Annotated in this window: 42 protein-coding genes, 1 tRNA gene, 1 other RNA gene and 1 pseudogene; 27 read left to right on the top strand and 18 right to left on the bottom strand. The window is 65.4% G+C overall.

Translation table 11 applies throughout. The features are described from left to right. The 3 genes from A5634_RS25985 to ffs all read right to left on the bottom strand — a co-directional run. Positions 1-1376, bottom strand: a 1376-nt coding sequence (locus A5634_RS25985) for a DNA polymerase III subunits gamma/tau (protein WP_253861914.1), incomplete at its 3' end; no start/stop codon positions are given. A 177-nt stretch (positions 1377-1553) separates the two neighbouring features. Then, positions 1554-2819 carry an aminotransferase class I/II-fold pyridoxal phosphate-dependent enzyme gene (locus A5634_RS25980; protein ID WP_155769741.1) on the bottom strand — a complete coding sequence of 422 codons (1266 nt, stop codon included), beginning with the start codon at positions 2817-2819 and terminating at the stop codon, positions 1554-1556. 46 nt (positions 2820-2865) lie between these two features. Beyond that, an RNA gene (ffs, locus tag A5634_RS25975) (signal recognition particle sRNA small type) lies at positions 2866-2962 on the bottom strand. A gap of 89 nt (positions 2963-3051) precedes the next feature. Between ffs and A5634_RS25970 the strand changes: the two genes are divergently transcribed. Beyond that, positions 3052-3137 (top strand) — tRNA-Ser (locus A5634_RS25970). A gap of 92 nt (positions 3138-3229) precedes the next feature. Continuing rightward, on the top strand, positions 3230-4114 hold the full coding sequence (locus A5634_RS25965; protein ID WP_065146896.1) for a hypothetical protein: 885 nt from the start codon (positions 3230-3232) through the stop codon (positions 4112-4114). Positions 4115-4117: 3 nt separating this feature from the next. Here A5634_RS25965 and A5634_RS25960 read toward each other — a convergent pair whose 3' ends face one another. Next, complete coding sequence (locus A5634_RS25960; RefSeq protein WP_065146895.1) at positions 4118-4858, bottom strand: enoyl-CoA hydratase/isomerase family protein; 741 nt, start codon at positions 4856-4858, stop codon at positions 4118-4120. Positions 4859-5004: 146 nt separating this feature from the next. Between A5634_RS25960 and A5634_RS25955 the strand changes: the two genes are divergently transcribed. From A5634_RS25955 to A5634_RS25945, 3 genes are all read left to right on the top strand, one after another. Continuing rightward, positions 5005-5457 (top strand): lipoprotein LpqH, encoded by a 453-nt coding sequence (locus tag A5634_RS25955; RefSeq protein ID WP_172831795.1) that lies wholly within the window; start codon positions 5005-5007, stop codon positions 5455-5457. 74 nt (positions 5458-5531) lie between these two features. Continuing rightward, on the top strand, positions 5532-7238 hold the full coding sequence (locus A5634_RS25950; RefSeq protein WP_065146894.1) for a hypothetical protein: 1707 nt from the start codon (positions 5532-5534) through the stop codon (positions 7236-7238). Further along, positions 7235-8620, top strand: coding sequence for a CHAT domain-containing protein (locus A5634_RS25945; RefSeq protein ID WP_065146901.1), 1386 nt, complete (start codon positions 7235-7237; stop codon positions 8618-8620). The genes A5634_RS25950 and A5634_RS25945 overlap by 4 nt, the downstream gene beginning before the upstream one ends. A 1-nt stretch (position 8621) precedes the next feature. Here A5634_RS25945 and A5634_RS25940 read toward each other — a convergent pair whose 3' ends face one another. After that, on the bottom strand, positions 8622-8963 hold the full coding sequence (locus A5634_RS25940; RefSeq protein WP_437340012.1) for a hypothetical protein: 342 nt from the start codon (positions 8961-8963) through the stop codon (positions 8622-8624). 210 nt (positions 8964-9173) lie between these two features. Between A5634_RS25940 and A5634_RS25935 the strand changes: the two genes are divergently transcribed. The 6 genes from A5634_RS25935 (at position 9174) to A5634_RS25910 (ending at position 14232) form a co-directional block, all read left to right on the top strand. Next, the gene (locus tag A5634_RS25935; RefSeq protein WP_065146900.1) at positions 9174-10490 is read left to right on the top strand and encodes a hypothetical protein; all 1317 of its coding nucleotides are present in this window, start codon (positions 9174-9176) and stop codon (positions 10488-10490) included. Further along, positions 10487-11614, top strand: coding sequence for a hypothetical protein (locus A5634_RS25930; RefSeq protein WP_065146892.1), 1128 nt, complete (start codon positions 10487-10489; stop codon positions 11612-11614). Before A5634_RS25935 ends, A5634_RS25930 begins: the two co-directional genes overlap by 4 nt. Positions 11615-11877: 263 nt before the next feature. After that, the gene (locus A5634_RS25925) at positions 11878-12936 is read left to right on the top strand and encodes an NAD(P)H-dependent amine dehydrogenase family protein (protein ID WP_065146891.1); all 1059 of its coding nucleotides are present in this window, start codon (positions 11878-11880) and stop codon (positions 12934-12936) included. A 45-nt stretch (positions 12937-12981) separates the two neighbouring features. After that, complete coding sequence (locus tag A5634_RS25920) at positions 12982-13167, top strand: CsbD family protein (RefSeq protein WP_065146890.1); 186 nt, start codon at positions 12982-12984, stop codon at positions 13165-13167. Between the two features lie 73 nt (positions 13168-13240). Beyond that, positions 13241-13414, top strand: coding sequence for a CsbD family protein (locus A5634_RS25915; protein WP_065146889.1), 174 nt, complete (start codon positions 13241-13243; stop codon positions 13412-13414). Between the two features lie 113 nt (positions 13415-13527). Further along, a complete protein-coding gene (locus A5634_RS25910; protein WP_081290668.1) occupies positions 13528-14232 on the top strand; it encodes a cutinase family protein in 705 nt (234 codons plus the stop codon). On the opposite strand, the gene A5634_RS30070 is transcribed toward A5634_RS25910, so the two are convergent. Then, on the bottom strand, positions 14227-14361 hold the full coding sequence (locus A5634_RS30070; RefSeq protein WP_301337131.1) for a hypothetical protein: 135 nt from the start codon (positions 14359-14361) through the stop codon (positions 14227-14229). The two genes, A5634_RS25910 and A5634_RS30070, sit on opposite strands and share 6 nt — an antisense overlap. A gap of 24 nt (positions 14362-14385) precedes the next feature. Beyond that, positions 14386-14775, bottom strand: a complete 390-nt coding sequence (locus A5634_RS25905) for a PPOX class F420-dependent oxidoreductase (RefSeq protein ID WP_065146888.1) — start codon at positions 14773-14775, stop codon at positions 14386-14388. Between the two features lie 154 nt (positions 14776-14929). Here A5634_RS25905 and A5634_RS25900 point away from each other — a divergent pair, with 154 nt between their 5' ends. Together A5634_RS25900 and A5634_RS25895 are read left to right on the top strand one after the other, a co-directional pair. Beyond that, positions 14930-15916, top strand: a complete 987-nt coding sequence (locus A5634_RS25900; RefSeq protein WP_065146887.1) for an SDR family NAD(P)-dependent oxidoreductase — start codon at positions 14930-14932, stop codon at positions 15914-15916. 164 nt (positions 15917-16080) lie between these two features. After that, positions 16081-16695, top strand: a complete 615-nt coding sequence (locus tag A5634_RS25895; RefSeq protein WP_065146886.1) for an isochorismatase family cysteine hydrolase — start codon at positions 16081-16083, stop codon at positions 16693-16695. A gap of 6 nt (positions 16696-16701) precedes the next feature. Here the strand turns inward: A5634_RS25895 and A5634_RS25890 are convergent, their stop codons facing one another. Further along, positions 16702-17736 (bottom strand): DNA polymerase domain-containing protein, encoded by a 1035-nt coding sequence (locus A5634_RS25890; protein ID WP_065146885.1) that lies wholly within the window; start codon positions 17734-17736, stop codon positions 16702-16704. A gap of 37 nt (positions 17737-17773) precedes the next feature. Here A5634_RS25890 and A5634_RS25885 point away from each other — a divergent pair, with 37 nt between their 5' ends. From A5634_RS25885 to A5634_RS25870, 4 genes are all read left to right on the top strand, one after another. Next, positions 17774-18856, top strand: coding sequence for an ATP-dependent DNA ligase (locus A5634_RS25885; protein ID WP_065146884.1), 1083 nt, complete (start codon positions 17774-17776; stop codon positions 18854-18856). 70 nt (positions 18857-18926) lie between these two features. Continuing rightward, positions 18927-19517, top strand: coding sequence for a TetR-like C-terminal domain-containing protein (locus A5634_RS25880; RefSeq protein ID WP_065146883.1), 591 nt, complete (start codon positions 18927-18929; stop codon positions 19515-19517). A 35-nt stretch (positions 19518-19552) separates the two neighbouring features. Next, positions 19553-20014, top strand: a complete 462-nt coding sequence (locus tag A5634_RS25875; RefSeq protein WP_253861911.1) for a hypothetical protein — start codon at positions 19553-19555, stop codon at positions 20012-20014. A 36-nt stretch (positions 20015-20050) separates the two neighbouring features. Continuing rightward, on the top strand, positions 20051-20476 hold the full coding sequence (locus A5634_RS25870) for a hypothetical protein (RefSeq protein WP_065146882.1): 426 nt from the start codon (positions 20051-20053) through the stop codon (positions 20474-20476). Here the strand turns inward: A5634_RS25870 and A5634_RS25865 are convergent. After that, positions 20473-21696 carry a cytochrome P450 gene (locus tag A5634_RS25865; protein ID WP_065146881.1) on the bottom strand — a complete coding sequence of 408 codons (1224 nt, stop codon included), beginning with the start codon at positions 21694-21696 and terminating at the stop codon, positions 20473-20475. The two genes, A5634_RS25870 and A5634_RS25865, sit on opposite strands and share 4 nt — an antisense overlap. Before the next feature lie 80 nt (positions 21697-21776). Here A5634_RS25865 and A5634_RS25860 point away from each other — a divergent pair, with 80 nt between their 5' ends. Continuing rightward, the gene (locus A5634_RS25860) at positions 21777-22853 is read left to right on the top strand and encodes a DUF2330 domain-containing protein (protein ID WP_065146880.1); all 1077 of its coding nucleotides are present in this window, start codon (positions 21777-21779) and stop codon (positions 22851-22853) included. Here the strand turns inward: A5634_RS25860 and A5634_RS25855 are convergent. Further along, positions 22836-23321, bottom strand: coding sequence for an NUDIX domain-containing protein (locus A5634_RS25855; RefSeq protein WP_065146879.1), 486 nt, complete (start codon positions 23319-23321; stop codon positions 22836-22838). The genes A5634_RS25860 and A5634_RS25855 overlap by 18 nt on opposite strands. Before the next feature lie 6 nt (positions 23322-23327). Then, positions 23328-24701 (bottom strand): WS/DGAT/MGAT family O-acyltransferase, encoded by a 1374-nt coding sequence (locus A5634_RS25850; protein WP_065146878.1) that lies wholly within the window; start codon positions 24699-24701, stop codon positions 23328-23330. Between the two features lie 642 nt (positions 24702-25343). Here A5634_RS25850 and A5634_RS25840 point away from each other — a divergent pair. Both A5634_RS25840 and A5634_RS25835 read left to right on the top strand, forming a co-directional pair. Next, the gene (locus A5634_RS25840) at positions 25344-26417 is read left to right on the top strand and encodes an NAD(P)H-dependent amine dehydrogenase family protein (RefSeq protein ID WP_065146876.1); all 1074 of its coding nucleotides are present in this window, start codon (positions 25344-25346) and stop codon (positions 26415-26417) included. 10 nt (positions 26418-26427) lie between these two features. Beyond that, positions 26428-27039, top strand: a complete 612-nt coding sequence (locus tag A5634_RS25835; protein ID WP_253861909.1) for a TetR/AcrR family transcriptional regulator — start codon at positions 26428-26430, stop codon at positions 27037-27039. Here the strand turns inward: A5634_RS25835 and A5634_RS25830 are convergent. Further along, positions 27014-28015, bottom strand: coding sequence for a D-2-hydroxyacid dehydrogenase family protein (locus A5634_RS25830; RefSeq protein WP_065146874.1), 1002 nt, complete (start codon positions 28013-28015; stop codon positions 27014-27016). The two genes, A5634_RS25835 and A5634_RS25830, sit on opposite strands and share 26 nt — an antisense overlap. A gap of 468 nt (positions 28016-28483) precedes the next feature. Here A5634_RS25830 and A5634_RS30065 point away from each other — a divergent pair, with 468 nt between their 5' ends. From A5634_RS30065 to A5634_RS25815, 3 genes are read left to right on the top strand one after another with little or no spacing between them, the layout of a single operon-like run. Next, entirely contained in the window at positions 28484-31792 is a 3309-nt protein-coding gene (locus tag A5634_RS30065) for a PE family protein (protein WP_065146873.1), read from the top strand. Positions 31793-31832: 40 nt separating this feature from the next. Next, positions 31833-35750: a Pls/PosA family non-ribosomal peptide synthetase gene (locus tag A5634_RS25820; RefSeq protein WP_065146872.1), complete on the top strand. Its 3918-nt coding sequence runs from the start codon at positions 31833-31835 to the stop codon at positions 35748-35750. Continuing rightward, positions 35747-37069 carry a M1 family metallopeptidase gene (locus tag A5634_RS25815; protein WP_065146871.1) on the top strand — a complete coding sequence of 441 codons (1323 nt, stop codon included), beginning with the start codon at positions 35747-35749 and terminating at the stop codon, positions 37067-37069. The genes A5634_RS25820 and A5634_RS25815 overlap by 4 nt, the downstream gene beginning before the upstream one ends. On the opposite strand, the gene A5634_RS25810 is transcribed toward A5634_RS25815, so the two are convergent. Next, positions 37070-37468: a DUF2237 family protein gene (locus A5634_RS25810; RefSeq protein ID WP_155769737.1), complete on the bottom strand. Its 399-nt coding sequence runs from the start codon at positions 37466-37468 to the stop codon at positions 37070-37072. Positions 37469-37646: 178 nt separating this feature from the next. On the opposite strand from A5634_RS25810, the gene A5634_RS25805 reads away from it, so the two are divergent. Beyond that, positions 37647-38045, top strand: a complete 399-nt coding sequence (locus tag A5634_RS25805) for a hypothetical protein (RefSeq protein WP_065146870.1) — start codon at positions 37647-37649, stop codon at positions 38043-38045. 11 nt (positions 38046-38056) lie between these two features. Here A5634_RS25805 and A5634_RS25800 read toward each other — a convergent pair whose 3' ends face one another. The 4 genes and pseudogenes from A5634_RS25800 to A5634_RS25785 form a co-directional block, all read right to left on the bottom strand. Next, positions 38057-39028 (bottom strand): LLM class flavin-dependent oxidoreductase, encoded by a 972-nt coding sequence (locus tag A5634_RS25800; RefSeq protein ID WP_065146869.1) that lies wholly within the window; start codon positions 39026-39028, stop codon positions 38057-38059. Between the two features lie 5 nt (positions 39029-39033). Further along, positions 39034-39501 (bottom strand): VOC family protein, encoded by a 468-nt coding sequence (locus A5634_RS25795; RefSeq protein WP_065146868.1) that lies wholly within the window; start codon positions 39499-39501, stop codon positions 39034-39036. After that, positions 39498-40695: pseudogene (locus tag A5634_RS25790) on the bottom strand (MBL fold metallo-hydrolase). Before A5634_RS25790 ends, A5634_RS25795 begins: the two are co-directional and overlap by 4 nt. A 65-nt stretch (positions 40696-40760) precedes the next feature. After that, a complete protein-coding gene (locus tag A5634_RS25785) occupies positions 40761-42032 on the bottom strand; it encodes a sulfotransferase family protein (RefSeq protein ID WP_253861907.1) in 1272 nt (423 codons plus the stop codon). An 88-nt stretch (positions 42033-42120) separates the two neighbouring features. Between A5634_RS25785 and A5634_RS25780 the strand changes: the two genes are divergently transcribed. The 3 genes from A5634_RS25780 (at position 42121) to A5634_RS25770 (ending at position 44308) form a co-directional block, all read left to right on the top strand. Next, a complete protein-coding gene (locus A5634_RS25780) occupies positions 42121-42480 on the top strand; it encodes a hypothetical protein (RefSeq protein ID WP_065146866.1) in 360 nt (119 codons plus the stop codon). An 8-nt stretch (positions 42481-42488) separates the two neighbouring features. Continuing rightward, the gene (locus A5634_RS25775) at positions 42489-43070 is read left to right on the top strand and encodes a TM2 domain-containing protein (RefSeq protein ID WP_065146865.1); all 582 of its coding nucleotides are present in this window, start codon (positions 42489-42491) and stop codon (positions 43068-43070) included. 101 nt (positions 43071-43171) lie between these two features. After that, positions 43172-44308 carry a cellulase family glycosylhydrolase gene (locus tag A5634_RS25770; RefSeq protein ID WP_065146864.1) on the top strand — a complete coding sequence of 379 codons (1137 nt, stop codon included), beginning with the start codon at positions 43172-43174 and terminating at the stop codon, positions 44306-44308. A gap of 72 nt (positions 44309-44380) precedes the next feature. On the opposite strand, the gene A5634_RS25765 is transcribed toward A5634_RS25770, so the two are convergent. Then, entirely contained in the window at positions 44381-45163 is a 783-nt protein-coding gene (locus A5634_RS25765) for a PE-PPE domain-containing protein (RefSeq protein ID WP_253861905.1), read from the bottom strand. Positions 45164-45744: the final 581 nt, after the last annotated feature.

Below are 45744 nucleotides of genomic sequence, written 5' to 3'. Positions count from 1 at the left end.
GGCTCGGGGGCCCCAGCCCCAGCTGCGGCCCCCGAGCCCGCACCGGCACGCCCGGCGCCCGTGCGGCGCTCGAGCCAGCGGCCCGTGGCGGTGCCGCCGGAGCCGAAGCCCGAGCCCGCTCCGGCCCCCGAACCCAAGCCGGAACCGGTTGCGACGCCAGCGCCCGCCGCCTCCTCAGCCCCGGGCGAACTGAATGCCGCCGCGTCCGAGGCCGGTATCGACATGGCCAGCCTGGTCTCGATGCGTTCGACTCGCTGCAGCAGTGCTGATTCGGCGTCGCTCGCCGAAGGGAGCAGCAGGCGGGCGCACACCACTTCCAGCAGCAGACGCGGGGCGGTCGCGCCACGCATCTCGCCCAACCCGGCCTGGACCACCTCCGCATACCGGGTCAGGGTTGCCGGGCCGATTCGCGCCGCCTGTTCGCGCATGCGTTCCAGTACGTCCTCCGGCGCGTCGACCACGCCACGCGAGACCGCGTCGGGAACGGCTTGCATGACGATGAGGTCCCGAAACCGTTCCAGCAGATCGGTGGCGAATCGGCGCGGGTCGTGGCCGGCGTCGATCACCGATTCGACCGCGCCGAACAATGCCGCGGCGTCCCCGGCGGCGAGCGCGTCGACCGCGTCGTCGATCAACGCGACGTCGGTGGCGCCCAGCAGCCCCAGTGCGCGCTGATAGTTGACCCGGCCCCCATCGGAACCTGCTACCAGCTGGTCCAGCACCGACAGGGTGTCGCGAGGCGAACCCCCGCCTGCGCGGATCACCAGCGGATACACCGCCTCGTCGACAACGACGCCCTCCTGCTCGCAGATCCTGGCGATCAGCGCCCGCATGGTCCGCGGCGGCAGCAACCGGAACGGGTAGTGGTGGGTGCGCGACCGGATCGTCGGCAGCACTTTTTCCGGTTCGGTGGTGGCGAAGATGAAGATCAGGTGTTCGGGCGGCTCCTCGACGATCTTGAGCAGCGCGTTGAATCCGGCCGTGGTCACCATGTGCGCTTCGTCGACGATGAATACGCGGTAGCGCGACTGGGCCGGGGCGTAAAACGCGCGGTCGCGCAACTCTCGGGTGTCGTCGACCCCGCCGTGACTGGCCGCGTCGAGCTCGACCACGTCGATGCTGCCGGGCGCGTTCGGCGCCAGTCCTTGGCAGGAATCGCAGACACCGCACGGAGTGGGCGTCGGGCCTTGCTCGCAGTTCAGCGACCGCGCCAGGATGCGAGCCGATGACGTCTTGCCACAGCCGCGCGGCCCGGAGAACAGGTAGGCGTGGTTGATCCGGCCCGCTTGTAGCGCGATGGACAACGGTTCGGTGACGTGCTCCTGCCCCACCACTTCGGCGAAGGTTGCCGGTCGATACTTGCGGTAGAGGGCCACGGTGAGCAGGCTACTCAGGCCCGGTGACGATGCGCGCCCGGAGGGCGCGCTGAGGAGGCGGGCAATCCAGCCCACGCCCGGTGACGATGCGCGCCCCGGCGTTCATCGTCTCGGCGTTCATTCTGCGTCCAGGGCGCGCGGCACTCGCACTTTTGCGCCGTAGGCGCAGAGTCGACGCTAGAGAGTCTCCGTCGCGGCCAGCAGCGCGCATGTCGACAGCCCGTCGACCGCGTCGCGCAGATCCGGCAGCGACGGGAACGACGGCGCGATCCGGATGTTCTTGTCGTCGGGATCCTTGCGGTAAGGGAAGGAAGCGCCCGCCTCTGTGACCGCTATACCGGCATCCTTGGCCAGCGCGACGGTCCGTCGTGCCGTACCAGGCCAGACGTCGAGACTGATGAAGTAGCCGCCCTTCGGGTCGGTCCAGGAAGCAATCTTCGATTCACCCAGCCGCTGCTCCAGGATTTCGGCGGCCAGCGCGAACTTCGGCGCCAGGATCTGCTGGTGCCGAAGCATGTGCAGACGCACTCCGTCGGCATCTCCGAAGAATCGCAGGTGGCGCAGCTGGTTCACCTTGTCCGGGCCGATCGACTTCTTTGCGGCGTATTGCAGATACCACGCGATGTTGCCCAATGAGCCGCCGAAGAAGCTCACCCCCGCACCGGCGAAGGTGATCTTGGAAGTGGACGCGAAGATATACGGCCGGTTGGGGTTGCCGGCTTTGGTGGCCAGCCCGAGCACGTCGACCTGGCGGATGAAGTCATGCGTCAGCGTGTGGACCGCATAGGCGTTGTCCCAGAACAACCGGAAGTCTGGCGCAGCGGTCTGCATCTGCACCAGACGACGGACGTTTTCCCAGGAGTAGGTGATGCCGGTGGGGTTGCCGAACACCGGCACAGTCCACATTCCCTTGATCGCGGGATCGGCCGCGACCAGTTCCTCGATCAGACCGACGTCTGGACCGTCCTCGAGCATCGGAATCGGGATCATCTCGATGCCCAGGGTTTCCGTGATCGCGAAGTGCCGGTCGTAGCCGGGCACCGGACAAAGGAACTTGACGACCGGCTCTTGGGACCACGGCCGCGGCGAGTCCACGCCACCGTGCAGCATCGAGAAGACGACGACGTCGTGCATGAACTCCAGGCTCGCGTTGTTGCCCGCGATCAGGTTCTGCACCGGCAAACCCAGTAACTCGGCAAATATCGCCCGCAGTCCGGGCAGGCCGTGCAGGCCGCCGTAGTTGCGGGTATCGGTGCCTTCCGGGTCCTTGAAGACGTCACCGGGCAGCGCCAACAGCTTGTTGGAAAGGTCAAGCTGTTCGGGAGAAGGCTTTCCGCGGGTGAGATCCAGGTTCAGCTTCTTGGCCTGCAGGTCGGCGTAGTCCTGTCGATGCCGCTCGTGCAGCGCCGATAGCTCTTCAGGGCTAAGGGAATCGAACGGCACCATGCGGCCCTTTCGCCGTCGGGAATTGGAGGGAAACCCTGCATTCATAGAGGGGACCCCGCGCACCCGACAGAGCCCATTGACCCTTGCTGCCTTCCGGCCCTGGGGGAGTTCACAGGATAGACGCCGCGCGGGGTCCATCGGAGAGTGTAGTACCTGGCTCGCGACACTCAGCCAAGGCAGTGGCAGGTACTGGGGCCACCCCAAGGGTCTAGCGGCTACCATGGCCCACGGAGGATTCGCCTAGTGGCCTATGGCGCTCGCCTGGAACGCGGGTTGGGTTAACAGCCCTCGCGGGTTCAAATCCCGCATCCTCCGCTGCACGGTCCGCCTTGCGACCAGGGACGATCTTGGTCTGGCCGCGATTGGACGGACCTGAGTCACGAGCTTGAGGGACTTGAGGGAGTTATATGGGGCGCAAGGTCGCCATCTTGTGGCACGCATCGTTTTCGATCGGCGCCGGCGTCCTCTACTACTTTTGCGTACTGCCACGCTGGCATGAGCTGGTAGGCGATCTTTCCCGTCCGCTGGGGACCACACTTCGGATTGTGACCGGCGCGTTGATCGGTCTGGCAGCTTTGCCGGTGGTGTTCACGCTGCTGCGGACGCGCAGGCCCGAACTCGGCGCGCCACAGCTGGCGCTCTCGCTCAGAACCTGGTCGATCGTTGCTCATGTGCTGGCCGGGGTGCTGATCATCGGCACGGCGATCAGCGAAATCTGGCTGTCGCTGGACTCGGCCGGCCAGTACCTGTTCGCGATCTACGGGGCCGCCGCCGCGATCTTCGTCCTCGGCTTCTTTGGTTTCTACCTGTCGTTCATCGCCGAGCTACCGCCCCCGCCGCCGAAACCGATCAAGCCCAAGAAGGTCAAGGAACCTCGCAGCCGACTGGGCAAGAGGCGCGGCAAGGCTGTTGCGACTGGCGCTGACGACGAAGACGAAGACGACCTGGACGCTGACGACACCGACGACGCTGAGGCCGCTGACGACGCTGAACCGGCCGAAACCGAGGAAGCGCCCGCAAAGATCACCCTGGACAAGGACGCGAGCCCGAAAGAGCAGGAAGCGGCGGACACCGAAACCGCCGAAACCGTCGAGGCTCCCGTCCCCACGGCGGCTGAGCAAGACCAAGACGAAGCAGAAGCTTCTGCGGAGACCGTCGAAGCACCCGTCCCCAGCGGCACCGAGAAAACCGTCGAAGCAGCGGCAGCGCCGCGGCTACGCAACCGTCGGCCCACCGGGAAGACCTCACACCGTCGCCGCCGAACCCGTGGTGGAGTAGCGGTCGAGGAGTAGCGCTCAGCGGCGCCGCAACCTTTCCACGTAGTCGGCGATCGCCTGCTGAGTCTGATCTGCACCCCAGATCTGACGGACCTCACGATCGGTGTCGGCGCCGGCGCGGATTCTTTCCAGTGCCGCAGCTCGCAGCTGGGACTTCGTGTGGCGATATGCCTGCGCGGGGATGCCGCTGAGATCTGACGCTTCGGCCATCGCCGCTTCCATCAGGTCCACCTCGACTACGCGGTGGGCCAATCCCCTGGCGACCGCATCGTCTCCCCGGTAATTGCGGCCACCGAGCAGCACCTCCTCGGCGCGCGCACCACAGGCGTATCGCATGACTTCGAGTGCGGCGACCGGGAATGCGACACCGACCCGCACTTCAGCCGCACCGATTTGCGCGTCCGGGCTGGCCAGCCGCCAATCGCAGGCGCAAGCCAACACACAGCCGCCGGCGATGGCGGCGCCGTTGATGGCGGCCACCGTCGGCCCGGGATAGCTGAACACCGCTTCGAACGCGTCGGATAATGCTTGAACCAGCCGATCGGTGTAGGCCGCGCCGCCGTCGACCACGCGGTTGAGGTCGACGCCGGCAGAAAAGACCCGGCCGGCTCCGGTGACCACCAGCGCGTCGCCGCCGCTACGCGCCTGCTGCCGGAAGGCATCGGTCAACTCACCGAGAAACTCGACGTCAAGTGCGTTCACCCGCCCCGATGACAAGGTCAATACCCGGACCGCACCTACCGCTTCAATCTCGATCACAGTCCACTCCTACACCAGAGATCGCCGGAAATTGGGATCGGTAGCCGTTGCGGCCATTTGTACTTCTCTCATGACGACGCCAACAGGGGCGGCGCATGACGGAAGGAACTCCAGTGAAGCGTGTTATCGCGGTTGCGATCGGGACCATCGGCTGTGCGTCGGCGCTGGTGGGCTGCTCCAGCGGCGGCCACACCGCCAGCCCGACGGCAAACGGGCCGGCGAGCGTCTCCAACGGCGGCGGGACCGGTGCACAGGTCCAGGTCGGCGGTTCTGACCTGCCAGGCCTGAACCCCTCCTCGGTGACCTGCGTCAGGCAGGGCGGCAAGATCAACATCGGCAGCGGGTCCGCCGGCGGGCAGCAGGCGCTTGCGGTGGTGATGACGGACGCGAACCCGCCCACCGTCGACTCGCTGGCTCTGGTCGTGGACGGCAACGCCTTGTCGGTCGCGGACAACATGGGCGCCAAGGTCGGCTCGGCGAAGGTGTCGGTGGACGGCAAGACCTACACGATCACCGGGCAGGCCCAGGGTGCCGACCTGAAGAACCCGATGGCCGGAATGATCACCAAGGACTTCAACATCAAGGTGTCGTGCGGCTGATGTGGAGGGCTTCGGGACGGCGGGCTTGCGTTGCAGGCCCGCCGTTTCGCGTCGGTCGGTCCTATGATGCGGTCGTGACGATCGCCGAGGATCTCCAACGCGCGCAACGCTTGGCGTTCGCCGCCGACGAGGCCGCGGCCCGAGACCTGTTGGTGTCGCTGATGCCCCGGATCGAGGCGGCCGATCGTGACGATCAGTTGCTGGAAGTATTCGCCCAGCTCGGCGCGATCTACCTGGCGCGCGGCGCGAATGACGGAGTGCGAGAATGCATTCGGCGTATCCGGGAGCCGTTGACGATCTATCGGGGCATCCTGGCGGGCACCATGCCCGAAGCCGCCGCGCAGGTGCACATCTCTCACGCCGAGATCGCGCGCATGGTCCAGCGCTATTCGCGTAGGGCGCAATTTCTGGACGTCGGTTTGGCGGCAGCCCAAGGTGACCATGAGGGCGCCGAATCCGCCCTGGCCGCACTCACCGACGGTGATCAGGACGACCTGCTCACGCATGCCAAGGTGCTGTGTGCGATCGCACTGTGCGACGACGACCTACATGTCCGCTCGGTGCCACTGTGGGATCAGGTGTTGGCGGCTTTGGAGAGCGCCGCGAGCGGCACCGAAGCCGCGGATCATCTGTGGGTGTTGTCGGCCACCGGCTACGGAAGGTTCTGCATCGAGACGGGGCGACTCGCCGAAGCCGAGCCTTGGCTGCGTCGTGCGGGAGCGCGGGCGCAGGCCCACGGCTGGGAATTAGGTTACGCCCGAACGCAGTTGGAGCGGGCAGCCGCCGCCTGGACGACCGGCGACCACGACATGACCGAACAACTGGTGTCTGAGGCTTATCCGGTGATCGCACGGTACGCGCGAGCCCACGAGGTATCCCGCTGCTGGCTGTACTCGGGCCTGACCCGGCTGGCAAGCGGTGCCCTGGATGCCGCCGACCAGTGCTGGGAGCAGGCCGAGAGACATTGGCGAGAATTGGGCAAACCACTGCATTTGCACCGCATTCTGTTGCAACGCAGTTGGATAGCGATCTTCTGGGGACGCTTCGCCGAAGCGGTCGAGATGATCGCACAGGCCCGCGAGTTGCTCGACTCCACCCCGCGGAGCAGTTGGCTGCAGTACGCCCTGCTAGACAATCATCTTGGGACGGTCTGGCGTGCGGATGCGCTGTCCGACATGGGCTTTGACGGCTCGGGCGACCCCGACGAGTCATTACAGGAGACCGAGGCGCGACACGCTGAATCGCTAGGCATCCTCCGTGGCGAGGTAGGTACCCCGGAGTACCGGCGCGCGATGACCAAACTGGAACAGGCCGCCGAACTCAAGGTGCCGGCGGCACTTGCGGTCGACTCCGTCCGTTACTCCATCGCCGATGCAGATGCTCGATCACGTTGGGCGGCACGGGTTTCGGCGCCGATCCTGGCTAGTGCCTTCGCGGTCGCCTGGGAGTGGGAGAACACCGAACTGCTCAGCGAGCTGGTTGAGTACCACAGTGCCCGTGGCACTTTCGAAACCGAAAGCCAGCAGCGGCGGGTCGGCGAATGGGAGTCCGCCGCGGCCGCCGCGGCATTCCTCGATGCCGGGGACGAACTGGACCCGGCGATGGTCGCGTCGGGTCTGCCGTCAAGGAGCGGACGTTCGCTGACCCGGCTCGGTCCGCTACCGCCGCTGCGGATGGAACCCGGCGCCGCGCCGATCATGAGTCACTATCGCGCACTGGCCCTGGCACGCTACGGGCGCGACGTCACCGCCGCCGAGCCAGCGTGGTCGACCTGGCCATGAGAGATCCGGGCCGACTGACCCTGGTGCTGCGTTACGCCGATCTCGGGATCGCCACCTATGCCAGCCTGCGCATAGTCGGCCGCCCGTCGCAGACCGTCAACTGGGTCGTGGAAGACCCAATTCTGTTGGCAGCGCTCGAGGAATTGACCGAGGCCCTGCCCGAACCACACGGCGACGAGAGCCGGCGGGACGCCATCGAGCGCGCACTGACCCGCGGCCCGTTCGCCTCCCCCGACACCGAACTCACAGTTGCCTACATTCTCGGGGTCCTGCTGATCGGCGCCGCTGGCTGGCAATTGCTGGCCGAGTGCGTGGCCCAGTCGTCGGAACGACGCCCAGCACTGTTCATCTCCCCCAGCGCCCGGTTGGCGCGGGTCCCCTGGGGCCTGCTGGCACTGCCTAAATCGGGTCCGAGCAAAGAGGAATTGGTTCGGGCCCGCCAGGACGCGATCACTTCCAGCGGGCGGGTCGCAGCCCGGATCCCTTGGCAGCTAACCGATGTCAAAGAACACACCGATGGATACCGGTTAATGGAATTGGTCGACGTCCTGTTGGCGGTGCCGCAGAACATCGTTCACGCGCCGCGCACACCAGCCGGATGGGAGGCGCGGCGGGACGGCGCCCCGGTACTGATCCTGGATCCGCGCGTGCCGGGACAGCGTCCGGACTCGCCACTCGGATCGGTACTGGGCAGACCGTCGGCCCACACACCGTTGGCGGAACATTTCGCCGAGTTGATGCGGCACCGACCGGTGCTGCCCCATGTTGAGAGTTCCGTCGAACTGTTCCGCCGTCAGGACACCGACCGCTTCTGGCTCGCGGATATGTTGGCGCAGAGTCCAAGTCGGCTGCTATACGTCGGACATGCCAGCTCAGCCGACGGCGAGGGCGGCGGAGACGCGGCCCGGGCCGCATTGCACCTGGCCTGCACCGCGGCGGCGGCCGGCGAGGCCGGGGAGGCTGGGGGGGACATCGGTAATCACCGCCCGCTGACAGCGTCGGATCTGATGTCGTTGCGGCTGCCGATGCCACCGCGGGTGGCACTGTTGGCGTGCGCGTCCGGCGGCGACTATCGGTTCGACGAGGCCGCCGGCCTGGTGGCGGCGATGATCTTGGGCGGTGCGCAGTTGGTAACCGCCACGCTGTGGTCGCTGCCCACCACCGCGGCGTACCGGCAGTTCTCCAATAGGGGCGAGGGTTTTCCGGACCCGATGGCCGATGTCGTAATCGCTGTCGACGAAGGGCACCGGGACACCGAGGCCGCGTACGCGGTAAATCGTTGGCAGCGCGCACAATTGCGAAGCTGGCGGGACGGAACCGTCACCGCCAGCCCACTGTATTGGGGTGCGATGGTCACCTTCGCTGTCGACGGTGCCCGCTGAATCAGGCCAGTACGAGGCCGGAAGACCGCACCGCCAGTACCGCCATCTCGTCGTCGGGCAACGAAAGCTCTTCTCGGGCAGCGGGATCGAAGGCGACCAACACAACCAGACCGGGCCGCAGCATGGCGAGGTCAGCCGCCCCATCGTGGTCGATCAAGCGGCCGATGAAGGTATCGCCATGCACGCTGGAAACCTCGATCAGGATCTGGCGCTGTGCAACAGTTAATTCGGTTTGACCGCCGCGGACCACGGTGCGTACCGTACCGACCCCGACGGCCAGGCCCTCGTCATCGCTGCCATCGCTGTGCCGCGCGGCCCAGCGGGTGACGGCGACGACCGCTATAGCGGCTACGGTGCCGGCTATGACGCCGGCCACCGCGATCCACAACTCGCGAAACGCGAGGAACAGGATGATGGTTGCAACCAGTGCAAATTCGGCTCCGATTGCGATCGACTTCGACTTGTTCATATGACCACCTTGGGTGGACCGATCGGCTACCGAACCCAACTTTTCGAATACCGGGTCTTTCGTCGGTGCCCCTATTCTGTGGTCATGAGCGCCGATCCGCAGCTAGCGCCGGCCCGGGCGGGACAACCCCGGCGGGCAGTGATCGATCAGGCGTGGCGCGCAATCGGTCCCGGCGTCGAGGTGCTCAGCAGCGACGACGGTGGCCCGCTGAGCCGAACTGTCAAACGCATCATCGATCCGTTGGTGCTGCGTTTGCGGTCCAACCCGCAATTTTCGACACCGGTCGTGGCCATCGACACCGCGACGGTGATGCAGGACCTGATCGTCGGCAACGCCGCTCAATTGCGTTTTGCCGCAGCTTGGTTCGAAGTGCTCAAGCTCGAGCGTCGCAGACTGCGGATCCGCAGCGGTAACGCCCAGGAGTTGTACTTCCCGGTGTGCTTCGAGCTCGCGGTGACCAAAGGCGCACCCACGCCGTTGGAACGCGACGCGGCGGCGATGGTGTTGCACGAAATACACCAGGGCCGGGACCGCACCGCGATCGAGGTGCTCAACGACTATGTCGCCGATCCGGAGGTCGTCACTGCGCTATCGGCCCAGCTCGAAGACAGTTGGCGCGACGTGCGGGCCGAGAACACAGCGCTTGAGCCGTTGCTGGCGGCATTGGCCACGGTGCTCGGGCCGGCCACCAGTCACACCGCGGCCACGGCGCGGCAGCGCGTTTGGTCGGCGGTGATCGCCGACGCCACGCCGTACAACTTAGGTGCGCTGGTCCGTGTCCAAACCGCCGAACTGCCCTGGTCGATCGTCGAGTTGGGTTTGAGTTCCGTTGCGCCACAACAGCCGCCGGGAGTGGTGGGCGGAACGGACGGCGACCGCCCGCTGGATCGCCCGGTAGTGGACCGGGTCCGGTCCACGCTGCGGCGTGCCTTGGATCGCGACGCGTTGCCGGAGATTCCGTTGTTGTGTGCAGAGGAAGTGGACCGCGCTTGTGCGCCATGGGGGCTCCTGGCCGAGGACAAGCAGGCCACCCTGGTGGCCGGCATCGAGGTGGCGGGCGAGCTGGCGCCTTTGGACCCGTCGGTGGCGAGCCGTTACACGCTGGCCGGGCAGATCCAGGCGCGGTTGCGTAAGGAGGCGTACGTCCTGCATGCCCGGCGCTATCTCGCCGAGGGCGGGCCAATACATCCGCGACAGCAGCAAGTTGTCGATGATCTGGCCTCCTATGCGCAGCCGTATCTGAGTCGGCTGTGGGCGCGGCTGCATGGCCGCGACGTTTGGCAGGAGCCGTGTCAGGATGTCGACGACGTGCGGTCGCTGCTGGAGGGTGTGGCCAGGTCGGTGAGTCTCGATCACCGCCAACGGATTAAGTCGATGCTGCAATTGCAGGTGGCCGGATGAAGCTGTCCGCCGAATCCGGCCTCTGGACGCTCGGGCCGGCAGCCACCCACGAGCAACCCACACCACTGCTTGCCGTGCTGGAGGTCAGCGGCGCGGTCCTGTCCTGGATCGTCGACGACCCGGCTGGCGTAGATGCCCCGCAGATCACCTTCACCGACCCGAATCGCGCCGACTGGCTCTGGCGCGTGGTCGGTCAGTCCGGCCACATTGCGCTGATAGCGGCCACCACGACCAGCGACGAACCGGACCTCACCGAACTCGACATCACACCGGGCTCGATGGCCGCGCTGCGCAGGCTGGCGCTCGGCCATTGGTTGCGACGGTGGTGGCCGGCCAGCCAGCGCGACGGTACCCCGGGCCTCGATCGGGCGCTGCTCGACGTCGAGGTAGCGCTGCTGACCCACGGCGCGCAGAGTTACTTCACCGACGACACGCTCGACTCGGACGTGACCGACCTGCTCGCCCCGCACGCCGCGGCGCTCATCGACCACATCCGGACCGGTGACCCGCGCGTGCGCGACCTGGTGGGCGCCGGTGCCGAACTCGCCGAGGAAGTGGGCTTGGACGGCGTCGATTGGGCGGAACTCTCTGCGGCGGCGGCGGATTGGCCGGCCGCTCAGAGTGTTACTGGCTACCGCGACGACTACGCACTGGCCGCGGGATCGGAGACCGGGCTAGCGTCCACGGCCATTAGCTCGGGCGTCACGTCTATCAATTGGGGAGCGGTGCCGCCGGGGATATTCGACGCGGCCGAGGACACGGTCGGGTGGCGCGTTGAAACCGCCGGTCCCGCGGTCGTGGCCGTGGTGCGTGCGGCCGTCATCGGCCCCGAGCCGGCCACTGACATCGCGGTACGCGTCATGTCCGGAAACGTCAGCGGCGCGGCCGCGCTCGACGCCGCCGGTCGGGCTACCGTCCCCCTCGTCGACGCGCAGCAGCGCGCGCTGCCCGAAACTGTCGCTTGGAACCACGACTGGCCGGCAACCTCGGTGGTGGTCGGGGCCGACGTTACCGAGCAGCGGGAGGTCCGCGAGCGGATCCGCCGTTGGGTGCAGACGCGGCTTGACCAATCCCCGCCCGATGCGTTCCTTGCGGAGATCCTGGCGGCCGAGTCGGCCTACTAGCGCTAGTTGGGCCGGGCGCGGCGGGTCGCCGCTAGGCGTTCCTGCCAACGGCGTCGCGGTCCCCTGAGGGCATTGCGTCTGTCCGCAGCTTCAGTTTTGGTTGTGAAGCGACGGCGTTCTGTGTTACCCCACGGCGGGATAATCGGCGAAATCCCTACCAGGATTCACATTCAAAGCCCAGGATTCACACTCATTCAGGCGGCTTCGGTCCGGACGCCGCGATAGGCCTAGAAGCCGTCGCACCGGCTCCCTATGCTGAGCGAGTGCCCAACACATATCGCGTCGTGCAGTGGACGACCGGAAACGTCGGTAAAAGTTCCCTACAGTCGATCGTGGCTAACCACCAGCTCGAGCTGGTCGGATGTTATGCCTGGTCGGCCGAGAAGGCAGGTCGCGATGCCGGCGAGCTGGCCGGCATCGACCCGATCGGGGTGACGGCGACCAATGACGTCGACGAACTGCTCGCCCTGAAACCGGACTGCGTGGTCTACAACCCCATGTGGATCGACGTCGACGAGCTGGTCCGCATCCTGTCCGCCGGAGTCAACGTGGTGACCACGGCTTCTTTCATCACCGGGCACAACCTTGGTGACGGTCGCGATCGGCTACTGCAGGCGTGCGAGCAGGGCGGGTCGACGATCTTCGGTTCAGGTGTCAGCCCCGGTTTCGCCGAACTGTTGGCCATCGTGTCGGCGATGGTGTGTAACCGGGTCGACAAGATCACCGTCAACGAAGCCGCGGACACCACCTTTTACGACTCGCCGGACACCGAGAAGCCGGTCGGCTTCGGCCAGCCGATCGATACCCCCGAGTTGGGGCAGATGGCCGAAAAGGGCACCAAGATCTTCGGCGAGGCCGTCCGGTTGGTCGCCGACGCACTCGGCGTGGAACTCGACGAAATCCGATGCGTCGCCGAGTTCGCGCAAACCACGGCCGACCTCGAGATGGCATCCTGGACAATCGCCGCGGGTTGCGTCGCGGGTGTCTACATCAGCTGGCAGGGCATTGTCGGCGACCGTACCGTCATCGACCTCAACGTGCGCTGGCGCAAAGGCCAAACGTTGGAACCCGACTGGCAGATCGACCAGGACGGCTGGGTGATCCAGGTGGACGGACAACCCACGGTGACGACCAAGGTCGGTTTCCTGCCGCCGCCGTACTTCCAGGCCACCACGCTCGCGGAGTTCATGGCGCTCGGGCACATCATGACGGCGATGCCGGCGATCAATGCCATCCCAGCGGTCGTCGCGGCGGCTCCCGGCATCGCCACCTACGCGGATCTTCCGCTCACCCTGCCGCGCGGCACGGTACCCACCGGATAGCCCGTCCCCAGAATGAAGCCGACAGTCAGCGGGTATGCAACTGCAATGGCTACCAACAACCGACTCAACAACGCGGTCCAGTACTGGGGCGGAAGGGCCAAGGAGACCCTCGGCAAGCTTTCCGGCAACCGGCGTACCCAATACGAGGGCAAACTCGACCAGGCGCGAGCAAACGCCAAAGACACCGGTTTACGGATCAGAGACACGTTCCGGCGTCGGCAGCGGTATTGATCGGCGTTTCAACATCCCTGGCATTCGGGTACTCGATGCCCGCCAACGGACTACAACGAGGAGCGCTGACGCAATGAGTGCCGAAGACAAGGTAAAGAACAAGATCGAGGACCTGGGCGGCCGCGCCAAAGAGGCCGTAGGAAAGGTCACTGGAAATCGCGAAACCGAGAACGAGGGTCGCGGTGACCAGGCGAAGTCCAGCTTGAAAGATGCTGGCGAAAAGGTGAAGGACGCCTTCAAGAAGTAGCACCTGGGGCGCGAGATGCGTTGCCGGACAATCGGATCGGTCGGGCCGGGTTGAGAAGCTCGATTTGTGGCTATCCCTAGGCGACTAGCAACCAGTTCAGTTAGGGATTAGCTATGACACGGAACGTGTTTCGCCGGATTGCGGTCGGCATCGGCGCCACTGCCATGGTCGGCGCCTTCGCGCTGCTGTTCGAGCCCGCCCCGGAGGCTGCCGCTGCACCCTGCCCGGACGTCGAGGTGGTGTTCGCTCGTGGCAGCGGCGAGCCCCCCGGCGTCGGTGGCGTCGGCCAATCATTCGTTGATGCTTTGCGCGCTCGGACTGGCGCCCGCTCGCTTGAGGTTTATCCGGTGAATTATCAAGCCAGCACGGACTTTTCCAGTAGCGACTTCCCACTGAGCGTGATCGCCGGGATTCGGGACGCCGGCGGACACATCCAGTCGATGGCGTCGAATTGTCCCAACACAAAGCAAGTGCTTGGGGGGTACTCGCAAGGCGCGGCCGTAGCCGGGTACGTGACCTCTGCTGAAATCCCACCCGGTGTGCCAGCTTCGGCGGTACCGCAACCGCTGGCGCCCGAGATCGCCAATCATGTTGCCGCGGTGGTGCTATTCGGAACGCCGTCACCGGAGTTCCTCAGCCAGTACGGCGCGCCGCAGATCGCTATCGGGCCGCTCTATCAGCCCAAGACCATCCAGCTGTGCGCCGACGGCGACGACATCTGCAATGGCACCGGGACCGCCCCCAACATTGCCCACGTGTCCTATGCGGTCAACGGAATGACCAACCAGGCAGCCGATTTCGTCGTCGGCCGGCTATAACGGGTCCTGCTCATCGTCAGGCGGCGGGATCGGTGCATTCTTCAACCAGTCGCGCAGCCGGAACAGACCGTTGATCACGATTCCAAGACCCAAAAGGACCAACGTCGCGACGATTATTGCGGTGGTCACTACTCCATAGTGACAGGCCGAGCCCTACGCGGGCGCCGGCTTGACCTCTAATCCGACGTGCACCTTGTCGATACCACCGCGCACCAGCGAATGGGCATAGAACCACCAAGCGTGGTACCAGTAGCGCTTCAGCACCGCGTTGTAGACCTTGCGCGTCTCGGAGTTCGGCAGAATCCGGGCGACGCCCTCTACGTCTTCGCTTTTGGGCTTGCCCAGTGATCCGCTCTTAGCAATCGTCACTCGCGGGGTGTTGCGGATTCGCTTGACCTTCCACGACTCGTCGTCGGTGATGACCAGCAATCGGTCCCCGTCGGGCACGCCCCAAATCGGAGTGGGTTTAGCGCGACCATCTTTGGTAAACGTCGTCAACCGCAAGTACTTCGACTTGATGACGTCGTCAAAAGTGATAGCCACGTTTTGTTTCCTCCTATAAAGGTCGCCCCCGAACGGCGATTGTTCAGTTTCTTAACTACCCGTACCGACGGCTGGGGAAACAAAGAGCCGTTGTGGGCGGGGGCACACCTACCCCGCGCACTCGGCGGCGGCACACCGGTTGCAGAATGCGTTCATGCGCGTTCTGGTAACCGGAGGTACGGGATTCGTCGGCGGCTGGACCGCCAAAGCCATCGCCGACGCGGGACATTCCGTACGTTTCCTGGTGCGAAAGCCCGAACGTCTGCAGACATCGGTGGCCGCATTAGGCGTCGACACGTCCGATCACATCATCGGTGACATCAAGGACCGTGACTCGGTGCGAAAGGCGCTGCAGGGTTGCGACGCCGTCGTGCACAGCGCTGCCCTGGTCGCTACCGACCCGCGCCAGACCGCGGAGATGCTGGCAACCAACATGGAGGGTGCGGGCAACGTCCTGGGTCAAGCCGTCCAGCTCGGCCTCGACCCGATCGTGCACGTGTCAAGCTTCACTGCGCTATTTCACCCCAACTTGGAGACGTTGACGGCCGATCTGCCGGTGGTTGGCGGAACCGACGGCTACGGCACTTCCAAAGCGCAGGTCGAGATCTACGCTCGCGGCTTGCAGGATGCCGGCGCACCGGTGAACATCACCTACCCCGGAATGGTGCTCGGCCCGCCGGTCGGCGACCAGTTCGGCGAGGCGGGCGAAGGCGTCAAGGCGGCGCTGCAAATGCACACCATCCCCGGACGTAGCGCGGCGTGGATGGTCGTCGACGCGCGCGATGTCGCGGCTTTGCACGCCGCGCTCTTGGAGCCTGGCAAGGGCCCGCGGCGCTACATGGCGGGAGGCCAGCGGGTTCCGGTTGGCGAATTGGCTCAGATGCTTGGCGATGCCGCCGGCACTCCGATGGTCGCTGTTCCGGTTCCCGACACGGTGTTGCGCGCCGCCGGGTCGCTTCTCGATTTCGTGGGACCCTATCTGCCCTTTGATAATCCGTTCACCGCAGCGGGCATGCAGTACTACACCCAGATGCCCGAGTCCGACGATTCGCCGGCCGAGCAGGAACTAGGCATTACCTTCCGTGATGCCCGCACCACCATCGCCGACACGGTCGATGCGCTGCGCGACGAAAGTCGCTAAGCCGGACTTTGGTTGTGCAGCGACGGCTTTCGGTGTGAGCCCAGGGCGGGAAAATCGGCGAAACGCCGCCCAGGCGTGACACTCAAAGCACAGGATTCACACTCAGTGCACTACTCAGCACCACTCAGTGCACTAGAGGCCTTGACCGATGGGAAGTCGACGAGATGACGAACCACAACGATGCGACGGCACTGTTGGTGATCGATCCGTACAACGACTTCATTTCCCCCGGCGGCAAGGTCTGGGACCGGTTGAAGGGCGTAATCGAGACCAATGACTGCGTCACCAATATGAAGCGAGTTCTCGACGCCGCGCGAAACGTCGACATCCGCGTCTGCTACGCACTGCATCGCCGATACCGCCACGGTGACTACGAGAATTGGCGGTCCATCGCGCCGGTCCAGAAAGCCGCGTGGACGCGAAGAACCTTCGAGTACGGCACCTGGGGCGGCCAGTTGCACCCGGATTTCGTACCCCAACCCGGCGATATCGTCGCGGCCGAACATTGGTGTTCCAGCGGTTTCGCCAACACGGATCTGGATGTGTTGCTTAAACGGCACGGCATCGTTCGACTGATCGTCATGGGCCTGATCGCCCACACCTGCGTGGAGGCGACCGTCCGATTCGCCGCCGAACTCGGCTATGAGGTAACGATGGTCAAGGACGCGACCGCGGACTATTCCGAGGTGGAGATGCACGCCGCGCTGGAGGTGAACATCCCCAACTACGCAACTGCCGTCTTGTCCGCGGATCAAGCGGTAGCGCTGATGACCCGTTAGTCCGATTTATTTGCGGTCGGTATCCCGGCTCGGTTGCACCCGTTTCGGCTCCCCCGGCATTTTGGGATAGTTCGGCGGGTACGGCATATCCCCCAGACCGCGTTCCTCGTCGGCCTCGACCATCTCGAGCAGCACATCGATCGACTGCGCGTCGTCGTCCATCTGGGCCCATGGATCCTCGCGCCTCGCGACCAAGTCAGGCACGGTGGCCATGGTGTATGCGTCGGGGTCCGCGTCCCGTAATTCCGTCCAGGACAACGGCATCGAAACCGTCGCGATAGGGGTCCGTCGCACCGAGTACGGCGATGCCATGGTGCGGTCCCGGGCGTTCTGGTTGAAGTCGATGAAGATCCGCTCGCCCCGCTCTTCTTTCCACCAGGACGTGGTCACCGCGTCGGGTGCGCGGCGTTCGATCTCGCGTGCCAGCGCGATGCCGGCGCGGCGCACCTGGATGAAATCCCAGTCGGTTGCGATCCGCAGGAATACGTGGATGCCACGTCCACCGGACGTCTTGGCGTAGCCCACCAGGCCCAGCTCGTCGAGCAGGGGGCCCAGCACGTCGACGGCGACCGCGCGCGCCTGTTCGAAGCCGGTGCCGGGCTGCGGGTCCAGGTCGATGCGCAATTCGTCGGGATGCTCGGTGTCGGGGCAGCGGACCTGCCACGGGTGCAACGTGACGGTGCCCATTTGCGCCGCCCACACGATTGCTGCCGGATGCGTCACTTTCAGCGCGTCGGCGGTCCGCCCGGACGGGAACGTGACCCGGCAGGTCTCCAGATAGTCCGGGTGATGTTGCGGCACCCGTTTTTGGTAGATCTCTTCGCCGTCGATGCCGTCGGGAAAGCGCTGCAGGTGGGTGGGACGATCACGCAAAGCCGTGAGCATCGGAGCGCCCGTCGGCGCTGTCGCCATGGCCCGGTAGTACTCGACCAGCCGGCCTTTGGTGCCGTTGGTCCCGAGCTTCGGGAAGTACACCTTGTCCCGGTTGGTCAACCGCACGGCAATGCCGTCGACATCGAGTTCTTCTGCTGCAGCAGCCATAGCTAGGTACCAGCATGCCGCACGACACAATGAATCAATGGACTTACCCGTCATGCCGCCGATTTCGCCGATGCTCGCCAAATCCGTCAAGGCGATTCCGGCCGACGCATCGTATGAGCCCAAGTGGGACGGATTCCGCTCGATTGCCTTCCGCGATGGTGACCAGGTGGAGTTGGGCAGCCGCAACGAGCGACCGATGACCCGCTACTTTCCCGAACTGGTCGCCGCGGTCAAAGCCGAACTGCCGCAACGCTGCGTGATCGACGGGGAGATCGTCATAGCCACCGATCACGGCCTGGATTTCGAGGCGCTGCAGCAACGGATTCACCCGGCCGACTCGCGGGTGCGGATGCTGGCCGAGCAGACGCCGGCGTCGTTCATCGCCTTCGACCTGCTGGCCCTCGGCGATCAGGACTACACCAGGCGACCATTCCAGGAGCGGCGCGCGGCTCTGGTCGAAGCACTCGAAGGTTCGGGCCCCTCGATCCACGTCACGCCGGCCACCACCGACCAGTCCGTCGCGCAACGCTGGTTCTCCGAGTTCGAGGGTGCCGGCCTAGACGGTGTGATCGCCAAGCCGCTGGACATCACCTATCAACCGGACAAGCGCGTCATGTTCAAGATCAAGCATGAGCGCACGGCCGACTGTGTGGTTGCCGGATACCGGGTACACAAATCCGGCAGCGACGCGATCGGCTCGCTGCTGCTCGGGCTCTACCACGACTCCGGTCCCGACGCAGGCCAGCTTGCGTCGGTCGGGGTTATCGGCGCCTTTCCGATGGCCGAACGCAAGCGGCTATTCACCGAGTTGCAGCCGCTGGTCACCACGTTCGACGAACACCCGTGGAACTGGGCGGCACACGAAGCCGGGCAGCGCACGCCGCGCAAGAACGAAGGCTCCCGCTGGAACGCGGGCAAGGACTTGTCGTTCGTGCCGCTGCGGCCCGAGCGAGTGGTCGAGGTCCGCTACGACCACATGGAGGGCGCCCGGTTCCGGCACACCGCCCAGTTCAACCGCTGGCGGCCCGACCGCGACCCCCGCTCGTGCACCTATGCGCAACTCGAGCAACCGGTCACCTTCAGCCTCGGCGACATCGTGCCGGGACTCGGATTAGGTTAGTCACCGACTCAGGCCGAAGTCTTACAGTAGATACACGATTCGTTCGGATGGGGCCGGGAAGGAGGCCAGCATGCGACCGTCTCGCTCAAAAGAGACTTCTCTGCGCGCCGTCCCGGCCGACGTCCGGGCCAAAGTGATGCCGGCGGTGCTCGACGAGCTGGCCCGCTGGGGCGTCGAGCGATTCAGCATCGAAGCCCTGGCCGAGCGCCATCGCTTGGACGTCGCCATGATCTATCAATACTGGGGCGACCGACAGCACCTGATCGTCGACGCCGCGGTCCGCGATGCCGAAGCATTGCGGACGGCCACCGACACCGGAGCTCTGCAAACGGATCTGCTTGCCCTTGCCCGGTGCATCGCCGCGGACTGCAACACCAGAATCGGCCGCACCTTCCATCGGTCTTTGGTGATGGACAGTCGAGGCCACCACGACACTGAAACCCGAATGTTGTTCTGGCAGCAGCGGTTTAGCATCATACGTGCGATCGTCGATCGAGCCCGTCAGCGTGGCGAAGTTCGCGACGGCGTCAATACCCTGGCGGCGATTCAGATAGTGACTTCGCCGCTCTACATTCGCAGTCTGTATACCGAAGACCCGGTGGATGATTCCTACTGCGTAGCCATTGCCGACTTGGCGTGGCATGCGCTGCGTAAGCAATGACGGCTTAAGCGTCCGGCAGCATTTAAGATATCGGGATGCTGAACGTGTCCGCCCTGTTCGTTCCGCGCTCGGCCGCGTTCGACGAAAACGGCGCGATAAATGCCACGTGCATTCCGATGGCTTGGTTCCAGGTCGATCAAATGCCTTTGTGGGCAACGGTTCCGGTTGTACTCGTGGTACACGCCCCGGCAGGCGGCGACTACGACCCGGAAATTCATGTGGTTTGCAAAGATCCCGCCGGGTCCCCGCGCGGATCGCTGCGCGCGGCCTGGCACTGGCCCGACGACGGAAACCGCGCCTCCAAATACCGCTGCTTCACTCAAGATCTCTCCTTTCCCATAGAGACCGAAGGCGAGTACACGCTCGGCGTCTACTACGACGCCGAAGGCAAAATCGAACTGTCCACACCGGTTCCGATGTCCATCCTGTTGGCCGAGCAGGAGCCGACTGCCGGAGATGGTGATGACCTGACACAGATCGATGAGTCCGCCAAATAACGCAGCGCGCGCGTCCGACACCCTTACTATGTCGGGATGCACGTAGCCGCATTGCTCGTGGCGGGCACCGCCAACATCGACGACTCCGCAATTGACGCCACCCGCTTACCGATCACCAGCTATGACGTCAATCAGACGCCGGTGTGGTTGACGGTGCCCCTTGTCCTGGTCGTCCACGCCCCGGCCGGAGGTGACTTCGATCCCGAGTTGTTCATCGTGTGCAAAGACCCTGGCGGAACCATCCGCGGCACGGTCCGCTCGGCGTGGCAGTGGCCGGACGAGGACAACAAGCCGTCCAAGTACCGGTGCTTCACTCCGCAGCTTTCGTTCGCGATCGAGAACACCGGCGAGTACACCATCGGCGTCTACGACGACTCGGAAGCGCTCCGCGCGATTGCCACGCCCATCCCGCTGATGATCAACATGGCCGGCACGCGCCCTGGGCGCGTTAACGGAAACTAGACCGCGACCGTCAGTTCCGACAAGCCACGCAGGGTGATGTTGGATTTGTACGACGGTTCCCCGGCCAGCCGGGCATTGGGGAACCTAGCCGTCACCGCCGACAACGCCACGCTGGCTTCCAGCCGAGCCAACGGGGCGCCGAGGCAATAGTGCGCGCCGCGGCCAAACCCTAAGTGCCGCAATGCTTCACGTTCTGGATCGAAGACGTCAGGTCGGTTGAACTCGCCGGGATCACGGTGCGCGGCGGCCAGCAGCAGCAGCATCGCGTCTCCTTTTGACACTTGGGTATCCCCAATGCGGATGTCGTCGAGGGCAATTCGGCTCAGCTGCTGCACCGGCGGGTCGTAGCGCAACGTTTCCTCGACGATCGCTGGCGCACGGCCGGGTTCGGCACCCAACGCCGCCCACTGCCGGCCGTCGCGCAACATCGCCAGCACAGCGTTGCCGATCAGGTTCACCGTCGTCTCGTGGCCGGCCACCAATAACAGCACGCACGTCGAGACGATTTCTTCCTCGGTCAGCTGATCGCCGGCTTCGTTCACCGCAACCAACGCCGACAGCAGATCGTCGCCCGGGTCGCGGCGGCGGATGGTTATCAGCCTGTGCAGATAGTCACGCAGTCCCGCGCCCGCGTTCAACGAGTCGTCCAGTTCGTCGGCCTGGTCGTCGGTGAAGAATGGATCCAACGATTTGGCCAGCACCGCCGAAGCCCGACTGAACTGTGGCTCGTCCTCCAGCGGAACCCCGAGCAGTCGGCAGATCACCGCAACCGGGAGCGGGTAAGCGAAGTCCGCGACCACATCAAAGCTGCCCTTGGCCGCAATCCGGTCCAGCAGCCCGTCGACGAGCGCACTGATCTCGGGCTGCAGCGCACCCACCACCTTCGGTGCGAACGCCTTGCTGACCAGCTTGCGCAGCCGGGTGTGATCAGGCGGATCGAGGAACAGAAAGCCCGGCGGGGTTTCCCGGCGCATCGTCGGATCGGCCTTGATCATCCGTTGGGCGGCCGTGGACTTGAGCTGGTCGCTGCTCGAGGAAGGGTGGCGCAGCACCTCGTCGCAATTCCGGTAGGTCGAGAAGAGGATGAAGTCGCCACCCGGCAGCGTCAGCGGGCCGCGGTCGCGCAACTCGGCGCACACCGGGTATGGGTCGGCCCGGTTGGCCGGATCGATCAACTGAAGCAACAGCTGCTGAACTTCGGCCGATTTTGTCGTCTTCATACCAACTCCGTCATGCGAGCCCGTCGGTCACGCCATTCATTCAAGCCATTGTGCCTGCGTCGCCGAGTAGCATCCCGAAGATGGCGGTGCGGCGGCTGTGCCGACTCGGAATGTTCTTGGCAGTTCTCACCGGCGGTCTGATGCTGGCGACGCCGAGTCATGCGTGCGCGTGCGGTGCCGCGATCGCGCCTCGCGGCGCCAATGCCGCCGTGAATCATGAAGTGGCACTGGTGCATTGGGACGGCGCCATCGAGACTATCGTCATGCAGCTGGGAATGAGTGCCAGCACGGACAACGTCGCATTAGTGGTGCCCACGCCCACGCCGGCCACGGTCGCCGCCGCCGACGAGGCCACGTTCACCGAGTTGGAGCAGCTGTCGGCCCCGGAGATTCGCCATCAACGGCACTGGACGTTGAAGTCGCCGCTACCAGGCGCCGCGGACGGAGCCGTCCGCGGGGCGGCACCGGGTGCGCGGGCACCCGAGGTGATCAGCCAGGTGCAACGTCCCCTTGAGGCCACCACGCTGGCTGGCGGTGACCTGACTGGTCTACAGAAGTGGTTGGCGGACAACGGTTATGCCATCAAGCCGACGGTTTTGCAGGCGTTGGACCCATACGTGCGCGACGGCTGGTCCTTTGTGGCGCTGCGGCTCACCAGCACGGCACCGATTGTGGGCGGGCTCCACCCGGTTCGGCTGACCTTTCAGTCGCCGAATCTGGTCTATCCGATGCGTCTTTCGGTCGCCGCCGAGTCCCCGCAACATGTGACCGTGTTCAGCCTGTCCGACCATCGGCAGCAGCGCACCGACGCCGACTCGTCCACGCAGCGAATCGAAGTTCAGTTCGCCGGGAACGTCGCTGGTGCCGCGCACGATCCGCTGCTGCGCGAACTGACCGGCAACCACGGCGGGTATCTGACCAAGACCCAGGTTGACATCAATCAAACATCGCGGATCACATCGGACTTCACGTTCGGCAACGCCCCTAACGATGCCCCCTACCGGCGGGTGATCGTCGTCGACGACGACGTGGCCGTACCTCTTGGATTGGTCTTGGCGGCCGGGTTCGCTGTGATGCTCATCGTGGCGGCGGTGGTGCTGCTGGTAATCCGGCGTCGGCATCGTCGACGTCTGCGCAGCTCAGGTTCCTTCGGATAGCCCCGCCAGGTCCGGGTCGGCCATCAGCCGATCCAGAAAAGCCCGCTGTCCCTTGAGTAACTTGGCGCGGGCTTGGGCAACCGGAAACCAACCCACGCGGTCGACCTCGGGGAACTCCCGCATTTTGCCCGAGCCGCGCGGCCACTCCAGTTCGAAGGTATTGCTGCGAGTCTCGGCGGGGTCGAGATCACCGCGGACGGCGAACGCGGTGACCACCTTGGCGCTGGGTTGTTTCACCGGCCCGAGGTCGACCCGCGGACCCTCGGGCACCGCTAGCCCGAGTTCTTCGCCGAATTCGCGCTGGGCCGCCGTCCAAGGGTCGTCGGCCTCGGCGTATTCGCCTTTCGGTATCGACCAGGCGCCGTCGTCCTTGCGGGCCCAGAACGGCCCGCCCGGATGGGCGATCAGCACCTCCACGACACCATCGCGCGTGCGGTACAGCAGCACACCCGCACTGAGCTTGGGCATGGACGGTCAGACCCCGACAGCCTGCTCCAGATCCTTCAGCGAGGTTTCTAGGTGCGCGAGCAACCGCTGCAGATGCGGCACGCTGCGTCGGCACCCGACCAGACCGAAATCGAGGTTGCCGGCGTTGTTGACCAGGGTGATGTTCAGTGCCTGCCCGTCGGGGATGTTGGACAGCGGGTAGCTGCCGTGCAGGCGCGCACCGCCGTAGTACAGCGGATCTCCCGACCCGGGCACATTGGAGATGACGATGTTGAACGGCGGCGGCACCGCGGAGAGGAAGCCGGGAACACCGGCCAGGGTTAGTGGGGCCATGTTCAGTGCCGACAGTGCGAGCACCTGGTACGACGGCAGTTCCGCGAGCACTTTCTTGTTGCGCCGCATGGATTCCCCGACGATTTGCAGCCGCTTGGCCGGGTCGTCGACGTCGGTGGCCAGGTTGCATAGGATGCTGCCGACCTTGTTGCCGCCACTGTCGGCATCTGACTCCGAGCGCAGGCTCACCGGGACCATTGCAACCAGGGGCGCGTCCGGCAATGCATCCTGCTCCTGCAGGTAGTACCGCAGCGCACCCGCACACATCGCCAGGACGACGTCGTTGACCGTCACGCCCGCGGCATCCTTGACGGTTTTGACGCGCTCCAACGAATAGGACTGACCGGCGCAGCGGCGGGCACCGCCGACCTTGACGTTCAGCATGCTGTGCGGAGCCGCGAACGGGAGGGTCAACTGCTGCTCGAACAGTGCGGCGCGGGCCAACTTCAGCGTCGAAGGGGCAATCCCCGCAACCGAACCTGCCAACTTGAAAAGGGAATTCAGCGGATTCGAGCTAGCGGAATCGGACGCCGACTTCGGCTGTTGGGGCGGGCGGGGCAGGTTCCACATCGCCTTCACCGTGGTGTCGTTGGGATCGGTCGACATCGTGCGCTGCATCAGCTTCACCGCCGAAACCCCATCGATCAAAGCGTGGTGCATCTTGGTGTACATGGCGAAACGTCCATCGTTTAGCCCCTCCACCACGTGCACTTCCCACAGCGGGCGGTGCCGGTCCAGCAGACTGGTGTGCAACCTGGAGGTCAGCTCGAGCAGATCACGAACGCGTCCCGGCGACGGCAGTGCCGAACGCCGGACGTGGTAGTCCATGTCGACCTCGTCGTCATAGGCCCAGGCAACCCGGGCGATGCCGCCGCCGATCGTCGCGGGGTGCTTGCGAAACGTCGGCTGGAATTCGTCGTTGGCTACCAGCGACTCGTAGAACTCCCGGACGAATCCCGGTCCGGCGTCTTCGGGTGGCTGGAACAACGACAAGCCACCCACGTGCAAAGGATGCTCCCGCGATTCGGTGAACAGAAACATCGAGTCGGTGGGCATCATTAATTCCATCCCGCTATTAAAGCGTGTCGGGCTGGCCGATGGTTGATTTAGCTGGCGGCAATCTAGTGCCGCTTGGAAAGCTGTTGTCAGACAGCTATTTTGATACCGCTAACCCACCGAGACGATCCCCGCGTTGGAGATGGTGAAACCGCGCCCGGAGGTTACCGTGCAGGTCACTCCGCTGGTCTCCGACCGGCAAGTGAAAGGGCCGACGCCAGCGGTTTGACCGTAGGCAAGAGTCGGCGTTCCTTGTCCCGCATTGCCCAGGCACGAGGTTCCCGTGCAGGTCTTGAACGAGCCATTGCTCGACATGTGCACCGACTGCGGCGGCTCATCGGTCTGACAATAGGTTTCATCAGAAATACCGTTGCCACGCTGATAGTTCATTTCGCAGCCCAGATTGTGCGACGGAGCGAAAAACGAGCACCACGTCGAAGTGCAGACCGGGTTATCCGCGGCAGCGACAGGCACATTCACACCTGAGAAGACGACGACCAGCCCGATTGCAGCGATAACAGTCCGGTACATAAATGCCAATATGCAACGCCGTAGCGGTCTTTGTCACCGCATCCGACGGTGCTGGAGGATATTGACAGTCCCTGCCACTGCGGCATAACGTGCCGCACGTCGCCGTCCCGTCCGGAGGTCTCCATGAGCAGTCCGTCCAAGTTTCGCGTCATCCAGTGGGCCACCGGCGGTGTCGGGAAGGCCGCCATCGAGTGCGTTCTGAATCATCCGCAGCTGGAGCTGGTCGGGTGCTGGGTACACAGCCCGGACAAGAACGGCGTGGACGTGGGCCGGATCCTCGGCGTCGACGACCTCGGCGTGACCGCAAGCACCAGCATCGACGACGTGCTCGCTCTGGACGCCGACTGTGTCATGTACAGCCCGCTGGTGCCCAGCGACGACGAGGTAATCGCGATCCTGCGCTCGGGCAAGAACGTGGTCACCCCGGTGGGCTGGGTCTATCCGGCTTTGACCAACCCGCGTGTCCGGGCGATCGCGGAAGCCGCCGTCGCGGGCGGCGTGACGCTACACGGATCCGGTATCCATCCCGGCGGTATCACCGAGCGCTTCCCACTGATAGTCTCGTCGCTGTCGTCATCGGTCACCCACGTGCGCTCCGAAGAGTTCTCCGACATCCGCACCTACAACGCTCCCGACGTAGTTCGTCACATCATGGGCTTCGGCGGACCGCCCGAAGAAGCAATGCAAGGACCCATGGCCAGCCTGCTCGAGGCAGGTTTCAAGATGTCGGTGCGAATGATCGCCGACCATATGGGTTTTCGGATCGATCCGAATATCAGGACCAGCCAGGAAATTGCCGTGGCGACCGGGCCGATCGATTACGACCCGGTGCCGATTTCGGCGGGAACGGTTGCGGCCCGCCGATTCCGCTGGCAGGCGCTCTCCGATGGCGAACCGGTCATCACTGCCGCGGTGAACTGGCTGATGGGAGAGGAGAACCTGGAGCCGGCCTGGGACTTCGGCGAGCAGGGCGAGCGTTTCGAAGTCGAGATCACCGGAGATCCCAACGTCAGTCTCACTTTCAAAGGCCTGCAGCCGGAGTCGATCGCCGAGGGGCTGGTGCGCAACCCCGGCATCGTCGTGACAGCCAACCATTGCATCAACGCGGTACCCGACGTCTGCGCCGCCGATCCCGGCATCAAGACCTACCTGGACCTGCCGCTGTTCGCCGGTCGCGCCGCCGCCAGGTTCGGGTAACGACATGGGTGTGCGGGGGTCGCAGCCGCCCATCACAGATTCGCTGCGCGATCGGCAGCGCGCCCAGGTCCGCGCCGACATCAGACGCGCGGCGTTCCGGTTGTTCGTCCAGCGTGGCTACGACGCCGTCACGACGGAGGAAATCGCCGCTGCCGCTGGTGTTTCGCCACGTACCTTCTTCCGCCATGTGCCCAGCAAGGACGACTTGTTGCTGGCTCCGGTCCGCCACGGTGGCGCCGCCATCGTCAGCATGCTCGAGCAGCGCCCTGCCGCCGAATCGGCCGACGTAGCTTTGGTCAATGCCATCATCGGTCGCACGCGGTCCTTCGACCCGGCCGACTGTGAGGAGTGGCGCGAGGCCCTGCTGGTAGCTCCAGACATGCTGCACAGGGTCACTATGTACACGTCTGCGGACCGGGAACGCGCGACCAAGCTGATCGCCGAACGAATGGGCGTCGATCCCAGCGTCGATATTCGACCCGGTTTGCTCGTTCAATTGGGCTTCGCCGCAGGAGATTACGCGTTTGCGCTGTGGGTGCGCCGGTCTGGCAACCGCCAGCCATTGGACCGCTACGTCGCCGATGCGCTGGAAGCGGTCAAGAGCCCGCACTGGGCCGGTTAGCTTCCGGATTGGCGATCCGAACGGGTTGCCCATCCAGCCACGCGGTGACGGCTTCGACCGTGTCGGTATAGAACGCGGAAAGCATTTCCCGAGTGACGTAGCCCAGGTGGGGGGACAGTGTCACATTCGGCAGCGCGCGCAACGGATGCTCGGCCGGAAGTGGTTCTATGTCAAAGACATCCAGGCCGGCCCCGGCTATGCGCCGCTGCTCCAACGCAGCGATCAGCTCGGCCTCGTCGACGATCGGTCCCCGAGAAGTGTTGATCAAGTAGGCGGTTGGTTTCATCAGGGCCAGTTCGCGTTTCCCGACCAGACCACGCGTGCGCTCGGAGAGAACCAGGTGGATAGAGACTACATCGGACTCCTCGAACAGGGTTCTATTGTCAACCCGGCGCGCCCCGACCGCGGCAGCCATTTCAACGGTGAGATTTTGGCTCCACGCAATCACCTCCATACCAAAGACTTTCGCGTACTCGGCCATTCGCCGACCGACCCGGCCCAGGCCTAGCAGCCCGATCGTCCTGCCCGACAACGTCATTCCGATTGTGGTCTGCCATGCGGTGCCGTCTCGCATACGCCGGTGCTCCTCGGCCAGGTGGCGCACCGTCGCGATCATCAATCCCCACGCCAGCTCCGGCGTCGCGTCGCGAACCGACCGGAACCGCAGATGGGTGAAGTCCGAACGAGCCACCAGCACAACGTGCTCCGTGGCCGCGGCCAGATCCAGGTTCGGCAGGTTCCGGCCGACGATGGTGATCAGCTTCAGGTTCGGCAAGCGTTCAATCAGGCTGCGCGGGAACGCCATCCGTTCCCGCAGGGTGCAGATCACGTCGAACGACTGCAGCACCGCCACGGCCTCGTCTTCGGAAAGGTGGCGATCGAAAACCGTTACCTGCGAGCGCCTCTGAACGGGTGACCAGTCGGCGAGCTGGAGCGCCACGCCGGCATAGTCGTCGAGTATCGCCACTTGAAGCATGGGAGGCAATCTACCTGTCGGCCCGGTAGCAAACGAAGCATCGTACGTCACCGAATGCTCGTTATAAAGACCCTAATTTGTGTTTATCCGATCGGGACGATGGCACAGCTGCCTTAATTTAGCGCTCAGCCCAAGCCTGAACTACTGAATGCAAGAAATGCCCGGGCGCTTACCAGCGCGGTTCCGAGACGAACGTCGCAGAAATGCGAGCTAACGATTCTCACCGGATTTCCACAGAAACCCCCTATGCTGCTCCTACCAATCCCCAGCGTGCCAAAGTATCTGTAGCGCACCGACTTGCAGCTAACGGCAGAGCATCCGGACATCGACGTAATCAGTCGTAGAAACGCACTCTCCAACTTTTTCAGTCGAAATGCCATAAACCATTCTGTCGCCGTAAATGCGGCGATACGATCTGCCGGCGAGTATCTGCCTGGTGTGGTTGTCCTCAATTGTGGGAGTAGCGCAATGTCCTATGTCTTCGCATCGCCGGAAATTCTGACCGCTACCGCCGCGGACCTGGCTCAGATTGGCTCGGCACTCAACACAGCAAACCGAGCTGCGGCTACGGCGACGACGCAGGTGGTCGCCGCGGCCGGGGACGAGGTATCGGCGGCAATTGCGGCGGTGTTCGACGCGCACGGACGCCAGTACCAGACGCTGAGTCTGCAGGCAGCGGCGTTTCAGGCGCAATTTCAGCGGGCGTTGACCGGTGCGGGTGGCGCCTACGCGATGGCCGAAGCGGCCAATGCCTCGCCGCTGCAAGCCCTTGAGCAGGCAATCTGGGGGACGATCAACGCCCCGACCCAGATGCTGCTGGGACGTCCGCTGATCGGTCACGGCACCGACGGGGCCGCAGGGACCGGACAGGCCGGCGGGGCGGGCGGACTGTTGTGGGGCAACGGCGGTGCCGGCGGGTCAGGGGCCGCGGGCCAGGTCGGCGGTCGCGGCGGGGACGCCGGCCTGTTCGGCAACGGCGGCCGAGGCGGCGTCGGTGGCACGGGAGTGATGGGCTCGTTGGGCCTGGAGGGAGCGAAGGGCGGCGCTGGCGGCAACGGCGGCAACGGCGGTGCCGGCGGCAACGGCGGGTGGCTCTGGGGAGCCGGCGGTGCGGGCGGAGCTGGGGGCTTGGGCGGTGTCGGTGGGACCGGCGGAGCCGGCGCGGTCGGTACGGCCGGGTCCGCGGTGCTCAACGCCGGCGCCGGTGGCATTGGCGGCACCGGCGGAGCGGGGGGCACTGGTGGTCAGGGCGGCGAGGGCGGCGCCGGCGGATCCTCGGGCTTGCTGGGCGGTGGCGCGGGCGCCCACGGCATCGGCGGCGACGGCGGGGCCGGTGGCATTGGTGGTGCGGGTGGTACCGGCGGCACGGGTGCAGATGATGCTGGTTCGGGCGCTGGTATCGGCGGCAAAGGGGGTACCGGCGGAGACGCCGGATTCGGTGGCACTGCCGGGACCGGCGGCAGCGCAGGCGTCGCGGGAACCGGGGGCACCGGCGGCGCAGGCGGCACGGGCGGGAACGGCACCCAGGGCGTAGCCGGTACCAATGGCGGCGGGGGCACCTCTGGTGGCAACGGTGGCGTCGGCGGGACCGGTGGTGCAGGTAACGGGGGCACCAATGGCAGCGGCGGAGCAGGTGGCACCGGCGGGACCGGTGGCCAGGGCGGCGTCGGAGATGCCGCTAGCGGCATCGGCGGTCAGGGTGGCACCGGCGGCACCGGCGGTAACGCCGGCATTGCGGGCACGGGTGGCAGTGGCGGCAGTTTCGGCAACGCCGGCACCGGCGGAACGGGCGGAACCGGGGGTTACGGCGCGCACGGCGGCTGGGGCGGGAACGGCGGTACGCCGGGTGAATCGCCCACCGGCAGCGCTGTCGGCGGGGCCGGTGGAACGGGCGGCGTGGGCAACAACGGTTACGGCGGATTCGGCGGCGAGGGCGGCAGCGCAACCAGCAACGGAACCGGATCAGCAACCGGCGGAGCGGGCGGAACCGGTGGCGCCGGCACCTTACAAGGCGGTCAGGGCGGGCGTGGGGGTACCGGGACAGTGAACAACGCGACTTCGACAGCCACCGCATCCGGCGGCGCCGGCGGCGTCGGTGCCGTAGGCGTCACGGACGGCGGTTACGGCGCAGATGGTGGCGATGCGTTCAACTACGGCCTCGGAAACGCAATCGGCGGCAAGGGCGGTGATGCCGGCAGTACCAGTGGCACCGGCAACGGCTGGGAGGGCGGACGCGGCGGTACTGCGGAGATCTACAACGTCGACTCCGCGGGTGACGCCACGGGCGGCCGCGGCGGCAACGGCGGCACGGGCACCAGCGGCGGCTGGGGCGGCCGTGGTGGTGGGGCCAGCACTCTTGGAAATGGAACAGCTACCGGAGGTGACGGCGGCACCGGCGGCGACGGCACTACCGGCTTCGGCGGCCGCGGCGGCGAGGGCGGCTACGCGGAAGCCCGCGGCGCCGGAGACGCCATCAGCGGAGACGGCGGGCGAGGAGGTACCGGCGAGGCGGGCGGTGGGGACGGCGGCGAAGGAGGTTGGGCGGAGAACAGCGGAACCGGAAACGCCATCGGTGGCGACGGCGCGGACGGCACCAGCGGCGGCACCACCGGCACCGGCGGCCACGGCGGATGGGCCGGCAGTGCGCTTATCAGCAATCCCGACTCGACCGGGTCCGCCATTGGCGGGCGCGCCGGTGCGGGTGCGGGTGGCACCAGTGGCGGGGACGGCGGGAGCGGCGGAACGGCTCAAACAGAGGGAACCGGCACCGTCACTGCCACGGCTGGCGGCGCGGGCGGCGACGGCACCACTGGCGACGGGGGGGCTGGCGGACGCGGCGGAGGAACGGCTCTGGCAAACAGCTCTGACACGCGGGACGCGGTCGGTGCGGTCGGTGGCACGGCCGGAACGGGCGGCACCAACGGCGTCGGTGGTCGCGGCGGCGAGGGCGGTGCCGCGTACACCAACGGATCTGGCGACGCCATCGGCCGCGACGGCGGACTCGGCGGCGTCGGTGGCGCGGGCGGCGGTGCCGGCGGTGCTGGCGGCGACGCCTTCAACTTTGGAACTGGAAATGCGATCGCCGGGAGCGGTGCGGACGGCACCAGCGGGGGTAGCACGGGTAGTGGCGGCGACGGTGGGCGCGGCGGCAGCGCGGCGATCGGCAGCAACGGCGACGCGCGCGACGCTGTCGGTGGCCGCGCCGGAGCCGGCGGAGCCGGCGGCACCAACGGCGCCGGCGGAAACGGCGGCCAAGGCGGCTATGCCTCAAACGAAGGTGCCGGAAACGCTATCGGCGCGGTCGGCGGCGCCGGCGGTAGCGGCGTCACGGGCGGTTTCGGTGGCGCCGGTGGTGACGCGTTCGCCAACGGCAGCGGAGATGCGACTGGTGGTGCCGGCGGTATCGGCGGAACCGGCGCCGCCGGTGTGGGCGGGGGTGGCGGCCACGGCGGAAACGCCGCCATCTGGGCGCAGGATTCATCGGCTACCGCCACCGGTGGCGACGGCGGCCTCGGTGGGACCGGCGCTATTGGTGGCGGTCGAGGCGGCAACGGGGGTTTCGCGGAAATTTTGAACGACCTTGCTACCGATCCCGCCACCGGCATCGGCGGGAAGGGTGGTGACGGCGGCGCCGCGACAGGGATCTTGAGTGACGGCGGCGACGGCGGCAACGGCGGTTGGGCAACGGTAGATGTCGGAACCGCCACGGGCGGGCTGGGCGGCGCTGGAGGCGCCGGCGGTCCTGGCGGTTCCAACGGTAATCCGGGCACCCCCTGATCAAGCGCTGAAGCTCCGGGCTCCTGGGTAGGGTTCTTGGGTGCCCGAGATCCCCGCGCAGTACCTACTGTCGGCTGACGCACCGAGCCCGCGCACCCTCATCGACATCATCAAAGAAACCGCCGCGCGCTACCCGGACGCCGCAGCGATCGACGACGGCGAAGTACAGCTCACCTACAGCGAGCTGATCGAAGACATGACCGACAGCGTCGACTGGCTGGCCGCCCGAGGCATCGGGCGCGGCGACCGGATCGGCATTCGGATGCCCTCGGGCAGTTACTCGTTGTACATGGCGATCCTGTCGGTACTGACCGCCGGGGCGGCTTATGTGCCGGTTGACGCCGACGACCCCGACGAACGCGCCGAGTTGGTGTTCGGCGAGGCCAATGTCGTTGCGGTCATTACCGATCAGGGCATCATCCGAACCCAAGGCGCCTCGCGTGGCTGGCTGGCGGGCGCGCCAACGCCTCGCGACGATGCGTGGATCATCTTCACGTCCGGATCGACCGGCACCCCGAAGGGCGTGGCGGTCACCCATCGCAGTGCTGCCGCGTTCGTCGACGCCGAAGCCCAGATGTTCTTGCGGGACAACCCAATTGGGCCTGGCGACCGGGTGCTGGGCGGGTTGTCGGTGGCATTCGACGCGTCGTGTGAGGAGATGTGGTTGGCGTGGCGCCACGGTGCATGCCTGGTTCCCGCACCGCGATCGCTGGTGCGCAGCGGGATGGACCTTGGGCCGTGGTTGGTCACCCGCGACGTGACCGTGGTCTCGACGGTGCCCTCGCTGGCCGCCCTGTGGCCCGCTGAGGCGCTGGAAGCGGTGCGGCTGTTGATCTTCGGTGGCGAAGCGTGCCCACCTGAATTGGCCGAGCGACTCGCCGTAGACGGTCGCGAGGTGTGGAACACCTACGGTCCCACCGAGGCCACCGTGGTCGCGTGCGCCGCGCGACTTGACGGCGCCGGGCCGATCAGCATCGGACTTCCGTTGGCGGGATGGGACCTGGCCGTCGTTGACGGCGACGGTGACCAGGTCGATTACGGCGGTACCGGCGAATTGGTGATCGGCGGCGTGGGACTGGCCCGCTACCTCGATACGGGTAAGGATGCCGAGAAGTACGCCCCAATGCCGGCTTTGGGGTGGAACCGGGCGTACCGCAGCGGGGACCTGGTGCGGCTGGAACGCGACGGACTCTACTTTTGCGGCCGCAGCGACGACCAGGTCAAGGTCGGGGGTCGCCGCATCGAACTCGGTGAAGTGGACTCCGCGCTGGTCAACCTCGCCGGGGTCAGCGGTGGCGCTGCCGCGGTCCGGCACACCGCCACCGGAACAGCGGTGTTGGTCGGCTATGTCGTCAGCGCGGACCCGTGTTTCGATATCGCCAAGGCGCGCAACGAACTTGCCCAACACCTGCCTGCCGCCCTGGTACCGCGCCTGGTGCGAATCGAAGAGCTGCCCACCCGGACGTCCGGCAAAGTCGACCGGGACGCGTTGCCGTGGCCGCCCCCGGGCCAAGACACCGAGGAGACACCGGAGCTCGCAGGCACCGCCGGGTGGTTGGCCGGGCTGTGGCGAGATCTGCTCGGCACCCCGGTGACAGGTGCCGGGGCCGACTTCTTCGCGCTCGGCGGCGGTTCGCTGGCCGCCGCACAACTGGTCGCCACGCTGCGGCGGAAGTATCCGCAGATCACCGTCGCCGATCTCTATGACCACCCGCGGCTGGGTTCCCTCGCCGGATTCCTCGACGACCTCGACCCACCACCGCAAGTGACCGAGCGGGTGGTGCGACCAACGCCGATGCGCACCCAACTCGCCCAGACCGTGTTGATGGTGCCGCTGGCGACATTGGCCGCGCTGCAGTGGATTACCTGGCTTGCGTTGGGGAACAACATCGCTCGTGGAATGCACGTGGTCTCTTGGACGGTCGCGGTCAACTGGTGGCTGGTGGCGGTTGCCTTCGTCGTGTTCGTCACGCCGGTGGGCCGGATGGGCATCGCCGTGCTCTTCGCTCGTCTGCTGCTGTTCAACGTCAAGCCAGGCAGTTATCCGCGCGGCGGCTCGGTGCACCTACGGGTGTGGTTCGCCGAGCGCCTCGCAGCGGCCAGCGGTGCGGAGAATCTGGCCGGTGCACCGTGGCTGGTCTATTACGCCCGAGCGCTCGGAGCCGACATCGGCAAGGGCGTCGACCTGCACTCGGTGCCCCCGGTGACCGGGCTGCTGGCGGTCGGTCAACGCAGCGCGATCGAACCGGAAGTCGACCTGCGCGGACATTGGGTCGACGGCGACCTGTTCCATTTAGGCGCCATCACCATCGGGGACGACGCGACAATCGGAGCCCGCACCACCCTGTTGCCCGGTGCCGTCGTCGGAAAGAACGCGGACGTCGCGCCGGGTTCGGGTGTGATCGACAAGATCAAGAACGGCCAATACTGGAAGGGTTCGCCGGCGGCCAAGTCCGGCCGGGTCAATCACCCGTGGCCGGACGAACGGCCGGCGCGCCGGTCGCACTGGGTGGCCGGCTACGGGATCACTTCCTTGTTGCTGGCCGGGTTGCCGCTGCTCGCGGTGGTGGCTGGGCTCGCCATCATCGGCATGGCGGTCCACCACACCCGCAGCCTCTCGCAGGCCGTTCTGCCCGCATTGCTGTGGACGCCCGTCGCGGCACTGGCTGGGATTGCCACCTATGCCTTGGCGACCCTGGTGGGGGTACGACTGCTATCAATCGGCCTGCGGGCGGGTTATCACCCGGTTCGCAGCCGCGTCGGCTGGCAGCTGTGGACCACCGAACGGTTGATGGACGCCGCGCGCAACTATCTGTTCCCGCTGTATGCAAGTCTGCTAACCCCCATCTGGCTGCGCCTGCTGGGTACCCGGGTGGGCCGCGGCACCGAGATTTCCACCGTGCTGCTCACCCCCAAGTTCGCCGTCATCGAAGACGGGGCGTTTTTGGCCGACGACACCATGGTCGCCTCCTACGAGCTGGGCGGGGGTTGGATCTACGCCGCGGAGACCACGGTCGGCCGGCGCGCATTCCTCGGCAATTCCGGTATCACTCAGCCCGGCCGGCGGGTCCCGGACGACGGACTGGTCGCGGTGCTGTCGGCGACACCGCCGAAGGCCAAGCGCGGTTCGTCCTGGCTGGGCAGCCCGCCGATGCGGTTGCGACGACGCCCGGCTGCGGCGGATGAGGAGACGACGTTCGACCCGCCGACGCGGTTGAAGGTGATGCGTGGCGCCGTCGAAATCTGTCGCCTGCTGCCGGTCTTCGTGTCCGTTGCACTCGGCTTGGCGATACTGGGTATATTGCAGGCGCTGGCAACAAGATTCGGCATCGGCTGGACCACCCTGGCCGGCGGCCTGGTGTTGCTGGTCGCGGGTGTGATGGCCGGGGTGGTGACGGTCGCCGCCAAGTGGGTGCTGGTCGGCCGGATCAAGGCCAACGAGTACCCGCTGTGGTCGTCTTTCGTGTGGCGCAACGAACTTGCCGACACGTTCATCGAAACCGTTGCGGCACCGTGGTTTGCGCGTGCCGCTAGCGGAACACCGGTGCTGAACCTGTGGTTGCGCGGGCTGGGTGCCGCGATCGGGCGCGGCGCCTGGTGTGAAACCTATTGGCTCCCAGAGGCGGATCTCGTCACACTCGGTGCAGGTAGCACGGTGAACCGCGGCTGCGTGGTGCAGACGCATCTGTTCCACGACCGGATCATGCGAATGGACAGCGTCGTGCTGGAGCCCGGCGCCACCCTCGGTGCGCACTGTGTTGCACTGCCAGCCGCACGGCTCGGTGCCGGGGCCTCCGTCGGCCCCGCTTCACTGGTGGTACGCGGGGACGAAGTGCCCGGATCGACACGCTGGCAAGGCAATCCGGTCCGACCCTGGAAATCGGCCGACAAATCCGCCAAGAATACGGGCAAGAAGAAGGCTCGCAAGGACGCCGCGGTCGAGGGCACTGCGGCGTGAAGTCCCCGGCGAAGAAGTCCCCGAAAAACGGGGTGATCGATCCCTACCTGCCGCAGAACGGCAACTTCGGTTATGCCGTATCACGTTACGAGCTCGACCTCGAGTACAAGGTGGCTATCAATCGGCTGTCGGGAACGGCCACGATCACCGCCGTCACGACGGCCGAGTTACAAGAGTTCACTCTCGATCTATCGGCCGCCCTCTCGGTGTCGAAGGTGTCGGTGAACGGGAAGCGGGCAGCCCGCTTCGGCTGCCGCGGCGGTAAGTTGCACATCGCACTGACCTCGAAGTTGGCCGCCGGCGCCGCGATGTCGATTGTCATCCGCTACGGCGGGACGCCCAAACCGCTCCGAACACTGTGGGGGGAGGTCGGTTTTGAGGAACTGACCGAGGGCGCGCTGGTTGCGGGCCAACCCAATGGTGCCGCCTCTTGGTTTCCCTGCAACGACCATCCAAGCGCCAAGGCCGCCTTCGCGATTCAGATCAGCACCGAATCCGCGTACCGGGTGATCGCGAACGGCGAACTGGTATCGCGCCGAACGCGTGCCTCGCAGACGGTGTGGACCTACGAGCAACCCGAGCCGACGTCCACCTACCTCATCACGCTGCAGATCGGTGTGTACGAGACGACGCGACTGGCCCGGACGCCGGTGGCGATCCGGGCGGCGTTACCCGAACGCCTCAAGGACGATTTCGACCACGACTTCGCCCGGCAGCCCGAGATGATGGAGTTGTTCGTCGAGCTATTCGGACCTTACCCGCTGGCCGACGGGTACACGGTGGTGGTCACCGACGATGCTTTGGATATTCCACTTGAAGCGCAAGGCATTTCGATCTTCGGTGCCAACCATTGCGATGGCACCGGCGCGAGTGAACGGCTCATCGCCCACGAACTGGCACACCAGTGGTTCGGCAACTCGGTGACCGCACGCCAGTGGCGCGACATCTGGTTGCATGAAGGCTTCGCCTGCTACGCCGAGTGGTTGTGGTGCGAGCGCAGTGGCGGTCGCAGCGCGGACGAGCTGGCTCGCCACTACCACGACGAGCTGCGCCAGAAGCCGCAGGATCTGCTGCTGACCGATCCCGGGCCGCGCCACATGTTCGACGACCGGGTGTACAAGCGCGGCGCGCTGACCCTGCACGCGCTACGCGAGCAGCTCGGTGACGAGAAATTCTTTGCGCTGCTGAAGGATTGGACTACCCGGTTCCGGCACGCCACCGCCGTCACCGATGACTTCACCGCACTGGCCGCCAACTACACCGACGAGTCGTTGCGGCCATTGTGGGCAGCGTGGCTGTATTCGACTGAGGTGCCGTGACTACAAGTTGGCCAGATCATCGGGCACGTCTACTTTGTGCGCCTGCAACACCTCCAGCGGCACCACTTCCAAAGTGCGCTCATGAGTAGCGGCCAGCACTACCGGAGCGGCGCAGCCGTCGTTGTGGGCCCGTAGCCAGTTCAGCGCGGTGACACACCATCGATCACCGGGAAGCAGCCCGGGAAACCGGTACTCCGGGACCGGTGTTGACAGGTCGTTGCCGATTGAGCGCTGGTGCTCGAGGAACTCGGCGGTCACGACGGCACAGATGGTGTGCAGCCCGCGGTCCTCGTCCCCGCTGGAACAGCAGCCGTCGCGGTAGAAGCCGGTAACTGGCTCGTTGCCGCATGGCTCCAATGGGCCACCCAGCACGTTGCGGTCGGGCAGACGATCAGGCATGCGCCTAGTATTGCGCTTTCTACGGCGATTGTTTGGCTTTAGCGACCTGCCAATTGAGTGCCACGGGTGCGTTCCCCTGGGCTTGCCAAACGATGCCTGCAGCAATAGTGCTGATCGGAAACTGTGTGCATCTACAAGTCTGGAACGCGGGCGCGGGGAATGGACTAGGTTCAGCGGCGTGATACTTACGGGCGCATTCCTGGCCGACGCGGCCGCCGTCGTCGATAACAAACTCAACGTGTCCGGCGGGGTGCTGTCCCGATTTGCGCTCGGGCCGGATCGGTCGGCGCGGTTCATCCTGGTGGTGTTGACGCAGGCCGAGCCGGGAAACTCCGACCGGATACTCAAGATCGAGATGAGACCGCCGACGGACGAAGACCCGATTCGGTTGGAGTTCGAGGTGCCGGAAGCCTCCGTCGCCGAGTTCCCTGGGTTCGCCTTCTTCGAGCTCCAGCTGCGCCTACCTGCGGACGGCCGCTGGGTGATGGTGGTAACCGGTGGCACTGGCGCGATCTCGCTCCCGGTGCTGGTGAGCGAGTTCGCGCCGCCAGCCCAGCCGCCGTCGTTCGGGCTCTAGCCGCTGGCCTGTCAGGCCAGCGCCGGCACCACGGTGTCGGTGAGCAACTGCACCGACTTCCATGCCTCCTCGACCGGCATCCCGCCGACAAACGGGTGCAGCACGATCGGCCCGTAGAAATCTCCGGCCTGCTGCGCGGACCGGACTTCGGCGATCAGCTCATCGGGCGTCACGAATCGGTAGCGCCCCGACGCCCTGACCTCCTCGAGTGTTTGCACTCCGGGCAAATGCATCAAGGATCTTTCCTCGCTCGACCATCCGCCGTAGGTGACGGCCTCCCAGAGAATGTGTCCACCGAGTTCGGCCCACGCCCGCTCGGGATCCTCATGCAGGTAGATCATTCCCCTGTTGACCGGTCCGGGCATGATGACAAACGGCTTCGTGCCCGCCGTCTCGCACAATCGGCGGTACTCGTCGGCCACATCGGGTAGATAATCGGCGAGGCTCAGCGGCAACCCGAACCGCGCCGCACGGCGCGCGGTAGCGCGTGAACCGCCTCCGATATACAGCGGCGGGTGCGGTCTGGTCCAAGTCCCGGCGCAGTTTTCTGCGGCCGACCAGACCGAGAGCATGCGCTCGATCAGGCTGTCCATCAGCCTGCCGCGTCGACTGAAATCGACACCGAGAGAATCGAATTCGACGGTGCGATAGCCCAGACCGACCGTAGTGTGCAGCCGGCCGCGACTCATGTTGTCCACCAACGCAATGTCCTCTGCGAGACGGACGGGATTCCACAGCGGACCCAGCGCGCAGTCCACACTGGCGATCATGGTCGACGTGCGCGCCAGAAACATCGACGCGGCCATAATCGGATTACAGCTCCAACCGTGCCCGGTCGCGTGGTGTTCGTCGACGCTTACCGTGGTGATACCCCTGCCTTCGCCCCACTGCGCCAATTCGAGTGCGGCATTGATCAATTCGCTCTGCTTTCGCGGATCGCCTTGCGGGGAGCCGAAGTTGAAGCGCAGTACCGTCAGCAGCATGCCCGCTACCCGGCCTGCGATCGGATGAACGCAGGGAAGTCGGGGAACAGCGCGCGGTCGACGATCTCGATGCGGGTGCCGGCCGCATCCACGTAGTAGGCGAACATGGCCAACTCCGAGCCGGGCACCGCGGCGGTCATTTCGAAGACGAAGCCGTTGTCCTCCAACAGCCGACCCGACTCGCCGAGATTGTCGCTGAAGTAACCCAGGTGGTGAACGGCGTTGCCCGGCGCGGCCATCCAGACGGTATCCGGAACCTGCTGCACCAGTTCGAGGTACGGTTCCTGAACCGAGTAGACCAATGTTGGTGTCAGTTCGCGGACCCCGGCGGCGGTGCGAAAAGGCAGCGTGTAACTCATCGGCTCGATCCACTGGTAGCCGGCTAGCGAGCTCAGCCGGGCCATTGCCGCCTCTAGATCTGGCACCACGATGCCGGTGTGGTAGAGGTCCTCAGGGCGAAGCGCGAAGGTCATGAGTTGCTCGCAATCTGTTGTTTGAGCCACGCGGTTTCCCAGAAGTTCACACTGTCGGCCAACAGATCCTGGTGGGCTTGCCGCAGCACGTCACGCACCCCGGGATACTCGGACGGAACCAATTCGGCTAGGTGAATGGCTTCCAGCGCACGGCCCGCGGCCAAGTGGGTTCGCGCCCGTTCCACGAGTGCGTCGGTCGCCGGCAAGTTCGACCACGTCTGCGGCGACGGCCTCGAAACCGACTGGGTAGAGTTCGGTCGTCGAACGTTGATGGAACCAGCCGGAGTAGTTTTCCCAGACGGCCCGCACATCCCATGCGACTTTTCCATAGCCTTGGCCCACTTCGTATTCCGCGGGCAGCACGATGTCGCGCATCAAGGTCCGAACATCTTTGCCGTCGTTCATCCCGTCCACGGTCTGATCATGCAGATAGGCGATGGCGTCGCGGAGCCTGGTCAGTTCGGTGTTGATAAGCGCGGCACCGGAGATCGGTTCGAAGTGGCCGGTCACCAGAAGTTCGGGTTGCAGCTCGCGCACCCGTTCGATCGACGCGATCGCGGTCAGGGCATCCCGATAGCGGTCACCGCGCATCGTGACCAGATTGGGAATGTGGCCGAATACCGGCCCGAAGGTGTTTCCGCACAGGCAGATTCGCTCATCGGGCAGCCACACCACCAGCGAGTCGCTGGTCTCGCCACCGGGCACCGAAATCAGCTCCAACCGTCGACCGCCGACGTGCAGACCGAGGGTGTCCTCGAAGTCGACATCCACGGTGGGGACGCTCTGCGCTGGTAACCGTTTGGTGCCGAGGCGCTCTTGGATCGCCTGAATGCCGGCACCGAGGGTGTCCTTGAATGCGAATGCGCTGCGGCTGGCTCGGTACGGGATGAGCCGTTGGTTGTCGTCGCGCCACAGCTTCCAATTCGCTTGCGCGACAACCGTCGTATCCGGGTCGCGGACGCTGTCCAGGCCGCCCACGTGGTCGACATGGCCCTGGGTGAAGATGATGTAGCGCACCGGGGCGGAGTCGACCGCGTCGAAGTTGGCGCGATGAACCGGACCTTCGAAACCCATTCCGGTGTTGACGATTACGCGGCCCTCGTCAGTGGTCAACAGGTAGGAGTTTGACAGGCCCGGCGAACACCACAATCCCGGCGCTATCAGTTCGGCCTGCTCGGCGCAGGCGGGACGCATGGCGTCGGCACCTGGGCGCCGTCGGTACACCGGTTCGGATGTCACTGTTTCTCCCTCGTCCGGCCTCACTCGGGGCGCACGTCGAATCTGTCGAAGTAGAAGTCGAACCGCGCGCGCAACTCCGCGGGCGAGATTGCGAAATGGCGTTGCAGGTCGTAGCGGATTCGGCCGTGCTTGCCGCGCGGATTGCCGTCGAGGTACTGCTGGAACCGGTTGCGCACCCGATCGGGCAGTTCCACGTCACCGCGCCGGTAAAGCTCGTCCAGGACCGGCATTTCGTTGCCGTTGAGTTGATGGAAACTGACGTCGATGCTGCGTTCGGCCGGGACCAGCTCGCGGTCGCGCACGCAGGCGCTGAGCAGTCTGTGCACCCGGTCGCTCCAGTAGTCCAGCAGCCAATCGGGATCGATGCTGTTGCGGCGCAGCCGATCCGAGTAGGCCATCATGGTGATCGCCGACTGGATCACCGCTACCGGGTCCCGGTGGGTGAAGGCCACCGTCGCGTCGGGAAACGTCGCCATCAAGGGACCAAGCTGCTCACAGTGCTGCGGACTTTTCAATACCCAGGTGCGTGGACCACGCAGAAATGTCAACGCCTGCAGAACTTTACGCAGATATCCGTAGTGCCGGTACTGGTCCAGCTTCAGGTAGTAGTCGCGCCAATCCGGTACCCGTGCGTGCCATTCCAGGACGTAGGAGGCCAGGTCCAGGTCGAGGATCTCGACTTCTTCCTCAATGGCCTCCGGAAAGCGGTCGTGCATCGCCGCTACCACCGGAGCACTCGCCATGAGCGCGTCGTGCTCCTGCTTGATCCGCGTGTATCGCGGATCCACACCGCAGGCGTCGGGACCCTCACCGCGCGCCGGTAGCGGATCCTGGCTCTCCCAGTACGGCAGGGCCCGCCGGCGCGGGTCTGCGGCAATCAGATTCACCAAATGCGTGGTGCCCGACCGCGGCATCCCGACGACGATGAAGGGCCGTTCGATGGGAATCGATTCGATCTCTGGATACCGCTTGATCAGCTCGGTCAGTGACAACCGGTTACGCAGCAGCCGCACCACCCGTCGGCGCAGGGTCGATCGGGTGAGTTGACGCAATCCCTCGTCGGCCTCGATCGCGGCTACGTGCGCGGCCAACCGCTCGCTGAAGCCGTCGGTGTCGTCGAGGTCGTGCACGCCGGCCTGATCGCGCGCCTCGGCGATCATCGCGTCGATATCGAACTCGACGTGCCGGGACTCGGTGAATTTCAGGATCTGCTGCTGGACCTCGGTCAGCTGGGGTGACGTGAGATCGTCGAAGTCAAGGTCCCCGACGTTCGGCAAGCCACCAGAATCCACGCCTTGGCCTCCTGACATTGACGCCGTCGAATATATCGAGCGAGGCATCCGATTGGGTTACCTCTGTGCGGAGCGGTAGTTTCACCGGGTGATAGTCGGGGCCTTCCTGGCCGAAGCCGCGTCGGCGGTAGACAACAAACTCAACGTCTCGGGCGGTGTGCTGCTCAGATTCGCCGTGGAGGCCGACCGGTTCGCCCAGTTCCTGCTCGTGGTGCTCACCCAAGCGGAGAACGACACTCCGGAGCGGCGCATCGAAGTCGAGATCAGGCCGCCGAGCGGCGACGAACCGCTCAACATCGAATTCGAGTTACCCCAGGCGGCCACCACTGCTGAGCTGGGATTCGCCATCTTCCCGATCGAGGTGACCCTGCCGGTGGACGGCCGATGGGTGCTGGTGGTGACCGGTGGGGCGGGCATGATCTCGCTTCCGCTGATAGTTAGTGGTTAAGTCGAGCAATGGCGACACCGAACGAACCCGGGAATCCCGGCGAACAACCGTGGAACCAACCGTACGGATACCAACCACCTTCGCAGTATCCGCAGGTCCCACCGCCGAACCTGTCAAAGCACGAACCACCAGCGCAGCCCGGCTATCCGCCCCCGCCGCCTGGTTATCCGGCCCAACCGCCGGGTTATCCGCCCCAACCGCCGGGGTATCCAGGCCAACCCGGTTACCCGGGACAACAGGGCTATCTCCCCACCCCTCCCGATGCATACGGCGCTTATCCGGGATCGGGCGATCCCGAAGCACCGTTTGGGCGCGACCCCGCGACGGGGATGCCGCTGTCCGACAAGTCCGCAACCACGGCCGGTTTACTCCAGCTGTTTTTCGGTGTGTTCGGTGTCGGCCGGTTCTATCTCGAGTCGACGCAGATCGCGGTGATTCAGTTGTGCCTGGGCCTGGCCGGGGTGGTGCTCACGGTGCTGTGCGGCGTCGGCATTTTCCTACTGCTCGGCGTCGGCGTGTGGGCCCTGGTTGACGCGATCATGATCTTCTCCGGCAGCGTCCCGGACAACTACGGTCGCAAGCTCCGCTAGTGACGCCGACGGTGACAGCGGGATAACAATTCCCAACCTCAAATTGTCGCGGGCCGGTATGGCGCGTCCGGCACGGCGCGGCGAAAATTTACCGTCACGTCGTGCACCGTCGAACCGCTCTCAAGCTGCCGCTGGCATTGGCGGTTGGCACGGCACTGACCCGCACCCCGCGCGCCTCCGCCGAGGCGGGCAGGTGGCCCGCTGACCGCGCGCACAACTGGTATCAAGCCCAGGGCTGGCTCGTCGGCGTCAACTACATCACCTCCACGGCCATCAACCAGCTGGAGATGTTCCAGGCCGGGACTTATGACGCCCGGCGCATCGACAACGAACTCGCCGCGGCCCGCTTCTACGGATTCAACACCGTGCGGGTATTCCTGCATGACCAGCTGTGGGTGCAAGACCGGACGGGCTTCCAAGCCCGCCTGGCACAGTTTGTCGGCATCGCGGCACGCCACGGCATCAAGCCGCTTTTCGTGCTGTTCGACTCCTGCTGGGACCCGTTCCCCCGACTCGGTCAGCAGCGGGCGCCGCGACCGGGGGTGCACAACTCCGGGTGGGTACAGGGGCCGGGCGCCGAACACATCGATGACCGCCGCTACCTTCCCTTCCTGCAGGACTATGTCACGGGCGTACTGAGCCAGTTCCGCAACGACGACCGCATCCTGGGTTGGGATCTATGGAACGAACCCGACAACCCGTCGCGGGAATATCGCAAGGTCGAGCGCAAGGACAAACTGGACCGCGTCGCGGCACTGCTCCCCCAGGTCTTCCGGTGGGCGCGTGCTGTCGATCCCGTGCAACCACTGACAAGTGGTGTCTGGCAGGGGAATTGGGGCGATGCCGGGAGCCGCAGCGCGATTGCCAGCGTCCAGCTCGACAACGCCGACGTGATCACCTTCCACAGCTACGCCCCGCCCGGCGAGTTCGAAGGTCGGATCGCCGAACTCACGCCGTTGGGACGACCGATCATCTGCACCGAGTACCTGGCGCGTTCGCTGGGCAGCACCGTCCCGGGAATTCTGCCAATTGCCAAGCGGCACAACATCGGTGCGATGAACTGGGGCCTGGTAGCCGGAAAGAGCCAAACCTACTTTCCGTGGAGTACCTGGGATCGCCCGGCGACGACGGTGCCGAAACAGTGGTTCGCCGACCTACTGCAACCCGATGGGCGGCCCTTTGCGGACGGCGAGATGCAGACGATCCGGAAGTTGGCCAGCGGGCAGAATCAGGACTAGTCCCTTATGTTCGCGAGCCGCACCTGGCTGCGAGATTCGGCGCTTGAAACCGCAGCCAGGTTCGGCTCGCGATCAAAATGCCGGCGGGTCTGGGGCGCCCATCGGACGCTGATAGCCGGCTTCGACTTGCGGACGCCACTCGCGGTCTCGGGTTCTCTTCTGCTCGGGCAACTCCAATCGCGCTGTCACCATCGGCAGGTAATAGGTGGCCGGCGCGCCCAGAATGTAGGTCGCGTTGCCCTCGACGAATGTCTTGTTCCCCGGATCGTTCAGACTGAGCCTGCTGTAATCACCGTGCACGCTGCGCAATTCGCCGCTGCCGCCGACAAAGTTGGCGGCGAACCTGTTCCATCGCGCGAAAGGGTTCGACAAATCGTTGGGGCAATCGGCCCAAAAGTCGTATTGCCGCACGATAACTTTGACCGTGTACCGGGTATCCGCCGGAAATCCGATTCCACCGTAGGCGGCCTTGCACCCGCTGCTTGGAATGCGGGTGCAACCGTTGAATTTGGTCTCCGGATCGCCGGTCAGAATGAATGTCACGGAGGCGGGATCGATATCGCTGGTGGGACCGAATCTGCGTAGCCAATCGTCTTCGACCTGCGCACCTTCGCTGTGGCCGAGCACGATCTTGCGTCCCGGGGTGGAATGCAGCATGCGATCCAGGGTGTCGGCGCCCTGGTTGACGAAGTACGCATTGGGCAGGTTGGTATACGGAACCTTGACCTTGACATTTGGCGCCGCAAAAAGCTCGCCGCGCAACCAATCCGAAGGCAGCGGAAAGAAAGCCGGGTTGAGCGTAAACACGGTCGCCGCACCTGATTCGTCGGCGGCCCTCGCAATAGACGGTGTCACGGCGTTAATGATTGTTAATGCCAACGCAATCACTAGCAGTAAGCGTGTCAGCTGCGCCATCTAATGCCCCACCCAAATCGACATCGCAGAATCAGCAATCGAATACATATCATCGCGCGCGTAAAAATCGTTGGCTGGTTACCCGATTGATATTCAAACGACGCCGCGCGCTCGCTCGCTCACTCGCGAGCCGAACCACACTGCGAGATTCGGGGCGCGAAATCGCAGCCAGGTTCGGCTCGCGGCTAGAAATGGCGGTGGCGGAGAGATTTGAACCCTATTCAGCTACCAGATCAGCGGCAGAAATGAGGATCTGGCTGCCGAATCATGTCAGCTCAGTTCAGGCGGTTGAGTCCAGATTCTCTAACTTTGTGTCCAAAGTGTGTCCACCGAGGGGCGTGGCGCGGACCTCAGTCACCGGTTACGAGACTCGCACGCGATCGCCGTCATCGTTCTTGTCCAGCTCGCGCCGGTAGGCCGGATCGCCGGAAGGAATGTTGCCCGGAGGAATTGTCAAGACCTGTGGATCGGGGTGTTTCAGGCGACCTCCGTTCCGGCTTGCTGGGCGTCGCCGTCTGATG

This window comes from Mycobacterium asiaticum (assembly GCF_001673365.1).
Classification (GTDB): domain Bacteria; phylum Actinomycetota; class Actinomycetes; order Mycobacteriales; family Mycobacteriaceae; genus Mycobacterium; species Mycobacterium asiaticum_A.
Note: the sequence above shows the minus strand (reverse complement) of the source record. Positions and strands in the feature narration are given on the sequence as shown.

Bases quoted from the DNA above. Each gene is read 5' to 3' on its own strand.
- A5634_RS25810 (WP_155769737.1), bottom strand. From the start codon at position 37,468: ATGCCTGATCGTCTGCCCGACCGCAACGTGCTGGGTGGCCCATTGGAG.
- A5634_RS25795 (WP_065146868.1), bottom strand. From the start codon at position 39,501: ATGACCTTCGCGCTTCGCCCTGAGGACCTCTACCACACCGGCATCGTG.
- A5634_RS25880 (WP_065146883.1), top strand. From the start codon at position 18,927: ATGCGACCGTCTCGCTCAAAAGAGACTTCTCTGCGCGCCGTCCCGGCC.
- A5634_RS25935 (WP_065146900.1), top strand. From the start codon at position 9,174: ATGAGCGCCGATCCGCAGCTAGCGCCGGCCCGGGCGGGACAACCCCGG.
- A5634_RS25830 (WP_065146874.1), bottom strand. From the start codon at position 28,015: ATGCTTCAAGTGGCGATACTCGACGACTATGCCGGCGTGGCGCTCCAG.
- A5634_RS25885 (WP_065146884.1), top strand. From the start codon at position 17,774: ATGGACTTACCCGTCATGCCGCCGATTTCGCCGATGCTCGCCAAATCC.
- A5634_RS25855 (WP_065146879.1), bottom strand. From the start codon at position 23,321: ATGCCCAAGCTCAGTGCGGGTGTGCTGCTGTACCGCACGCGCGATGGT.
- A5634_RS25915 (WP_065146889.1), top strand. From the start codon at position 13,241: ATGAGTGCCGAAGACAAGGTAAAGAACAAGATCGAGGACCTGGGCGGC.
- A5634_RS25800 (WP_065146869.1), bottom strand. From the start codon at position 39,028: ATGCTGCTGACGGTACTGCGCTTCAACTTCGGCTCCCCGCAAGGCGAT.
- A5634_RS25900 (WP_065146887.1), top strand. From the start codon at position 14,930: ATGCGCGTTCTGGTAACCGGAGGTACGGGATTCGTCGGCGGCTGGACC.
- A5634_RS25930 (WP_065146892.1), top strand. From the start codon at position 10,487: ATGAAGCTGTCCGCCGAATCCGGCCTCTGGACGCTCGGGCCGGCAGCC.
- A5634_RS25840 (WP_065146876.1), top strand. From the start codon at position 25,344: ATGAGCAGTCCGTCCAAGTTTCGCGTCATCCAGTGGGCCACCGGCGGT.
- A5634_RS25910 (WP_081290668.1), top strand. From the start codon at position 13,528: ATGACACGGAACGTGTTTCGCCGGATTGCGGTCGGCATCGGCGCCACT.
- A5634_RS25875 (WP_253861911.1), top strand. From the start codon at position 19,553: ATGCTGAACGTGTCCGCCCTGTTCGTTCCGCGCTCGGCCGCGTTCGAC.
- A5634_RS25865 (WP_065146881.1), bottom strand. From the start codon at position 21,696: ATGAAGACGACAAAATCGGCCGAAGTTCAGCAGCTGTTGCTTCAGTTG.
- A5634_RS25870 (WP_065146882.1), top strand. From the start codon at position 20,051: ATGCACGTAGCCGCATTGCTCGTGGCGGGCACCGCCAACATCGACGAC.
- A5634_RS25860 (WP_065146880.1), top strand. From the start codon at position 21,777: ATGGCGGTGCGGCGGCTGTGCCGACTCGGAATGTTCTTGGCAGTTCTC.
- A5634_RS25920 (WP_065146890.1), top strand. From the start codon at position 12,982: ATGGCTACCAACAACCGACTCAACAACGCGGTCCAGTACTGGGGCGGA.
- A5634_RS25850 (WP_065146878.1), bottom strand. From the start codon at position 24,701: ATGGAATTAATGATGCCCACCGACTCGATGTTTCTGTTCACCGAATCG.
- A5634_RS25895 (WP_065146886.1), top strand. From the start codon at position 16,081: ATGACGAACCACAACGATGCGACGGCACTGTTGGTGATCGATCCGTAC.
- A5634_RS25775 (WP_065146865.1), top strand. From the start codon at position 42,489: ATGGCGACACCGAACGAACCCGGGAATCCCGGCGAACAACCGTGGAAC.
- A5634_RS25965 (WP_065146896.1), top strand. From the start codon at position 3,230: ATGGGGCGCAAGGTCGCCATCTTGTGGCACGCATCGTTTTCGATCGGC.
- A5634_RS30065 (WP_065146873.1), top strand. From the start codon at position 28,484: ATGTCCTATGTCTTCGCATCGCCGGAAATTCTGACCGCTACCGCCGCG.
- A5634_RS25890 (WP_065146885.1), bottom strand. From the start codon at position 17,736: ATGGCTGCTGCAGCAGAAGAACTCGATGTCGACGGCATTGCCGTGCGG.
- A5634_RS25945 (WP_065146901.1), top strand. From the start codon at position 7,235: ATGAGAGATCCGGGCCGACTGACCCTGGTGCTGCGTTACGCCGATCTC.